Below are 54,517 nucleotides of genomic sequence, written 5' to 3'. Positions count from 1 at the left end.
TAATTTTTCTGTATTAGGAGCGTCTAGCCCATGAGTATGCAGGACCCGTTAGCGGACATGCTAACTCGAATCCGTAATGCCCAGATGGCTGAAAAGTCCGTCGTAAGCATGCCTTCTTCCACGTTGAAGGTGGCTGTAGCTAAAGTTCTTAAGGACGAAGGTTACATCGCGGGTTATCAGATCAGCAGCGAAACCAAACCACTGCTGTCTATCGAGCTGAAATATTTCGAAGGCCGTCCGGTTATCGAAGAAGTCAAGCGCGTTAGCCGTCCAGGCTTGCGTCAGTACAAGTCCGTCGAAGAACTGCCAAAAGTACGTGGCGGTCTCGGCGTGTCTATCGTCTCCACCAACAAAGGTGTGATGACTGATCGTGCTGCGCGCGCTGCCGGTGTCGGCGGCGAAGTTCTTTGCACTGTGTTCTAAGGGGGGATAAGCATGTCTCGCGTCGCTAAGAACCCCGTTAAGCTGCCAGCCGGTGTCGAAGTAAAATTCGCAGGCCAACAGCTTTCGGTGAAGGGTGCCAAGGGTACTCTTGAACTGAACGTCCATTCGTCCGTTGAGATCGTTGAAGAAGCCGGTGAGCTGCGTTTTGCTGCTCGCAATGGCGATCAGCAGACTCGCGCAATGGCCGGTACCACTCGTGCGTTGGTAAACAACATGGTCCAGGGCGTAAGCCAAGGCTTCGAGCGCAAGCTCCAGCTGATCGGTGTTGGTTATAAAGCGCAAGCAAAAGGTCAGGTGCTGAACTTGGCTCTTGGCTTCTCGCACCCAGTGGATTACGAACTGCCGGAAGGCATCACCGCTGAGACTCCTAGCCAGACCGATATCCTGATCAAGGGCATCGACAAGCAGCTGGTAGGTCAAGTGGCCGCCGAGATCCGCGACTTCCGTCCACCAGAGCCGTACAAAGGCAAAGGTGTGCGCTACGCGGACGAAGTCGTCCGTCGTAAAGAAGCCAAGAAGAAGTAGGGCATAGCAAATGACCGACAAAAAAGTTACTCGACTGCGTCGCGCTCGCAAAGCACGCCTGAAAATGCACGAACTCGAAGTCGTGCGTCTCTGCGTGTTCCGCTCTTCGCAGCACATCTACGCCCAGGTCATTTCGGCCGACGGCAACAAAGTCCTGGCAAGCGCCTCGACTTTGGATAAAGAACTGCGTGATGGCGCCACTGGCAACATCGACGCGGCCACTAAGGTTGGCCAGCTGGTCGCTACGCGTGCTAAGGCCGCTGGCGTCTCGCAGGTGGCTTTCGACCGCTCTGGCTTCAAGTACCATGGCCGCGTTAAAGCGCTGGCTGATGCTGCTCGTGAAGCTGGGCTGGAGTTCTAAGTTATGTCAAATAACGACCAAAAGCGCGACGAAGGCTACATCGAGAAGCTGGTTCAAGTTAACCGCGTAGCCAAAACCGTTAAAGGCGGCCGTATCTTCACTTTCACCGCGTTGACCGTGGTTGGTGATGGTAAAGGGCGTGTTGGCTTCGGCCGTGGCAAGTCGCGTGAAGTGCCTGCTGCGATCCAGAAGGCAATGGAAGCTGCTCGCCGCAACATGATCCAGGTTGATCTGAACGGCACCACTCTGCAGTACGCAATGAAGTCTGCCCATGGCGCTTCGAAGGTGTACATGCAGCCTGCTTCTGAAGGTACCGGTATCATCGCTGGCGGCGCTATGCGTGCTGTCCTCGAAGTTGCTGGCGTTCAGAACGTTCTGGCCAAGTGCTACGGCTCGACTAACCCAGTAAACGTGGTTCACGCCACTTTCAAGGGTCTGAAAGCTATGCAGTCTCCTGAATCCATTGCAGCCAAGCGTGGCCTGCGTGTTGAGGAGATCAAGTAATCATGGCTACCGTTAAAGTTACGCTGATCAAAAGCATGACCGGCCGCATCCCTAACCACAAACTGTGCGTTAAGGGTCTGGGTCTGCGTCGCATCGGTCACACTGTAGAAGTCCAGGATACTCCCGAGAATCGCGGGATGATCAACAAGGCTTACTACATGCTGCGTGTCGAGGGTTAATCGATGAAACTCAATGATCTGAGTCCAGCGCCGGGTTCCCGTCGCGAAAAGCATCGTCCGGGCCGTGGTATCGGTAGTGGTTTGGGTAAGACTGGTGGCCGTGGTCACAAAGGTCAGACTTCCCGCTCCGGTGGCACCATCGCTCCAGGCTTTGAAGGCGGTCAACAGCCGCTGCATCGTCGCCTGCCGAAGTTCGGTTTCGTTTCCCTGAAAGCCATGGACCGCGCAGAAGTGCGTCTGTCCGAGCTGGCTAAAGTGGAAGGCGACATCGTCACCGTGCAGTCCCTGAAAGATGCCAACGTGATCAACGTCAACGTACAGCGCGTGAAAATCATGCTGTCCGGTGAAGTGGCTCGCGCTGTCACTATCGGCAAGGGAATCGGCGCCACCAAAGGTGCGCGTGCGGCTATCGAAGCAGCTGGCGGCAAGTTCGAGGAATAAATGGCTAAGCAAGGTGCTCTCTCTGCGCTCGGCAAAGGCGGTATGTCTGAACTTTGGGCTCGTCTGCGTTTTCTGTTCCTGGCGATTATCGTCTACCGAATAGGCGCACACATCCCGGTTCCAGGTATCAACCCGGATCGACTCGCGGACCTGTTTCGACAGAATGAGGGGACCATTCTTAGCTTGTTCAACATGTTTTCCGGCGGCGCGCTGGAGCGGATGAGCATCTTTGCACTGGGGATCATGCCGTACATTTCGGCATCGATCATCATGCAGTTGATGACCGCCGTCAGCCCGCAGCTGGAGCAGTTGAAGAAGGAAGGTGAAGCTGGCCGTCGCAAGATCAGCCAGTACACCCGCTACGGCACCGTCGTCCTCGCTCTCGTTCAGGCCATTGGCATGTCCATTGGTCTGGCGGGGCAGGGCGTTGCGTTCACTGGTGACTTTGGCTTCCATTTCGTTGCGGTCTCCACGTTTGTGGCTGGCGCGATGTTCATGATGTGGCTGGGTGAGCAGATTACTGAGCGTGGTGTAGGCAACGGTATCTCGATGTTGATTTTTTCGGGTATCGTCGCCGGTCTTCCGAGAGCAATCGGGCAGTCTTTCGAGTCTGCGCGTCAGGGCGATATCAACATCTTCGCTTTGGTTGCCATCGGTTTGCTGGCAGTAGCGATTATCGGTTTCGTGGTGTTTATTGAGCGTGGTCAGCGTCGTATCGCTGTTCACTACGCCAAGCGTCAGCAGGGCCGCAAGGTTTTTGCTGCGCAGACAAGCCACTTGCCGCTGAAGGTGAACATGGCCGGTGTTATTCCGGCTATTTTCGCGAGCAGCATTTTGCTGTTCCCGGCTTCGTTGGGTGCCTGGTTCGGTCAGTCTGAAGGTATGGGCTGGTTGCAGGACATCTCGCAGTCGATCGCTCCTGGTCAGCCGTTGAATATTCTGCTGTTTAGTGCAGGGATTATTTTCTTCTGCTTCTTCTATACGGCGTTGATGTTCAATCCGAAAGACGTAGCGGAAAACCTGAAGAAGTCCGGTGCCTTTATTCCGGGCATCCGTCCAGGTGAGCAGTCCGCGCGCTATATTGATGGCGTTTTGACTCGCTTGACCATGTTCGGTGCTCTTTACATGACGGCCGTGTGCTTGTTGCCCCAGTTCCTGGTGGTAGCGGCAAACGTTCCGTTCTACCTTGGCGGGACCTCGTTGCTGATCGTGGTCGTGGTTGTGATGGACTTCATGTCCCAAGTACAATCGCACCTCGTTTCGCACCAGTACGAATCCCTGATGAAGAAAGCCAACCTGAAGGGTTACGGCAGCGGCATGTTGCGCTGAGTACCCATAAGGTTCGAGGAGTTGGTGATGAAAGTTCGTGCATCGGTGAAAAAGCTGTGCCGTAACTGCAAGATTATTCGCCGCGAAGGTGTTGTTCGAGTAATTTGCAGCGCGGAACCGCGTCACAAACAGCGCCAAGGCTGAGTGTGATTGTGCTTCAAGCCCGGTAGCTAGTGCGCTACCGGGTTGATTATTTGTTATTACAGCGATATTATCTCGCGCCCTATTTCTTGGCTTCCGGGGCGTAGGTAGCTGTCAATTGGAGTCCCACTGAATGGCCCGTATTGCAGGCGTTAACATTCCAGATAACAAGCATACTGTTATCTCGCTGACCTACATCTATGGTGTTGGTCGCACTACTGCACAGAAGATCTGTGCAGAGACTGGGGTAAACCCAGCCGCAAAGATCAAGGATCTGAGCGACGAGCAGATTGAACAGCTGCGTGGCGAAGTGGCGAAGTTCACCACTGAAGGTGACCTGCGTCGCGAAATCAACATGAAAATCAAGCGCTTGATGGACCTCGGTTGCTATCGCGGTCTGCGTCATCGTCGTGGTCTGCCAGTACGCGGTCAGCGTACCAAGACCAACGCGCGTACCCGTAAAGGTCCGCGTAAGCCGATCCGCAAGTAATCGCCCCAGCGAATCGACAGGAATTTAATCATGGCAAAACCTGCTGCTCGTCCTCGTAAAAAAGTTAAAAAGACAGTGGTTGATGGCATCGCCCACATCCATGCTTCTTTTAACAACACCATCGTGACCATCACCGACCGTCAAGGTAACGCTCTTTCCTGGGCTACCTCCGGTGGTTCGGGTTTCCGCGGTTCCCGCAAGTCCACCCCGTTCGCTGCTCAAGTAGCTGCTGAGCGTGCTGGTCAAGCTGCGCTGGAATACGGCCTGAAAAACCTCGACGTGAACGTCAAGGGTCCAGGTCCAGGTCGTGAATCCGCAGTCCGCGCTTTGAACGGCTGTGGCTACAAGATCGCCAGCATCACCGACGTGACGCCAATCCCGCACAACGGGTGCCGTCCGCCGAAGAAGCGCCGCGTGTAATCCAGGAGATTGTAAAGAATGGCTCGTTACATTGGTCCAAAATGCAAACTCGCTCGTCGCGAAGGCACCGATCTCTTCCTGAAGAGCGGCGTGCGCGCGATCGAATCGAAGTGCAACATTGAAGCAGCACCTGGTATCCACGGCCAACGCCGCGGTCGCCAGTCCGACTACGGCACCCAACTGCGTGAAAAGCAGAAGGTCCGTCGTATCTACGGCGTTCTCGAGCGTCAGTTCAGCGGCTACTACAAAGAAGCTGCTGGCAAGAAAGGTGCAACCGGTGAGAACCTGCTGCAACTGCTCGAATGCCGTCTGGACAACGTTGTATACCGTATGGGCTTTGGTTCGACTCGTGCCGAATCCCGTCAGCTGGTATCGCACAAGTCGATCAGCGTTAACGGTCAGACCGTGAACGTTCCGTCCTACCAGGTTCGTGCTGGTGACGTGGTTGCTGTTCGCGAGAAAGCAAAAAACCAACTTCGCATTGTCCAAGCTCTCGATCTGTGTGCCCAACGTGGCCGCGTAGAATGGGTAGAAGTAGACACTGAGAAGAAGTCGGGCGTTTTCAAGAACGTTCCTGCTCGCAGTGATCTGTCCGCCGACATCAACGAAAGCCTGATTGTCGAGCTCTACTCCAAGTAAGGGCTAGAAAATAGGTGCATCCATGCAGATTTCGGTAAATGAGTTCCTGACACCCCGCCACATTGATGTGCAGGTTGTCAGTCCAACCCGCGCCAAGATCACTCTCGAGCCTCTCGAGCGTGGTTTTGGCCACACCCTGGGCAACGCGCTGCGCCGCATCCTGTTGTCCTCAATGCCCGGCTGCGCAGTAGTCGAGGCCGAGATTGACGGTGTGCTCCACGAGTACAGCGCCATCGAAGGTGTACAGGAAGACGTAATTGAAATCCTGTTGAACCTTAAAGGTCTGGCCATCAAGCTGCACGGTCGTGACGAAGTTACGCTGACCTTGTCGAAGAAGGGTTCGGGGGTGGTTACCGCTGCCGATATTCAGCTGGATCATGATGTCGAGATCGTTAATCCCGATCACGTAATCGCTAACCTGGCGTCTAACGGCGCCCTGAACATGAAGCTCACCGTAGCTCGTGGTCGTGGTTATGAACCAGCAGACTCGCGTCAGAGCGATGAAGACGAAAGCCGCAGCATCGGTCGCTTGCAGCTTGACTCTTCGTTCAGCCCGGTTCGCCGTATCGCATATGTGGTGGAAAACGCCCGTGTCGAACAGCGTACCAACCTGGACAAGCTGGTTATTGATCTGGAAACCAACGGTACTCTGGATCCTGAAGAGGCTATCCGCCGCGCTGCAACCATCCTGCAACAGCAGTTGGCTGCGTTCGTCGACCTCAAAGGTGACAGTGAGCCAGTGGTTGTCGAGCAGGAAGACGAGATCGATCCGATCCTGCTTCGCCCGGTTGACGATCTGGAACTGACTGTACGTTCGGCTAACTGCCTTAAGGCGGAAAACATCTACTACATCGGCGACCTGATTCAGCGTACCGAAGTAGAGCTGTTGAAGACTCCGAACCTGGGCAAGAAATCCTTGACTGAAATCAAGGACGTTCTGGCCTCCCGCGGTCTGTCCCTCGGCATGCGCCTCGACAACTGGCCGCCTGCAAGTCTTAAGAAGGACGACAAGGCGACTGCCTGATCGTCGTAATCACCGAACGTAGTGTTTGGTAAGGAATGAACCATGCGTCATCGTAAAAGTGGGCGTCACCTGAGCCGCACCAGCTCGCACCGCAAGGCCATGTTCCAGAACATGGCGGTGTCGCTGTTCGAGCACGAGCTGATCAAAACTACTCTGCCAAAAGCCAAAGAACTGCGCCGCGTTGCCGAGCCGCTGATCACTCTGGCCAAGACAGACAGCGTTGCTAACCGTCGTCTGGCTTTCGACCGTACTCGTTCGAAAGCTATCGTTGGTAAGCTCTTCAACGACCTGGGCAAGCGTTACGCTACCCGTGAGGGTGGCTACCTGCGCATCCTCAAGTGCGGTTTCCGCGCTGGCGACAACGCGCCTATGGCGTACGTCGAACTGGTTGATCGTGCTGTCGGCGGTGAAGCTGTATCCGCTGAGTAAGACATCAGTCTGAAACAAGGAACCGGGCCCAGTGCCCGGTTTTTTGTGCCTGTAAGAAATGCTCCGTTCGTACAAGCATCTACCCTGTTTGGGTCTGCACTATGTGCGGGGATATGTCGTTAGTTTTTCTCTATTGCTGACCACGAGTTAATGAATTTGTGGCTGTCATATTGATGATCGATACTCCCCAACAAGCCGATTAGCCGGCAGTTCAAGACCGATAGAGGAAGAAGATCGCATGAGCCAGAACAAGACGCTTACGACCGCCAGTGGCGCACCTGTCGCCGATAACCAGAACTCTCGCTCCGCCGGCCCTCGTGGTCCGTTGTTGCTCGATGATTTTCATCTGATCGAAAAACTTGCTCACTTCAACCGGGAAAACATCCCTGAGCGTCGTGTGCACGCCAAGGGTTCGGGCGCATACGGCACTTTCACGGTCACTCGCGACATTACGCAGTACACCAGTGCCAAGCTGTTCTCTGCTGTCGGCAAACAGACGCCGACCTTCCTGCGCTTTTCGACGGTGGGTGGCGAGCGTGGCTCGGCCGACACCGAGCGCGATCCGCGTGGCTTCGCCCTCAAGTTCTACACCGAAGAAGGCAACTGGGACATCGTTGGCAACAACACGCCGGTGTTCTTCATTCGCGATCCGCTGAAATTTCCTGACTTTATCCACACCCAGAAACGCCTGCCGCAAAGCAACCTGAAAAGCGCGCAGATGATGTGGGACTTCTGGTCGCATTCGCCTGAAGCGCTGCACCAAGTCACCATTCTGTTTTCTGATCGCGGGATCCCGGACGGCTATCGCCACATGCACGGCTTCGGCAGCCACACCTACAGCCTTATCAACGCTCAAGGCGAGCGGCACTGGGTGAAGTGGCACTACAAGACCAAGCAAGGGATCAAAAACCTCGCGCCGGCAGACGCGGCACGTCTGGCGGGCACAGACCCTGATTACGCCCAGCGCGATCTGTTCGAAGCCATCGAGCGTGGTGACTTCCCGAAATGGAGCGTGTGCATCCAGATCATGACCGAGGCCCAGGCTGCTGCTCACTACGAGAACCCGTTCGACGTAACCAAAACCTGGTCGCAGAAGGAGTTTCCACTGATCGAAGTGGGTGAGCTGGAACTGAACCGTAATCCGCTCAACTACTTTGCTGAAGTCGAGCAAGCTGCGTTCGGTCCAAGCAACATGGTGCCTGGCGTAGGTCTGTCTCCGGATCGCATGCTGCAGGGTCGTGTATTCGCATACGCCGATGCCCACCGCTACCGCGTAGGCACCAACCACCAGCAACTGCCAGTGAACGCCCCGCGCAGCCCGGTGAATACTTACCAGCGCGACGGTTCGATGGCTTTTGGCAGCAATGGCGGCGCAGCGCCTAACTATGAGCCGAACAGCTACGTAGAGTCGCCGAAACAAGCGCCGCACTATGCCGAGCCTGCGCTGGCGTTGAACGGTGCGGCTGATCGCTACGATCACCGTGAAGATACTGACTATTACAGCCACGCCGGTGCGCTGTTCCGCTTGATGAGCGAGGAACAGAAAGCGTTGCTGGTCAGCAATATCGCCGGCGCGATGGCAGGTGTGTCGAGTGATGTCGTCGACCGTCAGTTGCAGCATTTCTACAAGGCCGATCCGGCGTACGGAGAAGCAATCGCAAAGCTGCTTAACGTACAGCTTAGCGAAGTCTAAACGAGAAGCAGAACCGCCCTCATTCGGGCGGTTTTTGCGTTATTTAGGCTGCTTTTCTCAGAATATCTTCGCTTTTATTGCGCGAAGTGGGTGACCTTCCAGTCAGGTTGGTTCAAACTACAGACTTTCAAGCAGGGAGATGTAGGGCGATGCAAGGCCACCCAGACGTTATCGATTACCTCAACACGTTGCTGACCGGCGAACTGGCCGCGCGTGACCAATATTTCGTTCACTCGCGGATGTATGAGGACTGGGGATTCACCAAGCTCTACGAACGAATCAACCACGAGATGGAAGAAGAGGCCGGTCACGCCGATGCACTGATGCGCCGGATCCTGATGCTCGAAGGCACCCCGCGCATGCGCCCGGATGACCTGGATGTTGGTACCACGGTAGAGACCATGCTCGAAGCGGATCTGCGCCTTGAGTACAAGGTGCGTGCCGCGCTGTGCAAAGGCATCGAACTGTGCGAACAACACAATGACTATGTCAGCCGCGAAATCTTGCGCGTTCAGCTCAACGACACTGAAGAAGATCACACCTACTGGCTTGAAAAGCAGCTGGGTCTGATCAAGCTGATCGGTATCCAGAACTATCTGCAGTCGCACGCCTCCTGATCGCAACGGATACGAAAAAGCCCCTGTTACTGACGAAGTGACAGGGGCTTTTTCATGTCCGGCGATCAGGCGCGATCGCGGATCAGCAGCGGCTTGAGGTAATGCCCGGTGTGAGACTGCTTCATCTCGGCCACTTCCTCCGGCGTACCGGTGGCGATGATCTGCCCACCTTTCGAACCACCCTCGGGACCGAGATCCACCAGCCAGTCGGCTGTCTTGATCACGTCGAGGTTGTGCTCGATCACCACCACAGTATTGCCGTGGTCGCGCAGGCGATGCAGTACGTCGAGCAATTGCTGGATGTCCGCGAAGTGCAGACCGGTGGTCGGCTCGTCGAGGATGTACAGGGTCTTGCCGGTGTCGCGCTTGGACAGCTCACGGGACAACTTGACCCGCTGCGCTTCACCACCAGACAACGTGGTCGCCGACTGCCCGAGCTTGATGTACGACAGGCCCACATCCATCAGTGTTTGCAGCTTGCGCGCCAGCGCCGGTACCGCGTCGAAGAACTCCCGAGCTTCCTCAATGGTCATCTCGAGGGTTTCGTGGATGCTCTTGCCCTTGTATTTGATCTCCAGGGTTTCGCGGTTGTAGCGCTTGCTCTTGCACACGTCACACGGAACGTAGATGTCCGGCAGGAAGTGCATTTCCACCTTGATCAGACCGTCGCCCTGGCAGGCTTCGCAACGACCGCCCTTGACGTTGAACGAGAAACGCCCCGGGCCGTAACCACGGGAGCGGGATTCGGGCACGCCGGCGAACAGTTCGCGGATCGGTGTGAACAGACCGGTATAGGTCGCCGGGTTGGAGCGCGGCGTACGGCCAATCGGGCTCTGGTCGATGTCGACGACCTTGTCCAGATGTTCCAAGCCCTTGATGCTGTCGTGGGCTGCCGCCTCCAGGGTGGTCGCGCCATTGAGTGCCGTGGCGCTCAGCGGGAACAGCGTGTTGTTGATCAGCGTCGATTTGCCGGAGCCGGAGACACCGGTCACGCAGGTCAGCAAGCCGATCGGGATTTCCAGGTCTACGTTGCGCAGGTTGTTGCCCCGCGCGCCCTTGAGCGACAGCACCTGCTTCTTGTTGCGCGGTGTGCGTTTGGCCGGCACTTCGATCTTGACGCGGCCCGACAGGTATTTACCGGTCAGCGAGTCCGGATGCGCCATGACCTCGTCCGGCGTGCCTTCGGCGACGATCTGCCCGCCATGAACGCCGGCGCCGGGGCCGATATCCACTACGTAGTCAGCGAGACGGATCGCGTCTTCATCATGTTCGACCACGATCACCGTATTGCCGATGTCGCGCAGATGCTTGAGGGTGCCGAGCAGGCGATCGTTGTCGCGCTGGTGCAGACCAATGGAGGGTTCATCGAGGATATAGAGAACACCTACAAGGCCTGCGCCGATCTGGCTGGCCAGACGAATGCGCTGTGCCTCGCCGCCGGACAGGGTATCGGCACTACGATCCAGCGACAGATAGTCGAGACCGACGTTGACCAGGAATTGCAGGCGCTCGCGGATCTCCTTGAGAATCTTGTCGGCGATTTCACCACGGCGACCGGTCATCTTCAGCGCGCCGAAATAGTCGCAAGCGTCGCCGATCGGCAGGTTGGTCACCGCCGGCAGGGTTTTCTCGCCGACCCACACGTGTCGCGCTTCGCGACGCAGGCGGGTGCCACGGCAATCCGGGCACGACTGGGTGCTGAGGAACTTCGCCAGTTCTTCGCGCACGCTCGCCGATTCGGTTTCGCGGTAGCGGCGCTCGAGGTTCGGCACGATGCCTTCGAACGGATGCGAGCGCTTGACGATGTCGCCCCGGTCGTTGAGGTATTTGAAATCGACGCTCTGCGAACCGCTGCCGTGCAGAATGTATTTCTGCTGGTCGGCCGGCAGCTCGTTGAACGGCTGCTCCAGGCTGAAACCGTAATGTGCGGCCAGTGAGCCGAGCATCTGGAAGTAATAGACGTTGCGCCTGTCCCAGCCGCGGATCGCGCCTTCGGCCAGGGTCAGTTCTCCGTTGACCAGGCGCTTGATGTCGAAGAATTGCTTCACGCCCAGACCGTCGCAGGTCGGGCAGGCACCGGCCGGGTTGTTGAAGGAAAACAGCTTGGGTTCCAGCTCACTGATGGCATGGCCGCAGATCGGGCAGGCGAAACGCGCGGAGAAGATCATTTCTTCGCCCGGCTCGTCGTCCATCGGCGCCACCAGGGCGATGCCGTCGGCCAGCTTCAGCGCGGTCTCGAAGGATTCCGCCAGACGCTGTTGCAGGTCGGCGCGTACCTTGAAGCGATCGACCACGACTTCAATCGTGTGCTTCTTCTGTTTATCCAGTTTCGGCAGTTCGTCCAGCTCGCAGAGCCGGCCGTTGACCCGGGCACGGACGAAGCCCTGGGCGCGCAGTTCCTCGAACACCGACAAGTGCTCGCCCTTGCGCTCGCGAATCACCGGCGCCAGCAGCATCAGCTTGCTGCCTTCCGGCTGAGCCAGCACCAGGTCGACCATCTGGCTGACAGTCTGTGCTTCCAGCGGAATGTCGTGATCCGGGCAGCGCGGCGTACCGACGCGGGCATAAAGCAGGCGCAGGTAGTCGTAGATTTCGGTGATGGTGCCGACCGTGGAACGCGGGTTGTGCGAAGTCGACTTCTGTTCGATGGAGATCGCCGGCGACAGGCCTTCGATGGTGTCGACGTCGGGTTTTTCCATCATCGACAGGAACTGCCGGGCATAGGCCGACAGGGATTCGACATAGCGGCGCTGACCTTCGGCGTACAGCGTGTCGAAGGCCAGGGACGACTTGCCGGATCCGGACAGGCCGGTGATGACGATCAGTTTGTCCCGTGGCAGGGTCAGGTCGATGTTCTTCAGGTTGTGGGTGCGGGCCCCACGAATCAGGATCTTGTCCAAAATGGCCTCGCTCGGCGGGCGTCGAAAACACAGGAGTATACGGCCAAATACTGGATGGATGCACACTATCAAGTGAAGGGTTTTTTGCCTTACATGAAGAGAGTTTCATCTGTACGCGTCAAAGCGTCGCGATATACCCCGTCTCTCGATGGGACTGGTAGAATCGCCGCCGGTTCACACGAGGTTTTTCCATGCACGATCCCCACAGCGAACGCATGAGTGGCAGCGAGACCCGCGCGGCGAGCGGTCTGGCCCTGGTGTTCGCCTTCCGTATGCTTGGCATGTTCATGGTGTTGCCGGTACTGGCCACCTACGGCATGGATCTGGCGGGAGCGACCCCGGCCCTGATCGGGCTGGCGATCGGCGCTTACGGCCTGACCCAGGCGATTTTCCAGATTCCGTTCGGGATCATTTCCGACCGCATCGGCCGGCGTCCGGTGATTTACCTCGGGCTGATCGTCTTTGCCCTCGGCAGCGTGCTGGCGGCTCAGGCCGATTCGATCTGGGGCGTGATTGCCGGGCGGATCCTGCAAGGCGCCGGTGCTATTTCCGCCGCGGTCATGGCGCTGCTTTCCGATCTCACTCGCGAGCAGCACCGCACCAAGGCCATGGCCATGATCGGCATGACCATCGGCCTGTCGTTCGCCGTAGCGATGGTGGTCGGCCCGCTGCTCACCCGTGCGTTCGGTCTGTCGGGTCTGTTCCTTGCTACCGGCGGCATGGCGCTGCTCGGGATCGTGATCGTGATGTTCATGGTGCCGAAATCCACCGGGCCGCTGAGTCATCGCGAATCCGGTGTTGCGCGCCAGGCGCTGATGCCGACGCTCAAGCATCCGGACCTGCTGCGGCTGGATCTGGGCATTTTTGTGTTACATGCGATGTTGATGTCGAGCTTCGTCGCTTTGCCCCTGGCGCTGGTCGAAAAGGCCGGTCTGCCCAAGGAACAGCACTGGTGGGTCTACCTCACAGCCTTGCTGATCTCTTTCTTCGCCATGATCCCGTTCATTATCTACGGCGAGAAGAAACGCAAAATGAAACGAGTTTTGCTCGGCGCCGTGATGACGCTGATGCTCACTGAGCTATTCTTCTGGCAATTCGGCGACAGCCTGCGGGCTCTGGTGATCGGGACGGTGGTGTTCTTCACTGCGTTCAATCTGCTGGAAGCTTCGCTGCCGTCGCTGATCAGCAAGGTTTCACCGGCGGGTGGCAAGGGCACGGCCATGGGCGTGTATTCCACCAGTCAGTTCCTCGGTTCGGCACTCGGCGGGATTCTCGGCGGCTGGATGTTCCAGCATGGCGGTCTGTCGGTTGTGTTCCTCGGATGTGCCGGGCTGGCTGCACTTTGGCTGGCCTTTGCTGTTACCATGCGCGAACCTCCCTACGTGACGAGCCTGCGCCTGCCGCTGTCGCCCGAAGCGATCCGCGAAGCGGGTCTGGTCGAGCGTCTCAAGGCCCTCGTAGGGGTAACTGATGCAGTGATAGTTGCTGATGAAGCGGCGATCTACATCAAACTGGACACCGAATTAATGGATCGCACCACTCTCGAACGCCTGGTGAACAACCCGGCGCAGACTGCGTGCGAAGCCTAGGAGAACGTTATGGCCCGTGGGGTTAACAAAGTCATTCTGGTCGGTACTTGCGGCCAGGATCCCGAAGTACGCTACCTGCCCAACGGTAACGCCGTGACCAACCTGAGTCTGGCGACCAGCGAGCAGTGGACCGACAAGCAGACCGGTCAGAAGGTCGAGAAGACCGAGTGGCACCGCGTATCGATGTTCGGCAAGGTTGCCGAGATCGCTGGCGAATACCTGCGCAAGGGTTCGCAGGTTTACATCGAAGGCAAGCTGCAGACCCGTGAGTGGGAAAAAGACGGTATCAAACGTTACACCACCGAAATCGTGGTCGACATGCAAGGTACCATGCAACTGCTCGGCGGCCGTCCACAACAGGGCGACCAACAAGGCGGTGGCAACAATTATCAGCAGCAGGCGCCACGCCAACAGGCTCCGCGTCCGCAGCAGTCGGCACCTCAGCAGCGTCCGGCCCCGGCTCCGCAGCAGGCTGCACCGCAACCGGCTCCGGATTTCGACAGCTTCGATGACGACATTCCGTTCTGATTCGCTGCTGAGTCCGCTCCAGACAAAAAAGGCCCGTCGCTGAATGCGACGGGCCTTTTTCATGCGCGCAGGTTTTTCAATCGAGAATCAGATGTGGCAGAAACCGGCTCGAATCCTTGGTGATCAGGCTGTTGTCTTCCCGCACACCAATCCCCGCCGCCTGATCGCCGATCACCCATGAGCCAATCAACGTGTAGCTGTCGTCGAACTTCGGCAATGGGGCAAATTCCTGCAGGATGAAGGGCGCATCGGTGTAGGGCCCATCCTCTTTGACGATCAGACCTTCGGCGGTCTGCAACTCGATGTTGGCGCCTTCCCGGGAGAAGTACGGTTTGCGCACCCAGCCCTTGGGCACCGCGCTGCCCGGATTCGGGTCGAGGTGCGCGGCCAGCAGATTCGGATGGCCCTTGTGCAACTCCCATAGCAGGGGCAGGGCGCCCTTGTTGGAGAGGATCGACTTCCACGCCGGTTCAAAAAACTGGGTGTCGCACCCGGCAATCGCCGCGCCGAACGGCTCGTGGAAGATGAATTCCCAGGCGTGCAGTTTGAACAGGTGCGGGATCCAGCGATCCTCAAGATCCACGAAACGACCGTCAGCGCTCAGGCCGATGTCTTCGATGTCGATATGCCGCGATTCGATGCCGACTTTCTCTGCGATCAGCCGCAGATAATCCGTGGTGCCTTTGTCTTCCACCGAGTCTTTCATCGAGGCGAAGTAAAACGGCCGCGTGAGTTTCAGTTGGGCAAAGGTTTCGTGCAGACGGGTGTCGATGCTGTTGAACTGGTCGGCATGGCGCGGCAGCAGCCCGCGCTCGATGCATTGCTCCAGCCAGCCCCACTGGAACGCCGACGCCTCATAAAGGCTGGTGGGCGTGTCGTAGTTGAGTTCGAGCAGCTTCGCCGGGCCGTTGCCGCTGTAGGAGAAGTCCATGCGCCCGTACAGATGCGGATGACCTTCCAGCCAGGACGTTCGGATCATGTCGTAGTACGGCGTCGGAATGCTCAGACGATCCAGCAGTTCTTCGCTGTGCACGACGCGGTCGACCAGGTCCATGCACATCTCGTGCAGCTCGGTGGTTGGATCCTCCAGATCGTTCTCGATCTGCGCGAGCGTGAACTGGTAGTAGGCGCTCTCGTCCCAGTACGGCTCGTCGTCGATGGTGTGAAACAGAAAGCCGAGGCTTTCGGCAGTCTGTTTCCAGTCGTGGCGCTCGGCGCAGTGGATCTTCTTCATGGTCAGCTGCTCGAACGGCCCCAGCCGCCCCAACCACTGCGTGCGCTGGACTGGCTGCCGAAGCCGCCACGGGAGGTGGACGCAGCGACGTTGACCGGTTTGCGGTAATCGCTGTCGTAGTCCCGCTGGCTGCGGCTCGGCGCCGATTCGATGCGGCGGTTCAGCGTCGAGGTGTCGTAGGTCTGGCGGGTATTGCGCTCACGGTAAACCGGCCGCGAGTCGATCGCGCGGTTGTTGCTCATGGCATTGCCGATCAGCCATCCGGTGAGCCAGCCGTTGCCTGCACCGCTGGACGAGTGCGAAGTGCTGGTCTGATTGCTCTGCACGGCGGCGGCGTCGCCGGCGGGCATCTGGGCATTGGCGATCGCATCGAGGTTCTGCGCCGGCTCACCGTCCTGCGGCACCTTGAAGCCGCCGAGTTTCGGCACGAAACGGCCGGCGGAATTTTTCTGACACCAGTCAGCGGCAAAGTCCGCGTCGCAGGCAGCCTTGTCGTCGTAGGCCGGGGAAATACGGCGGTGCTCGGCCAGGGCTGCGACATAGGCGTTCGAGCAGACATCCGGTGCCACTTCGGCGTCGACGCATTGTTCGACGCTCTGGAAGTTGCGTTGCTGTTCCTGGGCGGCCACTTCACCGGAAATCGCCAGGGCCACCGAAGCGGCCAGCGACAGTTGAACGTACTTGCTTCGTTTCATCTCAGGCTTCCTGCCGATCAGTAGGACGGGGTCATGCATGCGGCGTTGAGCATACCGACGCTGATCGCCACCGCCGCCACATAAATGCCCGAGGCGATTTCACCGTTGGCAATACGCTGGGACGTGCCCTTGAGCACCAGCCCGGTCGCCAGGAACGCCAGCAATTGCACCACCGCCGCGATCACCGCCCAGAGGACGAAGTCGAGGACGTTGATCGAGTGAGCGATCACGTTGCTCGCCGGAATCGCGAAGCCAATGATTGCGCCGGACAGAGCGATGGCGGCGGCAACGTTGCCGGAACGGATCAGCTCGAATTCCTTGTGCGGCGTGACGCGGGTGTAGACGAACTGAAACAGCATGAACAGCAGCACGGCGCCGATCAGGTAGGCGACGAAACCGACCAGTGCGGCTTTGTTCAGGGAAATGGACAACGCTTCCAGCATGGAAAACTTCCTTTTAAATAGTGCTCAAGTCGGTGGTGTACAGCGAGATGCCCAGCGAAGTGCTCAGGCTGACCGTGCCTTCTTCGTCCTGCTCGACGGAGAACAGCAAGAGCTCGCGGCGATCGGTCAGGCCGGTTTCCCGGGCGTAGAGCATCGAGTGATGGTTGATGGTGTAGGACTCGTCGGGGTTGATCACCTGTTCGGTGAGCGGCACCAGTTCGGTCTGGCCGCGTTCGGTGCCCCATTCACGGGTGTATTCGACACCTTCATGGCGATAGGTCGGCAGGCCGATCAGGCTGTTCGGGCCGGCCAGACGCTGCAGCTCGGCGTTACTGTTGACCGTCACATAGCTGACGTAATTGAACAGCGTCACCGACTCGATCTGGTCGTCACCGGTGACATGGACCTGTACCCAGAATTCTTCATCGTTCAGGTAGTAGCGATGCAGTTTGTTCGACTGACCGAGGTCGATCCAGCCGGCGCTCCAGATGGCCTGGGCGTCGGGAACCCGTACCGAGGTGCTGCCCTCCAGCAACAGGCCGAGGGTCGTGTCGAAGCGGATCGCCTTGCCCTGCGCCAGTCCGAGCGGGCCGCCGGCAGACCTGGACGCCGGTGCGGCCGACTGCCAGTTGCTGGTGCCGAGCAAATCTTTGAACCATCCCATGGGTACATTCCTTGAAGCGGGTGGAGGTATTCGTTGGCAAAACGCCGCTAGTGTACCGGCGTCGTGACAAACCGGCAGGCAAAAAAGAAGGGCACCCGGTGCCCTTCTTTTTTCTTGCCGCCGTTACTGGGCGGACTTTTGCTTCAGACGCTCGAGGATGGCGTTGGCGCTGCCTTCGTTCGGCGTGATGCCGGCTTCGCGCAGCTTGCGATCCAGGTCGTTGCCGGTCGAAGCATCGGCCAGTTCGTCGGCAGCACTCAGCTCGGCCGCGCGTTGCTGCTGCTTGGCTTGCAGACGGTTAAGGGTGCCGACAGCGGTTTCCAGTTTGCCGTTGGCGCCGCCGCTGGCGATCGAAGCGCTGACCTGAGCCTTCTGCACGCTTTCACGGGCCTTGGCCATGTCCACTTGCTGGCGCAGGCTCTTGATCCGCGCTTCGGCCTTGTTGATGTCCTTGCGCATGTTGTCGGCGTAGGTGCCGAACTCGTCGCTCTGTTTTTTCTCGACGCCCAGGTCGTTGGTCAGGGTCGAGATGGCTTCGGCCACTTCCAGTGCCAGATCTTCACGGCCGGCGTTCAGGGCGGAAACGGCCTTGGCTTCCAGGTCCTTGATCTTGGCTTCGTACTCGCTCACGCGGTCGGCAGACAGTTTGTGCTTGGCCATGATGGTGACCAGTTCGCGACGGGCGTTGGACAGCGCGCTGTCGGCGTCACGGATTTCCTGATCGAGGATGCGCAGGGCCTGTTGGTCGGCGATCGCTTCGCCGACTTCGTTGGCGCCGCCGCGCAGCGCGGTGAACAACTTGCTCCAGATGGACTGAGTCATTGGATATTCCCTGTTGATTACTTGAAGAAGTGTTCGAAGGCTTCGCTGGCGCGCTGCACGTTGTCGACCAGGGTTTTCACCTCGGTGACCACGTTGGTCAGGCTCGAATCGGCACTCAGTGCACCAAACATGTTGTAGACGGTCTGGCCGTTGGGCATGGTCTCGATGCCGATCGACGACAGCGGGAACATTTCCCGGCTGCGCAGCACGGCGTCGTTGAAAGCGCGCACGTCGGTGATCGAATCGATGTCCACCAGCACGGTGTCGACGATGATCTGCTGACCGGCGAGGGCGATGTGAATCGGCAGACCGCCGAATTCGTTCATTTCCAGCTTGAGGCTGGGTTCGGAGCTCTGGATCAGAGACAGCGTGATCTCTTGCGAAGCCACCTCGTCCAGCGCCTTGAAAGCGTTGTAGAGGCTATCGATGTTCCAGTTGTTGCCTGCGCTCATGTAATTCTCCGACATGAAAGAGCCAGCCAGAATCGGTTGGCGTAGCTGTTGCTCCATTTGCTTGAGCAAGCTCCGGTTTTCCGGAAGCACCCAAGTTTCGTGTTTCACATAACCGGCGGCAGCCAGGCCCGCGCGCATCTGCTTCATGTAGAAGCTCGACGGTTTTTTCGCGGACGGTGTCGAGCGCACTCCCTTTGGGCTCTCTGACTTGGTGGCGGGGGAGCGGCTTTTCATGGCGATGACTCCGTTATGAACATCTCACGCGTGAGCGACACTACAGCCAAATCAAAATGCCATCAATGGCTCACGCGTGAGATTTTTGTGACACACAAACAAAAGCGCCCGCAACGAGGCGGGCGCAGGTTTTTCCGGGTGTGTCCGCGCAGGGCTCAGCGGCTGGCGGCGAGGAACTCGTCGGTGGACACCACGCTGGCATAGGCAAACCCCAGCGCCGACATGAATGCCGCATGCACATGGGCGGCAGGCACGGTCAGGCCGTTGAATTCCAGGTCTCGGGTGGCGCAGGCGTCGTGGATTACCGTGACGGTGTAACCCAGATCTGCCGCCGCACGGGTGATGCCGTCGACGCACATGTGGCTCATGCTGCCGACCACCACCAGTTCCTTGATGCCTTGTTCTTCGAGGATCGATTGCAGTTCGGTTTCGCGGAACGAGTTGACGAAATGCTTGAGCACTACCGGCTCGTCGGCGCGGTTGAGCACTTTCGGATGCAGTTTCGCGCCTTCGGAGCCGGGTGTGAAAAACGGCGCCTCGGGCGAGGTGAATTCGTGGCGGATGTGCACCACCGAATCGCCGGCCTCGCGGAATGCCGCGATCAACCGGGCGGCGTTGTCGGCGGCGGCGTCGGCGCCGGCCAGCGGCCACTTGCCTTGGGGGAAGTAGTCGTTCTGGATATCGACTACGATGAGCGCTTGCTTGGCCATGGGTGTGTCCTCGACGTTATGGGTGGGTGTGGATTCAGTATTGGTGCTGGCCACGTTTTCGAGGATTGGCCGCACCGACAATACACAGGGGAAAACTGACAATGGCTGCTGAAAGGATCGTCGCGGAGCTCGGCGTGCTGATCTATCCCGGCGCGCAAATGGCGGCGGTACATGGCCTGACCGATCTGTTCGGGGTGGCCAACCGGATCGCTGCCGAGCATCAGACGGCACAGCTGCCACTGCTGCGGATCAGTCATTGGCAGGTCGACGGTGATCAGCCCCCCGTGCGCGTTTACGACAGCCTTCCCGGTGCCGAAAACGGTTTGCTGGCGGTACTGATCCCACCGTCCATCGCCGGTTTTTCCGCTGCACAGATGCCGGCCGGTCTGATCCCCTGGTTACGTGAGCAACATGCGCGGGGCGCGACACTCGGCGGGGTCTGTGTCGGCTCGTGGTTGCTGGCTGAAAGCGGCTTGCTCGACGGTCGCAGCGCGACCACGCACTGGACGTCGGCCAAGGCCTTCGCCGAGTGTTACCCCAACATCAGGCTCAAGGCCGACACGCCGATTGTCGACGATGGTGACCTGATTACCACGGCGGGGCTGATGGCCTGGTCCGAGCTTGGATTGCGGCTGGTGGACCGCTTGCTCGGGCCGAGCATCGCCAGCAGCACTGCGCGGTTTCTGGTGGTGGAACACAGCGACAGCGCAAGCGAGTGCGGAAGCAATTTTGCGCCGATTCTCAATCACGGCGACGGCGCGATTCTCAAGGTTCAGCACTGGCTGCAAGGCAATGGCGCGACCGATGTCTCACTGACGGCGATGGCCGAACGCGCAGGCCTGGAGGAGCGCACTTTCCTGCGGCGGTTTCGTGCGGCGACCGGTCTTAAACCCACCGAATACTGTCAGCACCTGCGGGTCGGCAAGGCTCGGGAAATGCTCGAGTTCACCAATGGCACCATCGACCATATTGCCTGGACGGTGGGTTATCAGGACCCGGGAGCTTTTCGCGCGACGTTCAAGAAAATCACCGGGCTGGCGCCGAGTGAATACCGCACGCGATTCGGCGTCAGCCCGCCGCCGACCGTCGCGAAGTAAACCCGCCTGTCGTGCAAAATGCCGGAGCCGACAGAGCAGTCGTGCAGATTGAAACAGGCGCGGTGCCAGCACGGGGTGTCCAAGTGGCTGATTAACGGAATGTTTCCACTGAACGCCCGTTGGCCTGATCTCTGCACCCTCTGACCTACATTCAAATCGCCGTTGGAAGGGGGACGCATGACCCCGACATCCCGCAGGAAAGTGGTCGTCGCCCATTCGATTCGGCCCGGCGCGCCACAACATGAAGTGCAGACCAACAAGGCCCTCGCGCGATGGCTGGCGCAGATCCTCGGCCTGAAGTTTGGCGGCAGTTACGACGCCGAAAAACATCGCGGCCGGGATATTTATCTGCTGCCGACCCAGACCCTCGTCGGCGCGGCGGCTCGCGAACTGGGCGTGAGCGGCCCGGACGATTTGTGGGGCGGTTTCGTCGAGCACGACTTCATCTGCACCAAAGCCATCAGCCACGGTTTGCGCAGCCATCAGGCTCATGCACCGCAAGGCTGGTCGCCGCTGTTTTCCGATCGGGTGCGCACCGTGGTGCTGGACGGGCTCAGCGTCTTTGCGCTGGAAGATGCGCGGCCCGCCGCCGAACATCTTTTGTACAGCGGGCCGATCCGTCTCAAGCCGATTCACGCCTGTGCAGGGCGCGGACAGGAAGTGATCAAGAGCCTGGATGCGTTCGACGAAATTCTCGCCCGACCTGACGCTGAAAAACTGTTCAGCGATGGCGTGGTACTGGAGCAGGACTTGAGTCAGGTAACCACCCACAGCGTTGGGCAGTCGTTCATCGGCGACAAAGTGTTGAGTTACTGCGGTGATCAATACTTGACCAGGGACGCCCACGGCGAAGAGGTGTACGGCGGCTCGAACCTGCTGGTGGTACAGGGTGGCTATGAGGACTTACTAAAGCTGGATCTGGCTGACGACGTGCGTCTGGCGATCCGGCAGGCGCAGGTGTTCGACCGGGCGGCGGACGAAGCCTATCCGCGCTTCTACGCTTCGCGGCGCAATTACGACATCGCCCAAGGCCTGGACAGTGAAGGCCGACCGCGCAGCGGCGTGCTCGAACAGTCCTGGCGCATGGGCGGTGCCAGCAGCGCGGAAGTGGCGGCGCTGCAAAGCTTCGTCAACGACCCCTCGATGCGCGCGATCCGCGTGTCGTCGGTGGAAACCTATACCGATCAGGCTCTGCCGGCGGATGCCATCGAGGTGTATCGCGGCCCGGCCGAGAACAGCGACTTTCTCCTCAAATACGTAACGGTCAAATCCTATGACGGCTAGAAGCGAAAGCATTCAAATCGACATTGATGATGAACAGATGAGCGGGACGTTCCTCAGTCCCAAATCGAAAGTCCCCGGCGTATTGTTCGTGCACGGCTGGGGTGGCAGTCAGGAGCGCGATCTGGAACGGGCCAAAGGCATCGCCGGCCTGGGCTGCGTGTGCCTGACGTTCGACTTGCGCGGGCACACCGGCGGCACCGGCATTCCGCTGAGCCGGGTCACCCGCGAAGACAACCTGCGTGACTTGATGGCGGCCTACGACCGGCTGCTCGCCCATCCGGCGCTGGACACCTCGGCGATCGCGGTGGTTGGCACCAGCTACGGCGGTTATCTCGCCTCGATCCTGACCTCGCTGCGGCCGGTGCGCTGGCTGGCGCTGCGGGTGCCCGCGCTGTACCGAGACGAACAATGGCACACGCCCAAGCGCGATCTGGACAAGGCCGACCTGCGCGATTATCGCGGTACGCTGGTGCGTGCCGACAGCAACCGCGCCTTGCACGCCTGCTCGCAATTCACCGGGGACGTGCTGCTGGTGCAATCGGAAACCGACGACTATGTGCCTCACGCGACGATCATGAGTTATCGCGCCGCGTGCCAGCAGACTCACTCGCTGACCCACCGCATCATCGACGGCGCCGACCACGCCCTGAGCGATCCGACCTCGCAGCAGGCCTACACCTCGATTCTCGTCGACTGGATCACCGAAATGGTGGTGGGCGAGCGGTTGAGCATTATTCAGTCCTCATGATTTGTGGTGTTTCTTCGGACGCCTTCGCGGGCAAGCGCGCTCCCACATTTTGAATGCATTGCGCCTGTGGGAGCGGGCTTGCTCGCGAAGGGGCCACCAGCCATAAAAAAATCAGGACGGCTTCTTCTCGATCCGCAACGCCTTGGCCTTGGCTTCCACCACCAGGTACATCAGCACGGTGATCAGCAGCGGCAGCAGGAAATAGATCGCCCGATAGGCCAGCAACCCGGCCACCAGACTGCCGCGCGAAGCCTCGTGTTGCAGCAGCGCCACGAACACTGCTTCGAGCACGCCGAGCCCGGCGGGAATGTGGGTGATGACCCCGGCAATCGCGCTGATCAGCAGCACCCCGAGCACCAACGGGTAATCGAGCTTGCTCGGCAGCAACGTGAAAATCACCGCTGCCATCAGCGACCAGTTCAGCGCCCCGAGCAGCAATTGCAGAACCGCCATGCGCAGCGACGGCAGATTGATTTCCACCCCGCGAATCGACCACTCGCGCCGCCGGGAAAACTGGCAGGCGATCAGATAACCAGCGCTCACCAACAGCAGCAACACACCAATGCCCTGCAACGCGCCGCTGCTGACTTTCCAGCCCGGCGGCATGCGTACCAGCCCGCTGGCAAACACCACGCCAGCGATGGTCATGTAGCCGAACCAGTTGGTCGCCAGGCTCAGGCCGAGGATCTTGGCGATGTTGCTTTTGCTCACCCCGAGCCGCGAATACAGCCGATAGCGCATGGCAATCCCGCCGACCCATGCGCTCAAGTTGAGGTTGAACGCATAGCTGATGACGCCCACCGGCAGGATCTGTTTCCAGGTCAAGTCCTGGCGAATGTAGGTGCGGCCGATCAGGTCGAAACTGGCGTACACCAGAAAGCTCAGCAAGGTCAGGCTGGAGGCGATGATCAGCGTGCGCACCTTGAAGTCGGCGAGGGTTTGCAGGACCTCGGCCCATTCGATACGGCTGGCGAACATCGTCAGCAGGACGATCAGCGCAAGAAAAAACAGCAGGGTCAGCGGACGTTTCCAGCGACTCCAGCGGGACTTGCCCGCCGGTGCCGGATGCACCGCCGCGTGGGCTTCGGAATGGCTCATGAAGGATCCCTCCCGGAGGCCTGGAAAAAGGGTTTGAGTCGTGGCTTGTGTGCCGGCAGCCAGCCGGCCATTGCCGGGAAATGCCGCAGGAAGTGAAACACCAGAAAGCCCACGGTCATGTGCCAGATTCGCCCCCGTGGCGACTTCGTGGCGTCCATCGCCTTGCAGTGGTTGTGGCTGAGGTCTTCAAGGCGTTCGAACAGCAGACGATTGAAGGCTCGGTCGCGAATCAGCACGTTGGCTTCCAGGTTCAGCGACAGGCTCAACGGGTCGAGATTGCTTGAGCCGACGGTGCTCCATTCTTCATCCACCAGCGCCACTTTGCCGTGCAGCGGCCGCTCGCAATATTCATGAATCTGCACACCGGCCTTGAGCAGGTAGTCGTAGGTCATGCGCGCGGCGAGTTTGGCCACCAGCATGTCCGGCTGTCCCTGCAGAATCAGCCGCACCTCGACCCCGCGCCGGGCTGCGTTGCGGATCTCGCGCAGCAGGCGATAGCCGGGAAAGAAGTAGGCGTTGGCGATCACCACCCGCCGTTGGGCGCGGCGCAGCACCTGCAAATAGACGTCTTCGATATCGGTGTTGTGCTGGTCGTTGTCGCGGAACACCAGACGCACCTGGCCGTCGTGATCATCGAACGCCATTTCCGCGCGACGTTGCCGACGCCGTTGCCACCAAAACCTTGCGCGTCCCGGTCGGCCGCTTTGCAGCAGGGCGAAATGATGGATGTCGGTCACCGCCGGGCCCTGAACTTCTACCGAATAATCCTGCTTCGCTTCGGGGCCGAAATCGGCCAGGTGATCGCCGGAAAAATTGATCCCGCCAATGAACGCGACCAACCCGTCGACCACCACGATCTTGCGATGCAACCGCCGGAACCAGTTGGTGCGAATCCCCAAATGCTTGGGGGCCGGATCGAAGATCTGCAGATGCACGCCAGCATCGCTCAACGCGGTCAGATAACCGGCGCTCAGTTCGCCACAACCGAAGCCGTCGAGGCTGACGGTGGTGCGCACGCCGCGCCGGGCGGCATCGATAAGAATTTCCTGCAACTCCTTGCCGACCTTGTCTTCGAAGACGATGAAGGTCTCCAGCAGGATTTCGCTTTTCGCCGCGCGCATCGCTTCGAACACCCGGGGGAAAAATTCCTCGCCGTTTTCCAGCAGCTCGACGCGGTTGTTGCCCTGCCAGCGATACTCGACATCGACGGTGCCCGGCTCGCGTACGGGCGGGGTGATGCTGACCGGCTCCACGGCGGATTTCTCCAACGGTGCACTGCTCATAGTTCAATCTCCACCGATAGTGGTGCGTGGTCGGAAAGGTGTGACCAGGGACGGTTCGCCAGCACTTTTGGCTGACTGGCCTTGAGGTTGCGCACATAGATCCTGTCCAGGCGCAGCAACGGCATGCGGGCGGGGAAACTGCGCGCCGGTTTGCCGTGATGCGCCGCAAACACTTCGCGCAGGCCACAGGGTTCAAGCAAGGCATCGGCGCGCTGGCGCCAGTCGTTGAAATCGCCGGCGACGATCACCGGCGCGTCATCAGGCAGCTCGGCCAGGCGCTCTCGCAGCAGACGCAACTGATCGTTGCGATGGCTTTCGCGCAGGCCCAGATGGACACAGATCGCATGCACTTCACGGTCGTCTTCCGGCAGGCGCAGCACACAGTGCAGCAACCCCCGGTTTTCATGGCCGCTGATCGAAACGTCGAGATTGTCATGGCGCACGATCTGGAATTTCGACAGCACGGCATTGCCGTGATCGCCGTCCGGATACACCGCGTTACGCCCGTAGGCGAACTGCGGCCAGAGACTGTCGGCGAGAAACTCGTACTGCGGCATCGTCGGCCAGTTTGCGTAGCGTTTGGGGTGATGCTCGTGGGTGCCGTGGACTTCCTGAAGAAACACCACATCGGCGGACACGCTGCGCACCGCTTCGCGCAATTCCGGCAGGATGAAACGCCGGTTCAGTGCGGTGAAACCCTTGTGGGTGTTGACCGTCAGCACGGTGAAACGGCGTACCGTGTTGATGACTGTGGTCTGTTCGTCGGTGAAGCCGACCGGCTCGGGAATGCTCATGCGAGTACTCCTTCGGCGGCCGGCTCACCTGGCATGGTTTCGAGGTTTTTATCCAGATCGAAACGCTGCAACAGGCTGCGGGCATTGAAAGGCGCGCGGACCTTGATGTCGTTGTCGAAGTAGCAGAAAACCTCACGGGATTTACGGGCCCGAGGTTTCAGACGCGGCGCGATCAAATGGGCGTCGTCCGGTTGCCGGCCATGGTGCCAGGCGTCGATCCGCTCGGCCCAGCGTTGCAGCGCGGCGTCGGTGTAACCGCTGGCGTAAAGCTCCTCGGCACCGTGCAGGCGCAGGTAGACGAAATCGCTGGTGAGGTCTTCGCGGTACGGCCATTTCCCGGCGGTGTCGGCGATCACCAGCGCGGTGTTGTAGCGTTTGAGCAAACGCACGAAGTCCGGGTCGATGAAACTGTCGTTGCGGATTTCCACGGCATGGCGCAGCGGTTTTTTGCTGTAAGCCTTCATGCTCGCGTGGCCGTGCAGGTGCGAATCGTGCTGGCGGGCGAGCTCGGCGGCCGCCTGGGTGTCGTGGGGCAACTGGTCGAGAAAGGCTTCGAAGCGTTCGGGGTCGAACGTGAAGTTGGGCGGGAATTGCCAGAGGATCGGGCCGAACTTTTCCTTCAGTTCCAGCACCCCGGAGGCGAAGAAATTGGCCAGGGGTTTTTCGATATCGCGCAGGCGGCGAATGTGGGTGATGAAGCGCGGCGCCTTGATGCTGAACACGAAGTCATCCGGTGTTTCGGCGTACCACTGGGCGTAGCGTTCGGGCCGTTGCAGGGCGTAGAACGATCCGTTTATTTCGATGCTGTTGACCGCCCGTGAGGCGAACTGCAATTCGCGTTTTTGCGCCAGCCCCTTCGGGTAAAAGTCCCCGCGCCACGGGGCGTAACGCCAGCCTGAAATACCGATATGAATCGTTGCCATGCCGCCCTCCCGTCGAAAGTCCCCATACGGCCTCTGTCTGTGGATGACTGTGGGCGGTTCGGGAAAGTTTCGACGGGATTACGGACGGTCGGGCTGTGCCGGATCAGTGCCCGGTGACGATCCGGGCCGAGCCTTCGGCAGGTTCGGCGTACACCGGGCCCAGGCGATCGAGGCGTCCGCTCAACGCCGTCAGAGCCAATGCCACCAGCACCACCAGGCCGCCGATCCACGCCGTATGGATCAGGCCGATGTGTTCGACGATCAAGCCGCCACCCCACGCACCGCCGGCAATTCCGAGGTTGAACGCGGCGATGTTCAGGCCCGATGCCACATCCACTGCGTGCGGTGTGTGATGTTCAGCCTGACGCACCACATACACCTGCAAGCCCGGCACGTTGCCGAAGGCGACTGCGCCCCAGACGAGCACGGTGGCCAGCGCCAGCCAGGGATTGCCGGCGGTGAAGGTGAGCGCGAACAGCACGGCGGCGAGCAGGGCAAAGATGATTTTCAGCGCGCTGATCGGCCCGCGTTTGTCCGCCAGTTTGCCGCCCCAGATGTTGCCGACCGCCACCGACACGCCATACACCAGCAACACCAGGCTGACGGTGCTGGCGCTGAAACCGGAGATGTCCTGAAGGATCGGCGCCAGGAACGTGAAGGCGATGAACGAGCCGCCGTAACCGATGGCGGTCATGGCGTACACCAGCAACAGGCGCGGTTGCTTGAGCACCTGCAATTGCTGCAACAGTGATGCGGGTTTGCTGTGGGCGATGTTGTTCGGCACATACAGCAGGCTGCCAATGAACGCGATGACGCCAAGTGCCGATACCGCGAGGAAGGTTTCACGCCAGCCGAAATGCTGACCGATGAACGTGCCCAGCGGCACGCCGGTGACCAGCGCCACGGTCAGGCCGGTGAACATGATCGCGATCGCACTGGCGGCTTTTTCCTTGGGGACCAGGCTGGTGGCGATGGTCGAACCGATGGAGAAGAACACGCCGTGGGCCAGACCGGTGACGATCCGCGCCAGCACCAGCGATTCATAACTCGGCGCCAGCCAGGCCAGCAGATTGCCGAGGGTGAACAGCACCATCAGCGACAGCAGCAACAGTTTGCGCGGGACCTTGCCGGTGAGGGCGGTCAGCACCGGCGCACCGATGGCTACGCCCAGAGCGTAGAGACTGACCAGCAGACCGGCGGACGGCAGACTGACGCCGAGATCGGCGCCGATGGTGGGAAGCAGGCCAACGATGACGAACTCGGTCGTCCCGATGGCGAAAGCGCTGAGAGTCAGCGCGAGCAGGGCAATGGGCATGACGGCACTCCGAAGGGGGATTGAATGGAGCGCAGTGTCGGGGTTTGGTGGGGGTGGAAAAATACAGGGAGGGGCATTTGATATTTGCGTGCGACGCAAATATCCCCCCTAAAAGGTGTTCGTTCCCACGCTCTACGTGGGAATGCCTCCGTGGACGCTCTGCGTCCGCTCTTTGAGATGCGGAGCGTCTCTCGCTGCATTCCCACGCGGAGCTTGGGAACGATCAGTGAAGGGAAGTGGGCGGGGGAACGATCAAAACCGAACTTGCCGGGCCAAAACCGATCAGTTCTTTACAGGTTCAACCAAGGGAGCTCTGCGTTTTGACCAGGTTCAGGATCGCGATTCTATTGGGGGCATTGCTGTTGTTCGGCGGCAATGCAGTGCAAGCCGCCAGCCTGCCGGGTGTTCCGGCGACCAGTGAAGAGCCGGCCAAACCGGAACCGATCGTGCAGGGCGGACTGCTCGGCGCCATCAGTTCCAGCATCGACGACGTGCAGGACAAACTCGATCTCAACGAGCATCTGGTCGACGCCTGGCGCCTGCGCGCCGACCGGGCGGCAGATGAAGTCGACAGGCTGGTCAATCAACCTTCGAACCGCTCCGGCTGGGGCGTGGCGGGGGATTTCCTGATGCTCTCCGGCGTTTGGCTGGGCACGTTTGCCGTATTGACGGTGCTCGGCAGCCTGCTGGCCAAGCGTCTGCAGGAAGGGCGTTGGTTGCGCACCCGGCAACGCAGTCAGGACCTGCTCGGTTACCTGTTGCCCTACACGTTGCCCGCGCTGATCTGCCTGCCGTTGACCCTGTACGTCAGCCATTTTCTGTCGGCCTCGATCGGCCGGGCGCTGGCGCTGTGTCTAGCCTACGCCACCAGCAGCGGGATATTTTCCACGTCGATGCTGTTGTGCGTGGTGATGATGTTCAACGTCGGCCACAAACGTCGCGCCGTGCAGATCATCCGCGACTACTGCCCGAAGCCGCTGTTCCTGATCGGCTTTCTCGCCGCATTGAGTGACGCGCTCACCAGCCCGCAGATCGCCCGGCAACTGGGCGGCAACATCACCAGCAGCATCGCCGTGTTCACCGGTCTGCTGGCGTCGATCATCTTCGGTCTGCTGGTGATTCGCCTGCGTCGGCCGGTGGCGCACCTGATCCGCAATCGCTCGCTGGCCCAACGCTTGAAACAGCCGTCGCTGCAGGAGTCGCTGCGGATTTTTTCCGGGCTCTGGTACTGGCCGATCGTGCTGATGGTGCTGGTCTCGGCGGTCAATCTGATCGGCATCGGCGAGGACAACCAGAAAGCCCTGCGCTGCGCGTTGTTCACCACCGTGCTGTTGATCGGGACGGTGTTTCTCAGCACCGTCCTCCAGCATCTGTTCAAGTCGCGCAAGGCCGAGGCGATCCAGCGTAGCAGCGCCTACAAGGAACGCTTTCTCAGCCTGTTGCACGCCTTGCTGCGGATCGTCATCGCGATTGTGTTCATCGACATTCTCGGGCGGATCTGGGGTGTGTCGCTGCTCGACTTCGCGCAGAGCAGCACGGTCGGTCGGGCGATCAGCAATGCTCTGAGCAGCATCGGCCTGATCTTCCTCGTGACGTGGCTGCTGTGGGTGGTGCTCGACACGGCGATTCAGGAAGCGCTGAAACCACCGGTCAGCAAGCGCTCGGCGCGCCAGCCCAGCACCCGGGTGAAAACCATCCTGCCGCTGCTGCGCAACGCGATCAAAATCATCCTGGTGGTGATCTGCGCGATCACCACCATGGCCAATCTCGGGATCAACGTCGCGCCACTGCTGGCCGGCGCCGGGGTGGTCGGCCTGGCTATCGGTTTCGGCTCGCAGCAACTGGTGCAGGACGTCATCACCGGGTTGTTCATCATCATCGAAGACACCCTGTCGATCGGCGATTGGGTGGTGCTCGATTCCGGGCACGCCGGCACGGTCGAAGGCCTGACCATTCGCACCCTGCGCCTGCGCGACGGCAAGGGCTTCGTGCATTCGGTGCCGTTCGGTCAGATCAAGGCGGTGACCAATCAATCGAGGCAGTTTGCGTTCGCGTTTTTCTCGGTGCAGTTCACCTATGACACCGATGTCGACAAGGCCATCGAACTGATCCGCGAGGCGGGGGATTCGATCCGCGAAGACCCGTTCCTCAAGTACAACCTGCAAGGGCCGCTGGATGTGTTCGGCGTGGACAAAATGGACCTGAACGGCGTGGTGCTGACTGCGCAATTCCGCACGGTGTCGGGCGGGCAATACGCGGTAAGCCGCGCCTTCAACCAGCGTCTGAAAAAGCTTGTGGATAACAGCCCGTGGGTGCATTTCGCGCAGACTTATCCACAGCAGGTTTTGTTGCCCAATCGCCAGGAGGAAGAGGCGGCTGCGGCGCATTCATCGGTGGTGTTGCCGGAGCAGGCGCGGACTCAGTGACGGGTCAGCTTGTTGCGGATTTCGCTCATGGCGGCGAAGTCCAGCTCCACCCAGAACTGCTGCTTGCCCGCGACCTCGGCAGCGACCGGCAACCCGTCGCGATACACCAGCCGATTGCTCGCCAGCGCCGGCACTTTCGCCCCCGGCAGCAAGGTGCCGGCGAGGTTCAGCGGATCGACGCCGCACACCGCGACCAGGCTGCCGTCATGTGGGCGACGGCGGACTTCGCGCAGCAGGGGAATCGCCTCGGGCAGGGCGAATTGCTCGCCCGCCAGACCGCTGACAAACCGCCCGCCACGAATCTCGCCCCGTGCTTCCAGTCGATGGAATGTACGCAGCAGTTCGCGCCAGCTCGGCAACCAGTCGGCCTCGCGCTCCAGCAGGCGCCAGAACACCACGCCATAGCGCCGCAACAAGGTCATGGCGACGTGCTCGAGGGTTTCGGGCGACGCTGTTTGACGGTTTTCCACAACCGGCCCGCGACGCAGTAGCGCCCAGCGTCCGGCATCGTCCATGCCACCGACAAACGCCCCACGCCCGCGTCGACTGCTGCGCTGCTGGCGCTTGCTCGCCGGGGTGATCAGTGCCCGCAACCCGGCAAAACTGTCGGCATTCACCAGACCGGCGCCGACCAGTTCCTGCAAGGCGATTTCCAGTTCGGTGCGCAGCAGGTGCGCTTCATGAATCAGCTCATCGAAGAACAGCGCGCCGTGCTGGCTCAGCGCGTCGAAAACCTTTCGGGTCTTGGGCGACAGTTCGCTGAGCGGCGTCTGTTCGGCCAGTGCACTCCACAAGCCGACCTGACTGCGCGGCAGCAACACGATTGGTGTGCTGCGCAATGCCGTGCCGCTGATGTTTTGCCGGGCGCTGAGGCGCGTCCATACCAGTTTGCCGCTGCGGCACAGATCGTCCAGCCAGCTCGGTGAATAGTCCTTGAGCCGCGCCGGAAGGAGGTCGCTATCCCACGCCGATGCGGCAGCCGGATAGCCTTCGAACTGACCGACAATCGCCGGCAACACGGTGCTGCCCTGACCCCGAGTGGACGCGGATAAATGCTGCCAGTCGAACAGAAACCGCGTGAAATCCTGCAACGCCACCGGCTCGATTTCCCGGCGCAGACGCTTGACCGTGTAGCGGTGAATGCGTGCCAGCAGGTGTCGTTCGCACCACTCCTCAACGGTCGATCCCGGCGTGAAATGGCCCCGCAGCACATAACCCTCGTGCTCCAGTTGAGCGAGGGCTTGATGAACAGAGGCCGGCATCAAGGCCAGCGGCTTGGCAATCGCCGCCAGTGGTAAAGGACCGAATGCGCCGAGCCGCGCGCGGATCACTTCGACCAGTGCGTCATCGGCCGTCCATGCTTTGTCGAAACCGGGTAATGCGGGGAGTGCCGATTGCGCCTGTGGATAAAGCGCTTGCAGACACGTCAGGCGTTCTCTCGCCAGCCACAGTGAATGCTTGGGATTGATCTGCAACTGGCAGGCTCGCCCGGTATCGGCCAGAGCATTCAGCCAACCGCGCCACGGCGGATTGGCCTCGACTTCGCGGTCGCTGATGCAGGCCAGGCTCATCAATGTTTCGTGCATTTCATCGGCGCTGTCTGGCGTCGGCCACGCCTCTTCGCGCACGGCTTCGATCGCATCGGCGTCCAGTGCGCCGAGGTCATCGGTGGATTGCGGATCGCTCCAGCGGCGGTTGAGCACGGCCTGGGTGCGACGTTCTTCCAGCGGCGCATCGTCGAGAAAGGTGTAGGGCCGGGCGCTGAGGATTTCCGCCGCCAGCGGCGAGGGCGCCGGCAGGTCGCGGGCGATCAGACGCACTTCGCCGCGCTCCATGCGCCGCAGGAGTTCGAGCCAGCCTTCACTGTCCATCGCTTCATGCAGGCAATCGTCGAGGGTCTGTTCCACCAGCGGATGCGCGGGGATTTCCCGTTCGCCGGCGAGGTTTTCCAGGCAGGCGATCTGATCGGGAAACACGCTGGCGATCAGGTCTTCGCTTTTCATCCGCTGCAATTGCGGCGCGACTTTGCGCCCGCCCGTGTAGCGCGGCAGGGCCAGCGCCACCCCGGCATTCCAGCGCCAGCGCACACCGAACAGCGGCGCATCCAGTACCGCCTGAATCAGGATGTGCTCGGCGCTGTTGCTGTGCAGGTAACGCCAGACCTCGTCGAGTTCGAAACTGTGGCTGGTGGATAGCGACAGCACGATCGCGTCTTCGCTGGCGGCGGCCTGCAATTCGAAGTTGAAGGTGCGGCAGAAGCGCTTGCGCAAGGCCAGGCCCCAGGCGCGATTGATACGGCTGCCGAACGGCGAATGGATGATCAGTTGGGTGCCGCCGGACTCGTCGAAAAACCGTTCCATCAGCAGCGTGTCTCGCGACGGTAAGGCGCCGAGGGCGAGGCGGGCACGGGCCAGGTAATCGACCAGCTGTTCGGCGCTGGCCAGGTTCAGGCCGAGGGTGTCGATCAGCCAGTCGAGGGCCGGTTGCAGATTGCCGGGGCTGGCGCTGAGCAATTGATCGAGCTGCGCGTGCAGGCGCGCCACGGCCGCCGACAATTCATCGCTGCGCCCCGGTGCTTCGCCGAGCCAGAACGGAATGGTCGGCGGCTGACCCTGGGCGTCCTCGACCCGTACCTTGCCGGTTTCCACCCGCAGGATGCGATAGGAGGCGTTGCCGAGCTGGAACACGTCGCCGGCGATGCTCTCCACGGCGAAGTCTTCGTTGACGCTGCCGATGTTCAGGCTCTGGGGTTCGAGCAATACGCTGTAGTCGGCGTTGTCGGGGATGGTGCCGCCGCTGGTGACGGCGGTCAGCCGGGCGCCGCGTCGTCCGCGCAGGGTTCGGCTGACGGCGTCGTGGTGCAGGTAGGCGCTGCGCATGCCCTGACGGCCGTTGTAGCCCTCGGCGAGCATCGCCAGCAGCGCCTGATAATGTTTTTCGTCGAGGCGGGCGTAGGGCTCGGCCCGGCGCAACAGCGCAAGCAAATCGTCCTCGGCCCATTCCTGGCAACTGACCTCGGCGATGATCTGCTGCGCCAGCACATCCAGCGGCGCTTCGGGGATGTGCAGCGTATCGAGTTCACCCCGGCGCACGCAGTCGAGCAGGGCGGCGCACTCGATCAAATCGTCACGGGTGGTGGCAAACAGGCGGCCCTTGGGCGTGCCGCCGACCTGGTGTCCGGAGCGGCCAACTCGCTGCAGAAAACCGGCAATCGAACGTGGCGAGGCGATCTGGCAGACAAGGTCGACTTCGCCGATGTCGATCCCCAGTTCCAGCGACGCGGTGGCGATCAGCACTTGCAGCTCGCCGCGCTTGAGCCGCTGTTCCGCATCGAGGCGAAACTCCTTGGCCAGACTGCCGTGGTGCGCGGCCACCGCCCGTTTGCCGAGGCGTTCGCTGAGGTGCCGGCTCAGGCGTTCGGCCAGGCGCCGGGTGTTGACGAAAATCAGCGTGGTGCGGTGTTCGCGGGCCAGCGTGGCGAGGCGGTCGTAGACCCGTTCCCAGACATCATTGGCCATCACTGCCGACAACGGCACCGGCGGCACTTCGATGCCCAGGTCCCGTGGGCGGGCGTGGCCGATGTCGATGATTTCGCAGGGGCGCTCATGACCGACCAGAAACCGCGCCACCGCATCGATCGGTTTTTGCGTGGCTGACAGGCCGATGCGGGTCAGCGGTTCGGCGCACAGGGCCTGCAAGCGTTCGAGGCTCAAGGCCAGGTGGCTGCCTCGTTTACCGGCAGCGATGGCATGGATTTCATCGACGATCACCGTGCGCGTGGTGCCGAGCATCTTTCGCCCCGAATCCGAACCCAGCAGCACGTAGAGCGATTCCGGGGTGGTCACCAGAATGTGCGGCGCGCTCTTGCGCATGGCGGCGCGCTCTTTCTGCGGGGTGTCGCCGGTGCGCACGGCGGTGGTGATTTCCAGCGGCGGCAGATCCATTTGGCGCAACTGCTCGGTTATCCCGGCCAGCGGGTTCTGCAGGTTGATGCGGATGTCGTTGGACAGCGCCTTGAGCGGCGAAACGTAGACCACCAGGGTTTCGTCCGGCAGACCGTCCGGGGTTTCCAGACCACGGTGGACCAGATCGTCGAGCACGGCGAGGAACGCGGTGAGGGTCTTGCCGGAGCCGGTGGGCGCGGCGATCAGCGTCGAGCGGCGCTGGCGGATCAACGGCCATGCGCGGGCCTGGGCGGCCGTCACCGTCGGGAAGGTGCTGCTGAACCAGGCGCTGACGGCGGGGTGAAAGCCTGCCAGCGCCGCGTCCGTGGGAAGGGGCAAATTCATGGTTTCAGTTATGCGGGTGGGCGGGCGAAGTTGCAAGTACCGCTCGGGATCTACACTTTACGGGTGACGGTTGCGCACTAAACCCGCAAAATGCAACGATTCCGGCAATTATCGACGACGCTGCCACAGGCATCGTCGCCAAAGCCATCGTTCCAATCAGACTGGGCCTGCTGACTCTATGCGAATGCGCCTTATGTTACTGGGCGGCGGAAATGCCCTTGGGCAGGCGCTGATTCGCCTCGGTGCAGAGGAAGACATCGGTTTCCTCGCCCCCCGCCCGCCCGAAGACGGCTGGGATGCCGCGAGCCTGACCCAATTGCTCGACGACACCCGTCCCGATGCATTGATCAACCTTGCCTACTATTTCGACTGGTTCCAGGCCGAGACCGTCAGCGAAACCCGTCTGGCCGGGCAGGAACGCGCCATCGAGCGACTGGCCGAACTGTGCCAGCACCACAACATTGTGCTGGTGCAGCCTTCCAGCTATCGGGTGTTCGACGGTTCCCGCGCCACCGCCTACAGCGAAAAGGACGAGCCGGTGCCGTTGGGCCTGCGCGGTCAGGCGTTGTGGCGAATCGAGCAAAGCGTACGGGCCACTTGCCCGCAACACGTGCTGCTGCGCTTCGGCTGGCTGCTCGACGACAGCCCGGAAGGCATCCTCGGGCGCTTCCTGGCCCGGGCCGAACAGCCGGAAGAATTGCTGCTGGCCGATGACCGTCGTGGCAATCCGACCCCGGTCGACGATGCGGCCCGAGTGATCATCTCGGTGCTCAAACAACTCGATTGCGCCGCGCCGCTGTGGGGCACTTACCACTACGCCGGCCACGAGGCGACCACACCGCTGGCGCTGGGCCAGGCGATTCTCACCGAAGCGCGCAGCCTGCACCCGCTGGCCATCGAATCCCCGACCGCCCAGGCCCACGCCGCGCGTCCGGACGCTGCCGAAGAGCCGCAACACGCGGTGCTCGCCTGCAAGAAAATTCTGCACACCTTCGGGATCAAGCCGCGCGCCTGGCGTGCCGCGCTCCCGGGCTTACTGGATAGGTTTTATCGTCATGGCTGAAGGCCCTGTTTTAATCACCGGCGGTGCCGGTTTCATCGGCTCGCACCTGACTGACGCGCTGCTTGCCAAGGGCCATTCGGTGCGGATCCTCGATGATCTGTCGACCGGCAAGCGCAGCAATCTGCCGCTGGACAATCCCAGGGTCGAGCTGATCGTCGGCGACGTCGCCGATGCGGCGCTGGTCGCCAGGGCGATGGAAGGTTGCAGCGCAGTCGCGCACCTGGCTGCCGTGGCATCGGTGCAGGCGTCGGTGGATGATCCGGTGAAGACTCATCAGAGCAATTTCATCGGCACGCTGAACGTCTGCGAAGCCATGCGCGAGGCCGGCGTCAAACGTGTGCTGTATGCCTCCAGCGCAGCGGTCTACGGCAACAATGGCGAAGGCGAGTCGATTGACGAAGACACGCCCAAGGCGCCGTTGACGCCTTACGCGTCGGACAAACTGGCCGGCGAGCAGTACTTCGATTTCTACCGCCGTCAGCACGGTCTGGAACCGGCAATCTTCCGCTTCTTCAACATCTTCGGTCCGCGCCAGGATCCGTCCTCGCCGTACTCCGGGGTGATCAGCATCTTCAGCGAGCGCGCGCAGAAAGGCCTGCCGATCACCGTATTCGGCGATGGCGAGCAGACCCGGGATTTCATGTACGTCGAAGACCTGGTCGATGTGCTGGTGCAGGCAATCGAAAAGCCGCAAGTGGATGTCGGTGCGGTGAACGTCGGCTGGAATCAGGCGACCAATCTCAAGCAGATGCTGGCCGCGCTCGAAGCGGTGGTCGGCGAGTTGCCGCCCGTCAGCTACGGCCCGGCGCGCTCCGGTGACATCCGCCATTCGCGGGCGAACAACCGCCGGTTGCTTGAGCGATTCAACTGCCCGACACCAACGCCGATGAACGTCGGCCTGGCCCGTCTGCTCGGCCGCTGAGCTTCTTGCAGACATGAAAAAGGCGCCTTTTGACAGGCGCCTTTTTCACGGCCGGAATTCGGGTTTCAAACCTGTTTCCTGTAGCGAGGGAGCTTGCTCCCCGGTCGATGGCGTAACATCGCCGTCAGTTCTGAGCTGCCCGCCACCAAGCCTCATTCACCACCACGTGAACGTTCTTCAGAACTTGTAGCCTAGACCAACCATGTAGATGAAGGGATCAACGTCCACATTCACCCGTGCACGGGTGCCCGGAGCCACGGCGTTGTTCTCGACGGTGGCGCGGGTGTCGATGTCGATGTAGCGCACCTGGGCGTTGAGCATGATGTTGTCAGTCAGCATGTAGTCGGCGCCGACCTGCCAGGCCAAGCCCCAGGAGTTTTTCGCCTTGAAGTTGCTGAAGCCGTTGGACTGGGCTTCGCTGCCGACGTGCTCGTCGTAGATCCAGGTGTAGTTGATGCCGCCGCCGATGTACGGCTGGAAGGCCGACTTCGCATCCAGCGGGTAGTAGACGACGCTCAGGGTTGGCGGCAGGTGTTTCAGGGTCCCGAGCTTGCCATTGGCGGCCGGCAGGGCAGTGCCCTTGATCTTCACGTCATGCTCGAAGGGCGATGCGGCCAACAGCTCGATACCGATGTTGTTGGTCAGCATGTAGGCGAAGTTCAGACCCAGTTGGGTGTCGCTGCTCATGGTCGCCTTGCCGCCCAGGTTGGCGCCGCTCAGTGGACCCTGATCGACCTTGACGCTGGAGCTGTCGGCCTTCGGGTTGACGGTGATCGCACCGGCGCGAACGATGATGTCGCCGGCTTCGTGGGCGTGGGCGAGCGGGGCTGCGAGCGCGAGGGCAAACAGCGAGGCGCTGAGCAAGGACTTGTTCATGGAAGCTCCCAAAGGACGTTAAAAATGTTTGATGTCCTATGGTACGAATCCGTCTGATACGGTCTTTTGACTCAGCTCAATGAAACAGTGATGGGCGTTTTTTTTGTGGAACCTTTGCCGACCCCTTCGCGAGCAAGCTCGCTCCCACATTAGAGCTCGGTCAACTGTGGGAGCGAGCTTGCTCGCGAAGACAATGGGCCAAACAGTACAGAATGACCGGATTTACTCCGGCAGCTCATAGACGTAAATCTTGTCCGCATCCATCTGATAGCCGGCATCCGCCAGCTCGCTGGTGGACGGTTTGACCTGCAACGGCCCTTCGACCCAGTACGGCTGATACAGCTCATCGAGCTTCACGCCGAGTTCGCTTTTCACGTGCACGATCTGGTTCGACGGCGGTGGCGGCACGTGGATGCAGGCGCCGAAATACGGCACCAGCAGGAAGTCCGTGGTGCGACCTTCTTCGCTGACTTCCAGCGGCACGATGTAGCCCGGCAGGCGAATGTTCTGGCCGTCGAGGCTTTGCACTACCGGGGCGTTGGGCATGTCCTGTTTCGCCGCTGGCGCGGACTCGGCCGACAGCGCATCGCCCATCTTCGACAGGTCATGCAGCGGCGTCATGTTCGGCACTTCGGGCGCCGCGTCCGGCGGGATCATCTCCGACCAGGTCAGGTCTTTCGGTGCCGCCGCCCAGACGGGCAGGGCAACCAGCATCAGCAGCGCAAGGGCGGCGCGGGGCATGGTGAACATCCTCATAAACGGATCGACAGGCCATCGGCCAAGGATTGGCGATACGCGCGCCAGGCCGGCACGCTGCCCATCAGCAGCGCGGCAGCCAGAATGCCACCGAGCAGCGTCCATTCATACTCGCTTGGCCAGGCCAGCGGCAGATACAAGCCGTAATTGGCCTGCACATAACCCTGAGCGGCGGCGATGCCGAGGTACAGCAACGCCAGCCCGGCGATCACCCCGGTCAGCGCCAGAGCGAACGCTTCCAGCACCAAAAGGCTCGCGATATGCCACGGTCGCGCGCCCACCGAGCGCAGAATCGCCATTTCGCGGCGACGTTCGTTGAGGCTGGTGAGAATCGCCGTGAGCATGCCGATCAACCCGGTCAGCACCACGAACAGCGAGACCACGAACAACGCTTTTTCGGCGGTGCTCATCAGGCTCCACAATTCCTGCAAGGCCACGCCCGGCAGGATCGCCAGCATCGGCTCGCCACGGAATTCGTTGATTTCCCGTTGCAGCGCGAAGGTGGAGATCTTGCTGTTGAGGCCGAGCATGAACGCGGTGATTGCTTGCGGCGTCAGGTCCATGTTGCGTGCCTGATCGGCGCTGATCCGACCGTTACCACGGGCCGGCACGCCGTTGTGCCAGTCGATGTGGATAGCCTCCATGCCACCGAGGCTGATGTGCAACGTGCGATCCACCGGGGTGCCGGTGCGCTTGAGAATCCCGACCACGGTGAACGGCTTGTCGTCGTGCTTGACCAGGCTGATCGCCGCCACGCCGTGGGCCAGCACCAGCTTGTCGCCGAGCTTGTAATGCAGGGCCTCGGCCACTTCGGCACCGAGCACCACTTCGAACGGATCGGTGGCGAAGGCGCGGCCGTCGGCCAGTTCCAGGTGTTGCTGGCGACCGTACTGGTAATGCTCGAAATAGGCTTGGGTGGTGCCCATCACCCGGTAACCGCGATGGGAATCGCCGAGGGACATCGGGATCGCCCACTTCACCTTCGGGTTGCTGGCGAAGTGTTCGAAGCTGTCCCAGCGGATGTTGTTGGTGGCGTTGCCGATGCGAAATACCGAGTACAGAAGCAAGTTCACCGACCCCGAGCGGGCGCCGACGATCAGGTCGGTGCCGCTGATGGTGCTGGCGAAACTGGCCTTGGCTTCGGTGCGCACCCGCTCGACGGCCAGCAGCAGGCAGACGGAAAGCGCGATGGCGAAAGCAGTGAGCAGAGCGGTGAAACGCCGGTTGGCGAGGCTGGCCATGGCCAGACGGAACAGATACATCTCAGACCTCGGCAGACGTGGCGGCGCGATTGAGTTCGGCCAGGGACAGATGACGGTCGAACAGCGGCGCCAGGCTCTGGTCGTGGCTGACGAACAACAGACTTGATCCCGCTTCGCGGCACTCGGCGAACAGCAGGCGAATGAAGTTTTCCCGGGCGTCGTAATCCAGCGCCGAGGTCGGTTCGTCGGCGATCACCAGTTCCGGCTGACCGATCAACGCTCGGGCCGCGGCGACCCGCTGTTGCTGACCGATCGACAGCGAATCGGCGCGGCGGCTCAGGATGCTTTCGTCCTTCAGGCCCAAGTGGGCGAGCAGGGTGGCGGCAGCCTGATCGACGCTGCCGTGGCGCTGCTTCGCACGCTCGGCACGCAGCCTTGAGAAGTGGCACGGCAGCTCGACGTTCTCGCGCACCGAGAGAAACGGCAGCAGGTTGAACTGCTGGAAAATGTAGCCGGTGTGATCGACGCGAAAACGATCGCGGGCGCCGGCACCCAGTTCGGTCAGCTCTTGGCCGAGCAGCCGAATGCTGCCGCGACCGGGTTTCTGCACCCCGCCGAGCAGGCCGAGCAGGGTGGTCTTGCCGCTGCCGCTGGGGCCCTTGAGGAACAGGGTTTCGCCGGCTTCCAGGCGAAATGCCGGGATATCCAGCAGCGGCGGGTGACCGGGCCAGTTGAAGCCCAGGTCAGACAGTTCGATGAGTGCTTGGGTCATGGCGCCGTTTCGTATCAGAACTTCAGGGCGGCGGCCTTGGCCGTCACTTCCGTGCCTTGCTGGCCGCTCGGGCCGATCAGTTGTACCTGAATTTTCTGGGTGGCCGGGAAGGTATTGAAAAGGTTTGCCAGATCGAGGGTTTTCAACGCACCCGGCGCTGCACAGCTGAACTGGTAGTGGGCGTGGATTTCACTGTGGTCATGATGATGCTCGTGACCATCCTTGCCGGCTTCTTCTTCGTCGTCGTGGTCGTCGGCATCCGGCTTGTCGCCGAACAGCGGGCTTTCCAGTTCCTGGCTGGTGACTTTGCAACCGGCGGCGGCCGGCAGACTGAACAGCGCCAGCGGTTTTTCCAGCTGCGCACGAGCGGCGGCGACTTTGGCCTTGTCGGCATCGCTGGTGGCGACGTGTTCAAAACCCACGAGGTTCATCGCCGGGCTTTCCAGCTCCAGCTCCAGGGTCTGGCCGTCGAGGGCGGCGTTCAGACGACCGACGCCATGTTCGTGGGCACCGAGGCTGCCGTGCTCATGGTCGTGATCATGCTCATCGGCGGCATGGGCGATGGCCAGCGGCAACAGGGCAAACGGCAAAGCGAGCAGCAGACGACGCATGGCGGTCTCCGGGAAGTAAAGTGAAGAGTTTGTTATGTAATCTTATAACGAAAGTGCGCAGAGTTTGCCCGCCCGCTTGGCGTTATACAAGTCCCATGGGAGCATGCAGGTCAGAAATGTGCGGGAGCGAAGTTATGGTGCGGATACGCGGAACCGTCGGTGCGTTGCCGGTGGATTTGACCCTGGAACTGGATGAAAGCGACTGGGCGCGGCTCGGTGCGCAGTTGGGTATGCCGGTGCAGGCCGCCCAGCCGCAAGCTGCTGCAGCGTCTGCGGCGAAACCGGTGAATCAGGATGACGCGTTGTGGCAGGTCGCCAGGGATTTGCTGCGCAAGGCCGGGCAACTCAGCGGGCCGGAGGTGCTGGATCAGCTCGAAGGACTGACCGGCAGCGCAGCGGCGGGCAAGCGCTTGCTGGTGCGCCTGCGTCATTCGGCCGATGTGAAAGTGCTGAGCGGCGGTGATACGCCGCTCTACAGCTGGATCGAATAAGCGCTTAGTACAGCGCGGCAAACACCTTGCGCCGGTAAGCGGTCACCAGTGGGTGATCGTTGCCCAGCAGCTCGAAGACTTGCAGCAAGGTCTTGTGCGGCAGACCTTCGCTGTAGCTGCGGTTGCGGATGAACAGCTTGAGCAGTGCGTCCAGCGCCGCTTCGTATTGCTGACGGGCCAGTTGCTGGATCGCCAGTTGATACACCGCTTCATCGTCCTGCGGGTTCTGCGCCAGACGGCTTTTCAGGTCGGCGGCATCCGGCAGGTCACGGGCCAGGCCGAGGAACTTGATCTGCGCCTTGGCACCGGCCAGTGCAGCCTTGTGTTCGTCGCTCTTGACCGCGTCGAGCACGGTTTGCGCCTCACCCAGTTCACCGCGTTCAGTCAGGCAGCGAGCGTAGAGAATCAGTGCCTTGGCGTTGGTGTTGTCTTCGCCCAGCAGCGTCACCAGTGTCGCTTCCGCGTCGGCGTAACGGCCTTCGTCAAACAGTGCCTGAGCCTGTTCGAACGGATCGGCGGCGGACGGTGCCGGCATCTGCACATGCGGTTCAAGCAGGGCGCGCACCGCGGATTCCGGTTGCGCACCGGCAAAGCCGTCCACCGGTTGGCCGTCCTTGAACAGCACCACGGTCGGCAGGCTGCGGATGCCGAAACGGGCGACGATGTCCTGCTCGATATCGCAATTGACCTTGGCCAGCAGCAACTCGCCCTGATAGCTCTCGGCGATGCCTTGCAACATCGGCATCAGCGCCTTGCATGGCGCACACCATTCGGCCCAGAAGTCCACCAGCACCGGTTTTTGAAAGGAGGCCTCGATCACCGACTGGTCGAAGTCGGCCGTCGTGGCGTCGAAGATGTACGGCGTTTGCTGACTCATGGGGTCTCTCGTGAAAGCGTGAATGGGGCAACTATACGGTCAGGCACGGGCCGCATGGTAGAGGCTGACATGGCGAAACTCTTCGGGCTCGGCCAGATCCGGCAGGGTCATGGCTTCGAGCATTTCGATGCGCCGGTACAGCGGATGCCGGAAATCCCGAACCCGCGAATCCGCCACCAGCGCTTCGCGGCCACGGCTCAGGAAGGCGTCGAGCAGCGGCAGGTTTTCCCTGTCATACAGAACGTCGGCCACCAGGATCAGATCGAAGCGATCCGCTTCGGCGAAGAAATCCGTGGAATAACTCATCTGCACATCATTGAGTTCGGCATTCGCCCGACAGGCGGCAATCGCCAGCGGATCCAGGTCGCAGGCCACGACTTCCAGTGCGCCGGCCTTCACCGCCGCGATCCCGGCGATCCCGGAACCAGCGCCGAAATCCAGCACCCGCTTGCCGCGAACCCACGAGGGAAACGCCGCCAGATACCGCGCCACTGCCAGACCACTGGCCCAGCAGAAACTCCAGTAGGGCGGTTCATGCAGGATGCGTTGGGTTTCTTCCTGACTGAATTCGCGCGCCATGTTGTCGCCGTCAATCAGCCACAGCCGCAAATCGGTGTCCGGCAACGCACAGGCCTTCAGTCGCGCGTCACCGAGCAATTGGCCCAGCGACCGTTGCAGGTCTTGCGGTGCATTCATGGTGCTTTGACAAATTGCAGTTGGCCCAGGGCCTGGGTGGTCGGCTGAGTGATGGTCTGCGACGGCAGGTGCAGGATCAACTGGCCGGACTGGCTGGCGCGGCCGCGCAATTCAACCCGCGCGCCGACCGGGAAAGCGTCGGGGTTGAAGCGCAGGTGGAACGGCAGAATCTGGTTGTTGCCGATCAGACTGGAACTGGCGAGCAATTGTTGCGGGCGATCCTTGGCGTCGATCACCAGCAGCGCCAGTTCGACTTCGGCGCCGGCCGGCACGCCTTGCAGGGTGCCGCTCAGTTCCCGTTGATACGCGGGCAGCGGGCCGAGGTCGGCGGCTTCCCGGGCTTTTTTCTGCGCCTGTTGCGGCGCCGGGCCCGGTGTTGGCGGCTGAGGCTTGGGCGCATCGCTGCCACAGGCCACCAGCAGGCTGAAAACACTGAGCAAAACGAGCGGTCGTAAGGACATTGGCGGCTCCAGCAAAATGAAATCCATGGATCAAACGATCATGGCAGTCTGTATACCGCAAAGCCTATGGCTTGTCTTGCCACCGGGATGCGCTACCATGGCCCTCCCTTTTTTTGTTGCCAGCCACCATGCACTGTCCCTTCTGCGGTGCCAACGACACCAAGGTCATCGACTCGCGTCTGGTCGCCGAGGGCGAACAGGTGCGCCGCCGGCGTGAATGCCTGGCCTGCGGCGAACGTTTCACGACGTTCGAGACGGCCGAACTGGTGTTGCCGCGCCTGATCAAAACCGACGGCAGCCGCCAACCGTTCGACGAAGAAAAACTCCGCGCCGGCATGCAACGCGCCCTGGAGAAACGTCCGGTGAGCGTCGAGCGCCTCGAATCCTCGCTGGTCCATATCAAACACAAGCTGCGCGCCACCGGCGAGCGCGAGGTCAAATCCCTCGTGGTCGGCGAACTGGTGATGGCCGAGCTGAAAAAGCTCGATGAAGTCGCCTACATCCGTTTCGCATCCGTGTACCGCCGCTTCCAGGACCTCAACGAATTCCGCGAAGAGATCGACCGCCTTGCCCGTGAACCGGTGAAAGAATGACCACCGCCGCCGAGCAGGCCATCCTCGACGCCCGCTTCATGGCCCGGGCCCTGGAACTGGCGCGCAAGGGGCATTACACGACTCATCCCAATCCACGGGTCGGCTGCGTGATCGTGCGCGACGGGCAGATTGTCGGCGAAGGCTGGCATGAACGCGCCGGCGAACCGCACGCCGAAGTCCACGCCCTGCGCGCCGCCGGTGAGCAGGCCCGGGGCGCGACCGCTTACGTCACCCTCGAACCTTGCAGCCACCACGGCCGCACGCCGCCGTGCGCCGATGCGCTGGTGAACGCCGGTGTTGGCCGGGTGGTCGCGGCAATGCGTGATCCGAATCCACAAGTCGCCGGACGCGGTCTGCAGCGTCTGGCCGATGCCGGTATCGCCACCGAAAGCGGCGTACTGGAAATTGAAGCGCGCAAGCTCAATCAAGGTTTTCTGAAACGCATGGAACACGGCTTGCCGTTTGTGCGGGTCAAGTTGGCCATGAGCCTCGACGGCCGCACGGCAATGGAAAGCGGCGAGAGCCAATGGATCACCGGCCCGGCCGCGCGTTCTGCAGTGCAGCGTTTGCGCGCCCAGGCCAGCGTGGTACTGACCGGTGCCGACACGGTGCTGGCCGATGGCGCACGCCTGACGGTGCGCGGCGACGAGCTGGGGCTGGATGACGAACAAACCGCGCTGGCCCTGAGCCGTCCGCCGCTGCGGGTGCTGATCGACGGGCGTCTGCGAGTGCCGCTGGATGCGCCGTTCTTCAAGGCCGGCCCGGCGCTGGTCGCCACCTGCGTGGCCATCGAAGAACAGTACGCCAACGGCCCGGAATGCCTGAACGTGCCGGGCGATGATGGTCAGGTCGATCTGCATCAGTTGCTGATCGAGCTGGCCAACCGAGGTGTCAACGAAGTCCTGGTCGAGGCCGGCCCGCGACTGGCCGGCGCATTTGCCCAGCTCGGTCTGGTCGATGAGTTCGTGATCTTCATCGCCGGCAAGTTCCTCGGCTCCACGGCGCGTCCGCTTCTGGACTGGCCGCTCGCTTATATGAAGGATGCGCCGGAGCTGAAAATCACTGAAATTCGCGCGGTTGGCGATGACTGGCGAGTCACTGCAATCCCTGTCTGATCAGCGAGCGTATAATTCCCGGCCATCGCGTTAGCGCTGGCTTCGTTCTCAAGGAGAACCCCATGTTTACCGGCATCATCGAATCCATCGGCAGTATCCGCGCACTGACCCCAAAGGGCGGTGATGTGCGGGTGCATGTCGAAACCGGCAAGCTCGACCTGAGCGACGTCAAACTCGGCGACAGCATCGCGGTCAACGGCGTGTGCCTGACCGCCGTGGAACTGCCGGGCAACGGCTTCGCTGCCGACGTCAGTCGCGAAACCCTCGACTGCACCGCCATGAATGACCTGAAAAGCGGCAGCCCGGTCAACCTGGAGAAAGCCCTGACCCCGACCACCCGTCTCGGCGGCCATCTGGTCAGCGGTCACGTCGACGGTGTCGGCGAAGTGGTCTCGCGCAGCGACAATGCCCGCGCCGTGGAATTTCGCATCCGCGCGCCGAAAGAGCTGGCCAGGTACATCGCCCACAAAGGCTCGATCACCGTCGACGGCACCAGCCTGACCGTGAACGCGGTCGATGGCGCCGAATTCCTGCTGACGATCATTCCGCACACCCTGAGCGAAACCATCATGGCGTCCTACAAGCCAGGTCGCCGGGTGAACCTGGAAGTCGACTTGCTGGCGCGTTATCTCGAGCGTCTGCTGTTGGGCGACAAGGCTGCAGAGCCAACGTCTGGCGGCATCACTGAAAGCTTTCTGGCCGCCAACGGCTACCTCAAATCCTGACTGAAGGGGGTGCCTTGTGGCGCTCAATAGCATCGAAGAACTGGTTGAAGACATCCGCCAAGGCAAGATGGTCATCCTCATGGATGACGAAGACCGCGAGAACGAAGGCGACCTGATCATGGCCGCCGAGTGCTGCAAGGCCGAGCACATCAACTTCATGGCCAAGTACGCCCGTGGCCTGATCTGCATGCCGATGAGCCGCGAGCGCTGCGAAACCCTGAAGCTGCCGCTGATGGCGCCACGCAACGGTTCCGGTTTCGGCACCAAGTTCACCGTCTCGATCGAAGCGGCCGAAGGCGTGACCACCGGTATCTCCGCCGCTGACCGCGCGCGCACCGTGCAAGCGGCGGCTGCGAAAGACGCCAAGGCTGAAGATATCGTCAGCCCGGGCCACATCTTCCCGCTGATGGCCCAGGCCGGTGGCACCCTGGCCCGAGCCGGTCACACTGAAGCGGCCTGCGACCTGGCACGCATGGCCGGTTTCGAGCCAAGCGGCGTGATCTGCGAAGTGATGAATGACGACGGCACCATGTCCCGTCGCGCCGAGCTGGAAGCCTTTGCTGCTGAGCACGACATCAAGATCGGTACCATCGCCGACCTGATTCACTACCGGATGATCCACGAACGTACCGTTCAGCGGATTGCCGAGCAGCCGCTGGACAGCGAACTGGGCCAATTCAACCTGGTGACCTATCGTGATTCCGTGGAAGGCGACGTGCACATGGCACTGACCCTGGGCACTGTTTGCGCCGAAGAACCGACCCTGGTTCGCGTGCACAACATGGACCCGCTGCGCGACCTGTTGATGGTCAAGCAACCGGGCCGCTGGAGCCTGCGCGCCGCCATGGCTGCGGTTGCCGAGGCCGGCAGCGGTGTGGTGTTGTTGCTGGGTCACCCGCTGGATGGCGACGTGTTGCTGGCGCACATCCGTGAAACCGGCGATCAGGCGACGGTGAAAAAACCGACCACCTACAGCATCGTCGGTGCCGGTTCGCAGATCCTGCGTGACCTCGGCGTGCGCAAAATGCGCCTGATGTCTGCGCCGATGAAGTTCAATGCGATATCCGGTTTCGATCTGGAAGTTGTAGAATACGTGCCCTCCGAATAATGACCGGTTGTTTCCGGCCCTGTATTCGCGGCAAATAAATCACTGAGGGACGCGAAACAGACGCGTCCCGGCTCTTTAAGAGATCTGACGAATGACCCTGAAGACCATCGAAGGTACCTTCATCGCCCCTAAAGGCCGCTACGCTTTGGTAGTGGGCCGCTTCAACAGCTTCGTGGTTGAAAGCCTGGTCAGCGGTGCAGTTGATGCCCTGGTTCGCCACGGCGTGAGCGAAAGCGACATCACCATCATCCGCGCACCTGGCGCCTTCGAAATCCCGCTGGTTGCGCAGAAAGTCGCCCAGAAAGGCGAGTTCGCAGCAATCATTGCCCTGGGCGCGGTCATTCGTGGCGGCACTCCGCACTTCGAATACGTGGCTGGCGAGTGCACCAAGGGCCTGGCCCAGGTGTCCATGGAATTCGGCGTACCGGTCGCTTTCGGCGTCCTGACCGTTGATTCCATCGAGCAAGCCATCGAACGTTCCGGCACCAAGGCCGGCAACAAAGGTGCTGAAGCTGCCCTGTCCGCTCTGGAAATGGTCAGCCTGCTGGCGCAGTTGGAGGCCAAGTGATTAGCGACGAAAGCGATCGTTTCAACCCGCGCGATCCGAAACCTGCGGATGCCGGCAAACCATCGAAAAGCGCCAAGCGCCGCGAAGCCCGTCAGCTCGCGACCCAGGCCCTGTATCAGTGGCACATGGCTCGGCAGTCGTTGAACGAGATCGAAGCGCAGTTCCGGGTCGATAACGATTTCACCGATGTCGACGGTGCCTACTTCCGCGAAATCCTGCACGGGGTTCCGCAGTTCAAGACCGAAATCGACAACGCGCTCACGCCTTGCCTGGACCTGGCGATCGAAGAGCTGGACCCGGTTGAACTGGCGGTTCTGCGCCTGTCCACCTGGGAACTGCTCAAGCGCGTTGACGTGCCGTACCGCGTTGTGATCAACGAAGGTATCGAACTGGCCAAGGTGTTCGGTTCGACCGACGGCCACAAGTTCGTCAACGGCGTGCTCGACAAGCTGGCTCCGCGCCTGCGTGAAGCTGAAGTGAAGGCGTTCAAGCGCTGATCGGCGCTTGAATACTTCTTCTCAGCCATGGGCGAGTTTGAGCTGATCCGCAATTTCTTCGCCGCCGCGCCTTGTGCGCAGGGCGGCGAAGGCGTTGCACTGGGGATCGGCGATGACTGCGCCTTGCTGGCAATTCCCTCCGGGGAACAGCTGGCGGTTTCCACCGATACGCTGGTGGCCGGCGTGCATTTCGCCGATCCCTGCGATCCGTTTCTGCTCGGTCAGCGCTCGCTGGCCGTGGCGGTCAGCGACCTTGCTGCCATGGGCGCCACGCCCGTTGCCTTTACCCTTGCCCTGACCTTGCCGACGGTGACCGCCGATTGGCTGCAAGCCTATGCCCGTGGTTTGAACCGCATGGCGCAGGGCTGCGGCGTGGCGCTGGTCGGCGGCGACACGACGCGCGGGCCGTTGAGCCTGACCGTCACGGTGTTCGGCCGCGTCCCGGCCGGCAAAGCGCTGACCCGCAGCGGCGCGCAGCCGGGCGATCTGCTGTGTGTCGGCGGCGAACTGGGCAATGCCGCCGGGGCCTTGCCGCTGGTGCTGGGGCAGCGAGACGCCGAACCCCATATTGCCCAACCGCTGCTCGATCATTACTGGTCGCCGCAACCGCAACTCGCCCTCGGCCAGGCCCTGCGTGGCAAGGCCACCTCGGCGCTGGACATCTCCGATGGCCTGCTCGCCGATTGCGGTCACATCGCACTGGCTTCGCAGGTGCGCCTCGAAGTCGAGTGTGAGCGTGTTCCATTGTCGGATGCGCTGGTGGCATTTCTCGGTCAGCGCGGCGCCGAACGCGCGGCGTTGAGCGGTGGCGACGATTATGTGCTGGCCTTCACCTTGCCGCCCGTCGAGTTGCCGGCGCTGCTGGCTGATGGCTGGCCGATCCATGTGATCGGCCGCGTGACGCAGGGCCAGGGCGTGGTGCTGCTGGACCGCGACGGGCACGACATCACCCCGCAAATCCGGGGCTATCAACATTTTCAGGAGTCACCGTGACAGATCACCCGAAACAGGTTCCGGCCGAATTCGTTCCGCCGTCGGTCTGGCGCAATCCCTGGCATTTCCTCGCGTTCGGCTTCGGCTCGGGCACCTTGCCCAAGGCGCCGGGCACCTGGGGCTCGTTAGTTGCGCTACCCTTTATCCCGTTGTGGCAGATGCTGCCCGACTGGGGTTACTGGCTGATGCTCGGAATCACCATGCTGTTCGGCTTCTGGCTGTGCGGCAAAGTGGCTGACGATCTGCGGGTGCACGACCACGAAGGCATCGTCTGGGACGAAATGGTCGGGATGTGGATCACCCTGTGGCTGGTGCCGGAAGGCTGGTACTGGTTGCTCGCCGGGTTCCTGGTGTTCCGCTTCTTCGACATTCTCAAGCCGTGGCCGATCCGCTGGATCGACCGGCACGTTCACGGCGGCGTCGGCATCATGCTCGACGATGTGCTGGCCGGCGTGTTCGCCTGGCTGGCGATGCAGGGCCTGGTGTGGCTTTTCGCCTGATTTCCAGGCGTGGATGAGGGACGCAGGGATGACTCGACGCTGGTTGGCGATAGTGGTTTTGACCTTGCTTGGCGCCGTGGCCCAGGCACAGGACGCACCGCCGTCGGTCATTCATCTGGCCAGTGAAGATTGGGAGGACTACACCGCCGCCGATGGCCATGGGCTGGGCTGGGATGTGTTGCGCAAAGTCTTCGAGCCGGCCGGCGTAACCCTGGACATCCGCACCGTGCCCTACACCCGTTCGGTCGGGCTGGTGCAATTGAAGGAAGTCGACGCACTGGTCGGTTCTTACCGCGGTGAAGCCGAGCAGGTCTTGTACCCGAAATGGAATTTCGATTCCGACCACATCTACGCGCTCGGCCTGGCCAGCAATCCGTCGCCAACCCAGGCGACGCTGGGCAAATACCGACTGGCCTGGGTACGCGGCTATCGCTACGAAACCTACCTGCCGAACGTCAAACGCTTCAACCAGATCGAGCGCCGCACCGGGATCCTGTCGATGCTCAAGCAGGGGCGGGCGGATTACTACATCGATGCGCTGACGGAAATCGAAGCGGTAGTCAGAAACGCCGCCGATCCTTCGCAATACCGTTATTCACATCTGGCGGAACTGCCGCTGTACCTCGGTTTCGCCGACACCCCGCAAGCCCGGGCGTTGATGTCGATCTACGACCAGCGCATCGAGCAACTGGTTAAAAGCGGCGAGCTGAAGCCGATCTTCGAGCGCTGGAAACAGCCGTATCCGTTCGAGTAAGGGCGATAACGAAGGGCCTGTAATCAAACTTTTTGATCGTTATGGCCGATAATTCAGCCTAAGCGCCTGTAGGAACGTGCTGTTACAATGCCGCCCAGCGAATCTCGGACTTTTCAGATCAGGAGCACACCGGTGCCTGTCGTTTTTGTCGCCGCTTCCAAGCTGCCCACTCCTTTTGCGCAATTCACCATGCACGGTTTTCTCGATGAAGCCACCGGCCGCGAGCACGTTGTGCTGAGCCTGGGTGAGATTGCCGACGGTGCCCCGGTACTCGGCCGTCTGCACTCCGAATGCCTGACCGGTGATGCCTTGTTCAGCCAGCGTTGCGACTGCGGTTCGCAACTCGAAGGCGCCCTCAAGGCCATCGCTCGCGAAGGTCGTGGCGTGTTGCTGTATCTGCGTCAGGAAGGGCGCGGCATCGGTCTTTTGAACAAGATCCGTGCCTACGAATTGCAGGACGGCGGCGCCGATACCGTTGAAGCCAACGAGCGCCTGGGCTTTGCCGCCGACCAGCGTGATTACGCCATGTGCCTGCCGATGCTCGAGCATCTGGGCGTCAAGTCCCTGCGCCTGATGACCAACAACCCGCGCAAGGTCAAAGCCTTGACCGACATGGGCATCGTCGTCGCCGAGCGCGTTCCGCTGCACACCGGTCATAACCCGCACAACAAACTCTATCTGGCGACCAAGGCCAGCAAGCTCGACCACATGATGGGCAACGAGCATCAGGGCGAGGTAGACCGGGCGTGACCCGCGGACAAGTGCGGCGCCGTCTGGCGATCGCCTGGTGGAAATACCTGGCGCTGGCGCTGGTGCCGCTGTTCGTGATCAACGGAGTGTTTGGCCAGGGCGAGGCGATTCTGCCGGTCCTGGCGATGCCTTTCTTTATCGCTGGCGTGGCCTCGATGTTTGTCAGCCTGAAGTTTTTCGGGCGCTACAAACATGCGCTGATCGCCACGCAAAAAGCCCTCGATACCCCTGAAGAACCCGCTGCCTGGATTGCCTTGGCAGCCTGCCTTCGCCGTGCATTTGTGGTCGCGGCGCTGCCGGCCTGGATCGGCGCGCTGGCGGTGTTCGTCGGCCTTGAAGCGGTGCCGCTGATGTTGCTGGCGCTGTCGACGGCGGTGCTGTTCTACCTCTACCGTATCCCGCGTCAACTCGCTTGATGCGGCGTCTCTGGCTGGCGGTTCTGCTGCTGGCCGTCAGCGGTGAAACGCTGGCCGCCCTGCGGGTGGTCAGCCTTGCGCCCTCCCTGTCGGAAATCGTGGTTGAACTGGATTCGGCCGACCTGCTGGTCGGGGTGCTGGATGCCGGTGAGCGGCCATCCGCGATCAAGGACGTGCCTTCGGTGGGCCGTTACGGCCAGCTCGACATGGAACGGCTGCTCAGCCTCAAGCCTGACTTGTTACTGTTGTGGCCCGGCAGTGTCGGCCCGGCCCAGCGCGATCAGCTCAAGCGCCTGAATATCCCGACTTTCGTTGCCGAACCCCGCAGTCTCGAACAGCTGGCCGCGCAGATTGAAGCCATCGCGACGCAGCTCGGTCGTCCTGTGCGTGGGGTCGAACGGGCCCGCGAGTTGCGGCAAAAACTCGATAAACTGCGCCAGCGCTACCGGCGGGAAGTGCCTCTGCGGGTGTTCTATCAAGTCTGGGACAAGCCGCTGTACACCATCGGCGGCGGGCAGATCATCAGCGATGCGCTTGAAGTGTGCGGTGCGCGCAACGTGTTCGGCGACTTGAGCCTGCCCGCGCCGCAGGTAAGCATCGAGGCGGTTTTACAGCGTGATCCCGAGGTGATTCTGGCCGGCGATCAGCCACAACTGAATGCGTGGAATGCCTGGCCGCAGGTGGCGGCGGTGAAGCACAGGCAGCTGCTGTTGGTCACCGACAAAGGTCTGGAGCGTCCGAGCGGGCAGATGATCGAAGCGACCGCCAAGCTTTGCCAACTGATCGCGCCAGACCGCTGAGACCGCAGCGCCTGCATTCGCGAGCAAGCTCGCTCCCACAAGTATCGGGCTGAACCTGTGGGGGCGAGCTTGCTCCGGGCGGCGATCCGACGATGAGGCCCGTCAAGGCAGCGAAAATCCCGGATCAGAGCTGCGGCGTCCAGGTCACGCCGAACATGAACGCCCGACCTTCCTCGCGATAGCCATACTGACTGCCGTCATGGCTGTACAGCGCCCGGCTGTAACCCTTGTCCAGCAGGTTATCGACCTTGAAATCCAGCTTGATCTCACGGTTCAGCGCCCAGCTGCTGCGCAGCCCGAGCAGCGCGTATCCGCCAAGCGGTTGTTGATTGTTGAGGTCGTCATAACTGCTGCTGACAGCCTGCCAACTGGCCCCGAGGCCGAGGCGGTCGAATTGCCGATCCAGATCCCAGCTCAAGGTGCGGCGGGCACGCCGCGCCAATGTGTGGCCGGTGTCGCGGTCGCGGGGATCGATGATCGCCACGCCCAGATTGCTCTGCCAGCCGAACAGCTGCTGTTTCAGCGCTGCTTCGAAGCCGTTGATCCGCGCCGAGGCGACGTTTTCCGGGCGTGAGTTGCTGCCGAAGATGATCGCGTCTTCCAGATCGGTCCGATACAGCGACGCTTCGAGGCGAGTGCTGTCGCTCAACTGGCTGCGCCATTGCAGTTCGTAGCTTTTCGAGGTTTCCGGTTTCAGGTCGGGATTGCTGAAGTCCGGGTAGTACAGGTCGTTGAAGGTCGGCGCACGGAAGCCTTCGCTGTAGCTGAGCAACAGGTCGTTGTCCGGGTTGACCGGCAACGTCAGCGTGCCGCTCCAGCTGTTCTGGCCGCCGAACTGCTGGTTGTCGTCACGGCGCAGGCCCAGTTCGGTGGAAAAACTGTCGGCCTGGAAGCGATGCTGGATGAACGCGGCGCGGTTCCAGCGACTGTCTTCGGCGAACTCGGTGCTGCTGTTGATCCGGTCTTCGTACCAGTCGCCGCCGAGGATCAGGCTGTTGCGTGAATCCAGCGTCAGGTCGTTCTGCCAGGTCACCGAGTCGCGGTAGGTGTTGAACACCGAGCGCTCGTCGCTGAGCTTGTCGAAAGACTTCTCGCGGTTTTCGCTGTGGCCAAGCTCCAGGCGCGACTTCCAGCGCTCATTGATCCGCGCGTCGATGTAGCTGCTGAAACTGCTGACGGCGAAATCGCTGTAGGGCTGCTGCTGGAGGGAGTCGAAGGTCACCGGGTCGAAGCGCCCGAACGGGTTGTCGAATTCGCTTTTGCCACGGTTATCCAGCAGGTTGGCGCCGACTTCGATGTCATCGGTCAGCGCATGGCTGAGGCTCAGGCTGAAGGATTTATTGCGGTAGGCATCGTGATCGCTGTCGCTGGGATACGAATCGTGGGTGCGGTCGAGGCCGGCGGTTTCATCGAGGCTGGCGCCGAGGTTGAAGCGGGTTTTCTCATCACCGCCGGAGAGGCCGACGCTGCGCTCCCAGGTCTGATTGCTGCCGAAGCCGACATGCATCCGCGGCTGCAGGCCCTGTTCGCCGCCGCGCCGGGTGAAGATCTGGATCACCCCGCCGATCGCGTCGCTGCCGTAAATGACCGAGCGCGATCCGCGCAGTACCTCGACACGCTCGATCTGTTCGATGTTGAGGTGTTGCAGGTTGCTGTCGCCGGAGGTGGCGTTGCCGATGCGCTGGCCGTCGACCAGCACCAGGCTCTGCGCCGATTGCGTGCCACGAATGTAGATTCCCGGCAGGCTGCCGCGTCCGCCGGTTTGCGCGACTTGTACGCCCGGTACCCGTTGCAGCAGATCGGTGACGCTGCTCGGTTGCAGGCGCTCGATGTCTTCGCGGGTGAACACGGTGTTGGCGGCGCTGCTGTCGTTGCGCGCCTCGACCTGGCGGTTGGCGCTGATCAGCACGTCCGGCAGCTTCAGGGCCTGATCGCGTTCGAAGGTGTCGGCCAGGGCGTTGGCGGTTGGCAGCAGCAGGAGGGGCAGGGCGAGGCGCGAGAGGTTCATCGGAGTCCGTTGGTACATAAAGCGAATTGAATTTTGAAAGCTGCACAAACCACTGTGGGAGATTCTATGGTTTAGGGGAAACCCTCAACTTGCTTTCGGCTGGTATTCGCTCTGCCCCTTTAGTAGTGCGAATACGACCCGAGCAAGTTTACGGGCCAGAATCACCAGTGCCTGAGTGGTGCTGAACCCTTTAGCTCGT

59 protein-coding genes and 1 pseudogene are annotated in these 54,517 nt (G+C 61.3%); 36 read left to right on the top strand and 24 right to left on the bottom strand.

The window, feature by feature from the left end; all coding sequences use genetic code 11:
• Positions 1-30: 30 nt before the first annotated feature.
• From rpsH to bfr, 15 genes are all read left to right on the top strand, one after another.
• Positions 31-423, top strand: a complete 393-nt coding sequence (rpsH, locus tag CAF73_RS27815; RefSeq protein WP_011336171.1) for a 30S ribosomal protein S8 — start codon at positions 31-33, stop codon at positions 421-423.
• Positions 424-435: 12 nt separating this feature from the next.
• Positions 436-969 (top strand): 50S ribosomal protein L6, encoded by a 534-nt coding sequence (rplF, locus tag CAF73_RS27810; protein WP_085697678.1) that lies wholly within the window; start codon positions 436-438, stop codon positions 967-969.
• Positions 970-979: 10 nt separating this feature from the next.
• The gene (rplR, locus tag CAF73_RS27805) at positions 980-1,330 is read left to right on the top strand and encodes a 50S ribosomal protein L18 (RefSeq protein ID WP_003186037.1); all 351 of its coding nucleotides are present in this window, start codon (positions 980-982) and stop codon (positions 1,328-1,330) included.
• A gap of 3 nt (positions 1,331-1,333) precedes the next feature.
• On the top strand, positions 1,334-1,834 hold the full coding sequence (gene rpsE, locus CAF73_RS27800; protein WP_007955637.1) for a 30S ribosomal protein S5: 501 nt from the start codon (positions 1,334-1,336) through the stop codon (positions 1,832-1,834).
• A gap of 2 nt (positions 1,835-1,836) precedes the next feature.
• Positions 1,837-2,013, top strand: a complete 177-nt coding sequence (gene rpmD / locus CAF73_RS27795; RefSeq protein ID WP_003176408.1) for a 50S ribosomal protein L30 — start codon at positions 1,837-1,839, stop codon at positions 2,011-2,013.
• Positions 2,014-2,016: 3 nt separating this feature from the next.
• Positions 2,017-2,454 carry a 50S ribosomal protein L15 gene (rplO, locus tag CAF73_RS27790; RefSeq protein WP_011336169.1) on the top strand — a complete coding sequence of 146 codons (438 nt, stop codon included), beginning with the start codon at positions 2,017-2,019 and terminating at the stop codon, positions 2,452-2,454.
• Positions 2,455-3,783 (top strand): preprotein translocase subunit SecY, encoded by a 1,329-nt coding sequence (secY, locus tag CAF73_RS27785; protein WP_003228718.1) that lies wholly within the window; start codon positions 2,455-2,457, stop codon positions 3,781-3,783.
• A 27-nt stretch (positions 3,784-3,810) separates the two neighbouring features.
• Entirely contained in the window at positions 3,811-3,927 is a 117-nt protein-coding gene (gene rpmJ, locus CAF73_RS27780) for a 50S ribosomal protein L36 (protein WP_002555468.1), read from the top strand.
• Positions 3,928-4,057: 130 nt separating this feature from the next.
• Positions 4,058-4,414, top strand: a complete 357-nt coding sequence (gene rpsM / locus CAF73_RS27775; protein WP_009045849.1) for a 30S ribosomal protein S13 — start codon at positions 4,058-4,060, stop codon at positions 4,412-4,414.
• Positions 4,415-4,444: 30 nt separating this feature from the next.
• Positions 4,445-4,834, top strand: a complete 390-nt coding sequence (rpsK, locus tag CAF73_RS27770; RefSeq protein ID WP_002555466.1) for a 30S ribosomal protein S11 — start codon at positions 4,445-4,447, stop codon at positions 4,832-4,834.
• 18 nt (positions 4,835-4,852) lie between these two features.
• Positions 4,853-5,473: a 30S ribosomal protein S4 gene (gene rpsD / locus CAF73_RS27765; protein WP_003176404.1), complete on the top strand. Its 621-nt coding sequence runs from the start codon at positions 4,853-4,855 to the stop codon at positions 5,471-5,473.
• A gap of 22 nt (positions 5,474-5,495) precedes the next feature.
• Positions 5,496-6,497: a DNA-directed RNA polymerase subunit alpha gene (rpoA, locus tag CAF73_RS27760; protein WP_003186012.1), complete on the top strand. Its 1,002-nt coding sequence runs from the start codon at positions 5,496-5,498 to the stop codon at positions 6,495-6,497.
• Between the two features lie 42 nt (positions 6,498-6,539).
• Complete coding sequence (rplQ, locus tag CAF73_RS27755) at positions 6,540-6,926, top strand: 50S ribosomal protein L17 (RefSeq protein ID WP_007955635.1); 387 nt, start codon at positions 6,540-6,542, stop codon at positions 6,924-6,926.
• 238 nt (positions 6,927-7,164) lie between these two features.
• Entirely contained in the window at positions 7,165-8,619 is a 1,455-nt protein-coding gene (locus CAF73_RS27750) for a catalase (protein ID WP_085697677.1), read from the top strand.
• Between the two features lie 149 nt (positions 8,620-8,768).
• A complete protein-coding gene (gene bfr / locus CAF73_RS27745) occupies positions 8,769-9,236 on the top strand; it encodes a bacterioferritin (RefSeq protein ID WP_085697676.1) in 468 nt (155 codons plus the stop codon).
• A 65-nt stretch (positions 9,237-9,301) separates the two neighbouring features.
• On the opposite strand, the gene uvrA is transcribed toward bfr, so the two are convergent.
• Positions 9,302-12,136 carry an excinuclease ABC subunit UvrA gene (gene uvrA / locus CAF73_RS27740; RefSeq protein ID WP_085705126.1) on the bottom strand — a complete coding sequence of 945 codons (2,835 nt, stop codon included), beginning with the start codon at positions 12,134-12,136 and terminating at the stop codon, positions 9,302-9,304.
• Between the two features lie 191 nt (positions 12,137-12,327).
• Between uvrA and CAF73_RS27735 the strand changes: the two genes are divergently transcribed.
• Together CAF73_RS27735 and CAF73_RS27730 are read left to right on the top strand one after the other, a co-directional pair.
• Positions 12,328-13,725, top strand: coding sequence for an MFS transporter (locus CAF73_RS27735; protein WP_085697674.1), 1,398 nt, complete (start codon positions 12,328-12,330; stop codon positions 13,723-13,725).
• A gap of 9 nt (positions 13,726-13,734) precedes the next feature.
• Complete coding sequence (locus CAF73_RS27730) at positions 13,735-14,253, top strand: single-stranded DNA-binding protein (RefSeq protein ID WP_007966163.1); 519 nt, start codon at positions 13,735-13,737, stop codon at positions 14,251-14,253.
• 76 nt (positions 14,254-14,329) lie between these two features.
• Here the strand turns inward: CAF73_RS27730 and CAF73_RS27725 are convergent, their stop codons facing one another.
• The 7 genes from CAF73_RS27725 to CAF73_RS27695 all read right to left on the bottom strand — a co-directional run bounded on the left by CAF73_RS27725 (position 14,330) and on the right by CAF73_RS27695 (position 19,507).
• Positions 14,330-15,487 carry a glutathionylspermidine synthase family protein gene (locus CAF73_RS27725; protein WP_085705124.1) on the bottom strand — a complete coding sequence of 386 codons (1,158 nt, stop codon included), beginning with the start codon at positions 15,485-15,487 and terminating at the stop codon, positions 14,330-14,332.
• Between the two features lie 2 nt (positions 15,488-15,489).
• The gene (locus tag CAF73_RS27720) at positions 15,490-16,182 is read right to left on the bottom strand and encodes a DUF1190 domain-containing protein (protein WP_039771974.1); all 693 of its coding nucleotides are present in this window, start codon (positions 16,180-16,182) and stop codon (positions 15,490-15,492) included.
• 17 nt (positions 16,183-16,199) lie between these two features.
• Positions 16,200-16,625, bottom strand: a complete 426-nt coding sequence (locus CAF73_RS27715; protein WP_085697671.1) for a DUF350 domain-containing protein — start codon at positions 16,623-16,625, stop codon at positions 16,200-16,202.
• A gap of 13 nt (positions 16,626-16,638) precedes the next feature.
• On the bottom strand, positions 16,639-17,289 hold the full coding sequence (locus CAF73_RS27710) for a DUF2491 family protein (protein ID WP_085697670.1): 651 nt from the start codon (positions 17,287-17,289) through the stop codon (positions 16,639-16,641).
• Between the two features lie 123 nt (positions 17,290-17,412).
• Positions 17,413-18,111: a PspA/IM30 family protein gene (locus CAF73_RS27705; protein WP_007955625.1), complete on the bottom strand. Its 699-nt coding sequence runs from the start codon at positions 18,109-18,111 to the stop codon at positions 17,413-17,415.
• Between the two features lie 17 nt (positions 18,112-18,128).
• Complete coding sequence (locus tag CAF73_RS27700; RefSeq protein ID WP_007955624.1) at positions 18,129-18,797, bottom strand: YjfI family protein; 669 nt, start codon at positions 18,795-18,797, stop codon at positions 18,129-18,131.
• 155 nt (positions 18,798-18,952) lie between these two features.
• Complete coding sequence (locus CAF73_RS27695; RefSeq protein WP_085705122.1) at positions 18,953-19,507, bottom strand: cysteine hydrolase family protein; 555 nt, start codon at positions 19,505-19,507, stop codon at positions 18,953-18,955.
• A gap of 101 nt (positions 19,508-19,608) precedes the next feature.
• Here CAF73_RS27695 and CAF73_RS27690 point away from each other — a divergent pair, with 101 nt between their 5' ends.
• The 3 genes from CAF73_RS27690 (at position 19,609) to CAF73_RS27680 (ending at position 22,636) form a co-directional block, all read left to right on the top strand.
• On the top strand, positions 19,609-20,604 hold the full coding sequence (locus CAF73_RS27690) for a GlxA family transcriptional regulator (protein ID WP_085697668.1): 996 nt from the start codon (positions 19,609-19,611) through the stop codon (positions 20,602-20,604).
• A 177-nt stretch (positions 20,605-20,781) separates the two neighbouring features.
• Positions 20,782-21,888: a DUF3182 family protein gene (locus tag CAF73_RS27685; RefSeq protein ID WP_085705120.1), complete on the top strand. Its 1,107-nt coding sequence runs from the start codon at positions 20,782-20,784 to the stop codon at positions 21,886-21,888.
• Positions 21,878-22,636, top strand: a complete 759-nt coding sequence (locus CAF73_RS27680) for a S9 family peptidase (protein WP_085705118.1) — start codon at positions 21,878-21,880, stop codon at positions 22,634-22,636. The genes CAF73_RS27685 and CAF73_RS27680 overlap by 11 nt, the downstream gene beginning before the upstream one ends.
• Positions 22,637-22,747: 111 nt before the next feature.
• Here the strand turns inward: CAF73_RS27680 and CAF73_RS27675 are convergent, their stop codons facing one another.
• The 5 genes from CAF73_RS27675 to CAF73_RS27655 all read right to left on the bottom strand — a co-directional run bounded on the left by CAF73_RS27675 (position 22,748) and on the right by CAF73_RS27655 (position 28,049).
• Positions 22,748-23,734, bottom strand: a complete 987-nt coding sequence (locus tag CAF73_RS27675) for a lysylphosphatidylglycerol synthase domain-containing protein (protein ID WP_085697666.1) — start codon at positions 23,732-23,734, stop codon at positions 22,748-22,750.
• Entirely contained in the window at positions 23,731-25,017 is a 1,287-nt protein-coding gene (gene clsB / locus CAF73_RS27670; RefSeq protein ID WP_085697665.1) for a cardiolipin synthase ClsB, read from the bottom strand. The genes CAF73_RS27675 and clsB overlap by 4 nt, the downstream gene beginning before the upstream one ends.
• Positions 25,014-25,811 (bottom strand): endonuclease/exonuclease/phosphatase family protein, encoded by a 798-nt coding sequence (locus tag CAF73_RS27665; RefSeq protein WP_085697664.1) that lies wholly within the window; start codon positions 25,809-25,811, stop codon positions 25,014-25,016. The genes clsB and CAF73_RS27665 overlap by 4 nt, the downstream gene beginning before the upstream one ends.
• Complete coding sequence (locus CAF73_RS27660; RefSeq protein ID WP_085705116.1) at positions 25,808-26,734, bottom strand: DUF72 domain-containing protein; 927 nt, start codon at positions 26,732-26,734, stop codon at positions 25,808-25,810. Before CAF73_RS27660 ends, CAF73_RS27665 begins: the two co-directional genes overlap by 4 nt.
• Before the next feature lie 103 nt (positions 26,735-26,837).
• The gene (locus CAF73_RS27655) at positions 26,838-28,049 is read right to left on the bottom strand and encodes an MFS transporter (protein WP_085697662.1); all 1,212 of its coding nucleotides are present in this window, start codon (positions 28,047-28,049) and stop codon (positions 26,838-26,840) included.
• A 320-nt stretch (positions 28,050-28,369) separates the two neighbouring features.
• On the opposite strand from CAF73_RS27655, the gene CAF73_RS27650 reads away from it, so the two are divergent.
• A complete protein-coding gene (locus CAF73_RS27650) occupies positions 28,370-30,475 on the top strand; it encodes a mechanosensitive ion channel family protein (RefSeq protein WP_085705113.1) in 2,106 nt (701 codons plus the stop codon).
• Here CAF73_RS27650 and CAF73_RS27645 read toward each other — a convergent pair.
• Positions 30,469-34,764 (bottom strand): DEAD/DEAH box helicase, encoded by a 4,296-nt coding sequence (locus tag CAF73_RS27645; protein ID WP_085705111.1) that lies wholly within the window; start codon positions 34,762-34,764, stop codon positions 30,469-30,471. The two genes, CAF73_RS27650 and CAF73_RS27645, sit on opposite strands and share 7 nt — an antisense overlap.
• Positions 34,765-34,942: 178 nt before the next feature.
• Between CAF73_RS27645 and CAF73_RS27640 the strand changes: the two genes are divergently transcribed.
• Both CAF73_RS27640 and CAF73_RS27635 read left to right on the top strand, forming a co-directional pair.
• The gene (locus CAF73_RS27640) at positions 34,943-35,827 is read left to right on the top strand and encodes a sugar nucleotide-binding protein (RefSeq protein WP_085697659.1); all 885 of its coding nucleotides are present in this window, start codon (positions 34,943-34,945) and stop codon (positions 35,825-35,827) included.
• Positions 35,820-36,749 carry an NAD-dependent epimerase/dehydratase family protein gene (locus CAF73_RS27635; protein ID WP_085697658.1) on the top strand — a complete coding sequence of 310 codons (930 nt, stop codon included), beginning with the start codon at positions 35,820-35,822 and terminating at the stop codon, positions 36,747-36,749. Before CAF73_RS27640 ends, CAF73_RS27635 begins: the two co-directional genes overlap by 8 nt.
• A gap of 177 nt (positions 36,750-36,926) precedes the next feature.
• Here CAF73_RS27635 and CAF73_RS27630 read toward each other — a convergent pair whose 3' ends face one another.
• The 5 genes from CAF73_RS27630 to CAF73_RS27610 all read right to left on the bottom strand — a co-directional run bounded on the left by CAF73_RS27630 (position 36,927) and on the right by CAF73_RS27610 (position 40,966).
• Entirely contained in the window at positions 36,927-37,625 is a 699-nt protein-coding gene (locus CAF73_RS27630; RefSeq protein WP_085697657.1) for an OmpW family protein, read from the bottom strand.
• Between the two features lie 222 nt (positions 37,626-37,847).
• The gene (locus CAF73_RS27625) at positions 37,848-38,366 is read right to left on the bottom strand and encodes a DUF3299 domain-containing protein (RefSeq protein ID WP_085705132.1); all 519 of its coding nucleotides are present in this window, start codon (positions 38,364-38,366) and stop codon (positions 37,848-37,850) included.
• 11 nt (positions 38,367-38,377) lie between these two features.
• Positions 38,378-39,643 carry an ABC transporter permease gene (locus CAF73_RS27620; RefSeq protein WP_085697656.1) on the bottom strand — a complete coding sequence of 422 codons (1,266 nt, stop codon included), beginning with the start codon at positions 39,641-39,643 and terminating at the stop codon, positions 38,378-38,380.
• Position 39,644: 1 nt separating this feature from the next.
• Positions 39,645-40,355 (bottom strand): ABC transporter ATP-binding protein, encoded by a 711-nt coding sequence (locus CAF73_RS27615; protein WP_085705109.1) that lies wholly within the window; start codon positions 40,353-40,355, stop codon positions 39,645-39,647.
• A 14-nt stretch (positions 40,356-40,369) separates the two neighbouring features.
• Positions 40,370-40,966, bottom strand: coding sequence for a DUF2796 domain-containing protein (locus CAF73_RS27610; RefSeq protein WP_085705107.1), 597 nt, complete (start codon positions 40,964-40,966; stop codon positions 40,370-40,372).
• Between the two features lie 134 nt (positions 40,967-41,100).
• Here CAF73_RS27610 and CAF73_RS27605 point away from each other — a divergent pair, with 134 nt between their 5' ends.
• Entirely contained in the window at positions 41,101-41,457 is a 357-nt protein-coding gene (locus tag CAF73_RS27605) for a hypothetical protein (protein WP_085705104.1), read from the top strand.
• 4 nt (positions 41,458-41,461) lie between these two features.
• Here the strand turns inward: CAF73_RS27605 and trxA are convergent, their stop codons facing one another.
• From trxA to CAF73_RS27590, 3 genes are read right to left on the bottom strand one after another with little or no spacing between them, the layout of a single operon-like run.
• On the bottom strand, positions 41,462-42,334 hold the full coding sequence (gene trxA, locus CAF73_RS27600) for a thioredoxin (RefSeq protein ID WP_085697653.1): 873 nt from the start codon (positions 42,332-42,334) through the stop codon (positions 41,462-41,464).
• Between the two features lie 39 nt (positions 42,335-42,373).
• Complete coding sequence (locus CAF73_RS27595; protein ID WP_085705102.1) at positions 42,374-43,030, bottom strand: methyltransferase; 657 nt, start codon at positions 43,028-43,030, stop codon at positions 42,374-42,376.
• Positions 43,027-43,491: a YbaY family lipoprotein gene (locus CAF73_RS27590; protein ID WP_007955577.1), complete on the bottom strand. Its 465-nt coding sequence runs from the start codon at positions 43,489-43,491 to the stop codon at positions 43,027-43,029. Before CAF73_RS27590 ends, CAF73_RS27595 begins: the two co-directional genes overlap by 4 nt.
• A 128-nt stretch (positions 43,492-43,619) precedes the next feature.
• Between CAF73_RS27590 and nrdR the strand changes: the two genes are divergently transcribed.
• The 12 genes from nrdR (at position 43,620) to CAF73_RS27530 (ending at position 52,310) form a co-directional block, all read left to right on the top strand.
• A complete protein-coding gene (gene nrdR / locus CAF73_RS27585) occupies positions 43,620-44,084 on the top strand; it encodes a transcriptional regulator NrdR (RefSeq protein ID WP_007906838.1) in 465 nt (154 codons plus the stop codon).
• On the top strand, positions 44,081-45,199 hold the full coding sequence (gene ribD / locus CAF73_RS27580) for a bifunctional diaminohydroxyphosphoribosylaminopyrimidine deaminase/5-amino-6-(5-phosphoribosylamino)uracil reductase RibD (protein ID WP_085705100.1): 1,119 nt from the start codon (positions 44,081-44,083) through the stop codon (positions 45,197-45,199). The genes nrdR and ribD overlap by 4 nt, the downstream gene beginning before the upstream one ends.
• 62 nt (positions 45,200-45,261) lie before the next feature.
• Complete coding sequence (locus tag CAF73_RS27575) at positions 45,262-45,924, top strand: riboflavin synthase (protein WP_085697650.1); 663 nt, start codon at positions 45,262-45,264, stop codon at positions 45,922-45,924.
• 16 nt (positions 45,925-45,940) lie between these two features.
• On the top strand, positions 45,941-47,032 hold the full coding sequence (gene ribBA / locus CAF73_RS27570; RefSeq protein WP_085697649.1) for a bifunctional 3,4-dihydroxy-2-butanone-4-phosphate synthase/GTP cyclohydrolase II: 1,092 nt from the start codon (positions 45,941-45,943) through the stop codon (positions 47,030-47,032).
• Between the two features lie 91 nt (positions 47,033-47,123).
• Positions 47,124-47,600 (top strand): 6,7-dimethyl-8-ribityllumazine synthase, encoded by a 477-nt coding sequence (ribE, locus tag CAF73_RS27565; RefSeq protein ID WP_003228649.1) that lies wholly within the window; start codon positions 47,124-47,126, stop codon positions 47,598-47,600.
• Positions 47,597-48,097 carry a transcription antitermination factor NusB gene (gene nusB, locus CAF73_RS27560; RefSeq protein WP_007955566.1) on the top strand — a complete coding sequence of 167 codons (501 nt, stop codon included), beginning with the start codon at positions 47,597-47,599 and terminating at the stop codon, positions 48,095-48,097. Before ribE ends, nusB begins: the two co-directional genes overlap by 4 nt.
• Positions 48,098-48,124: 27 nt before the next feature.
• On the top strand, positions 48,125-49,090 hold the full coding sequence (thiL, locus tag CAF73_RS27555; protein WP_085705098.1) for a thiamine-phosphate kinase: 966 nt from the start codon (positions 48,125-48,127) through the stop codon (positions 49,088-49,090).
• The gene (locus CAF73_RS27550) at positions 49,087-49,590 is read left to right on the top strand and encodes a phosphatidylglycerophosphatase A (protein ID WP_085697647.1); all 504 of its coding nucleotides are present in this window, start codon (positions 49,087-49,089) and stop codon (positions 49,588-49,590) included. The genes thiL and CAF73_RS27550 overlap by 4 nt, the downstream gene beginning before the upstream one ends.
• A gap of 28 nt (positions 49,591-49,618) precedes the next feature.
• Positions 49,619-50,344 (top strand): ABC transporter substrate-binding protein, encoded by a 726-nt coding sequence (locus CAF73_RS27545; protein WP_085705096.1) that lies wholly within the window; start codon positions 49,619-49,621, stop codon positions 50,342-50,344.
• A gap of 132 nt (positions 50,345-50,476) precedes the next feature.
• Positions 50,477-51,094 (top strand): GTP cyclohydrolase II, encoded by a 618-nt coding sequence (gene ribA, locus CAF73_RS27540; protein ID WP_007955551.1) that lies wholly within the window; start codon positions 50,477-50,479, stop codon positions 51,092-51,094.
• Entirely contained in the window at positions 51,091-51,510 is a 420-nt protein-coding gene (locus CAF73_RS27535) for an MFS transporter (protein ID WP_085697645.1), read from the top strand. The genes ribA and CAF73_RS27535 overlap by 4 nt, the downstream gene beginning before the upstream one ends.
• On the top strand, positions 51,510-52,310 hold the full coding sequence (locus tag CAF73_RS27530) for a cobalamin-binding protein (RefSeq protein WP_085705094.1): 801 nt from the start codon (positions 51,510-51,512) through the stop codon (positions 52,308-52,310). Before CAF73_RS27535 ends, CAF73_RS27530 begins: the two co-directional genes overlap by 1 nt.
• A 124-nt stretch (positions 52,311-52,434) precedes the next feature.
• Here the strand turns inward: CAF73_RS27530 and CAF73_RS27525 are convergent, their stop codons facing one another.
• Both CAF73_RS27525 and CAF73_RS30630 read right to left on the bottom strand, forming a co-directional pair.
• Positions 52,435-54,318 (bottom strand): TonB-dependent receptor domain-containing protein, encoded by a 1,884-nt coding sequence (locus CAF73_RS27525; protein ID WP_085705092.1) that lies wholly within the window; start codon positions 54,316-54,318, stop codon positions 52,435-52,437.
• A gap of 84 nt (positions 54,319-54,402) precedes the next feature.
• Positions 54,403-54,517, bottom strand: a pseudogene (locus CAF73_RS30630) (IS110 family transposase); the annotation flags it as partial.

Origin of the sequence: Pseudomonas sp. B15(2017) (assembly GCF_002113215.1) — a bacterium.
Lineage (GTDB): Bacteria > Pseudomonadota > Gammaproteobacteria > Pseudomonadales > Pseudomonadaceae > Aquipseudomonas.
The sequence above is the reverse complement of the archived record's forward strand: the minus strand, read 5'-3'. Positions and strand labels throughout refer to the sequence as shown.

Coding starts and splice junctions, on each gene's coding strand:
- CAF73_RS27645 (WP_085705111.1), bottom strand. CDS start 34,764: ATGAATTTGCCCCTTCCCACGGACGCGGCGCTGGCAGGCTTTCACCCC.
- CAF73_RS27620 (WP_085697656.1), bottom strand. CDS start 39,643: ATGTATCTGTTCCGTCTGGCCATGGCCAGCCTCGCCAACCGGCGTTTC.
- CAF73_RS27655 (WP_085697662.1), bottom strand. CDS start 28,049: ATGCCCATTGCCCTGCTCGCGCTGACTCTCAGCGCTTTCGCCATCGGG.
- clsB (WP_085697665.1), bottom strand. CDS start 25,017: ATGAGCAGTGCACCGTTGGAGAAATCCGCCGTGGAGCCGGTCAGCATC.
- CAF73_RS27735 (WP_085697674.1), top strand. CDS start 12,328: ATGCACGATCCCCACAGCGAACGCATGAGTGGCAGCGAGACCCGCGCG.
- CAF73_RS27720 (WP_039771974.1), bottom strand. CDS start 16,182: ATGAAACGAAGCAAGTACGTTCAACTGTCGCTGGCCGCTTCGGTGGCC.
- rplQ (WP_007955635.1), top strand. CDS start 6,540: ATGCGTCATCGTAAAAGTGGGCGTCACCTGAGCCGCACCAGCTCGCAC.
- CAF73_RS27730 (WP_007966163.1), top strand. CDS start 13,735: ATGGCCCGTGGGGTTAACAAAGTCATTCTGGTCGGTACTTGCGGCCAG.
- CAF73_RS27750 (WP_085697677.1), top strand. CDS start 7,165: ATGAGCCAGAACAAGACGCTTACGACCGCCAGTGGCGCACCTGTCGCC.
- CAF73_RS27710 (WP_085697670.1), bottom strand. CDS start 17,289: ATGGGATGGTTCAAAGATTTGCTCGGCACCAGCAACTGGCAGTCGGCC.
- CAF73_RS27705 (WP_007955625.1), bottom strand. CDS start 18,111: ATGACTCAGTCCATCTGGAGCAAGTTGTTCACCGCGCTGCGCGGCGGC.
- rpsE (WP_007955637.1), top strand. CDS start 1,334: ATGTCAAATAACGACCAAAAGCGCGACGAAGGCTACATCGAGAAGCTG.
- CAF73_RS27725 (WP_085705124.1), bottom strand. CDS start 15,487: ATGAAGAAGATCCACTGCGCCGAGCGCCACGACTGGAAACAGACTGCC.
- CAF73_RS27665 (WP_085697664.1), bottom strand. CDS start 25,811: ATGAGCATTCCCGAGCCGGTCGGCTTCACCGACGAACAGACCACAGTC.
- rpmJ (WP_002555468.1), top strand. CDS start 3,811: ATGAAAGTTCGTGCATCGGTGAAAAAGCTGTGCCGTAACTGCAAGATT.
- CAF73_RS27675 (WP_085697666.1), bottom strand. CDS start 23,734: ATGAGCCATTCCGAAGCCCACGCGGCGGTGCATCCGGCACCGGCGGGC.
- CAF73_RS27610 (WP_085705107.1), bottom strand. CDS start 40,966: ATGCGTCGTCTGCTGCTCGCTTTGCCGTTTGCCCTGTTGCCGCTGGCC.
- rpsH (WP_011336171.1), top strand. CDS start 31: ATGAGTATGCAGGACCCGTTAGCGGACATGCTAACTCGAATCCGTAAT.
- trxA (WP_085697653.1), bottom strand. CDS start 42,334: ATGAGTCAGCAAACGCCGTACATCTTCGACGCCACGACGGCCGACTTC.
- rpsM (WP_009045849.1), top strand. CDS start 4,058: ATGGCCCGTATTGCAGGCGTTAACATTCCAGATAACAAGCATACTGTT.
- nrdR (WP_007906838.1), top strand. CDS start 43,620: ATGCACTGTCCCTTCTGCGGTGCCAACGACACCAAGGTCATCGACTCG.
- CAF73_RS27530 (WP_085705094.1), top strand. CDS start 51,510: ATGCGGCGTCTCTGGCTGGCGGTTCTGCTGCTGGCCGTCAGCGGTGAA.
- CAF73_RS27635 (WP_085697658.1), top strand. CDS start 35,820: ATGGCTGAAGGCCCTGTTTTAATCACCGGCGGTGCCGGTTTCATCGGC.
- bfr (WP_085697676.1), top strand. CDS start 8,769: ATGCAAGGCCACCCAGACGTTATCGATTACCTCAACACGTTGCTGACC.
- CAF73_RS27680 (WP_085705118.1), top strand. CDS start 21,878: ATGACGGCTAGAAGCGAAAGCATTCAAATCGACATTGATGATGAACAG.
- CAF73_RS27660 (WP_085705116.1), bottom strand. CDS start 26,734: ATGGCAACGATTCATATCGGTATTTCAGGCTGGCGTTACGCCCCGTGG.
- CAF73_RS27545 (WP_085705096.1), top strand. CDS start 49,619: ATGACTCGACGCTGGTTGGCGATAGTGGTTTTGACCTTGCTTGGCGCC.
- CAF73_RS27615 (WP_085705109.1), bottom strand. CDS start 40,355: ATGACCCAAGCACTCATCGAACTGTCTGACCTGGGCTTCAACTGGCCC.
- rpoA (WP_003186012.1), top strand. CDS start 5,496: ATGCAGATTTCGGTAAATGAGTTCCTGACACCCCGCCACATTGATGTG.
- thiL (WP_085705098.1), top strand. CDS start 48,125: ATGGGCGAGTTTGAGCTGATCCGCAATTTCTTCGCCGCCGCGCCTTGT.
- CAF73_RS27595 (WP_085705102.1), bottom strand. CDS start 43,030: ATGAATGCACCGCAAGACCTGCAACGGTCGCTGGGCCAATTGCTCGGT.
- CAF73_RS27690 (WP_085697668.1), top strand. CDS start 19,609: ATGGCTGCTGAAAGGATCGTCGCGGAGCTCGGCGTGCTGATCTATCCC.
- CAF73_RS27715 (WP_085697671.1), bottom strand. CDS start 16,625: ATGCTGGAAGCGTTGTCCATTTCCCTGAACAAAGCCGCACTGGTCGGT.
- CAF73_RS27625 (WP_085705132.1), bottom strand. CDS start 38,366: ATGCCCCGCGCCGCCCTTGCGCTGCTGATGCTGGTTGCCCTGCCCGTC.
- secY (WP_003228718.1), top strand. CDS start 2,455: ATGGCTAAGCAAGGTGCTCTCTCTGCGCTCGGCAAAGGCGGTATGTCT.
- CAF73_RS27695 (WP_085705122.1), bottom strand. CDS start 19,507: ATGGCCAAGCAAGCGCTCATCGTAGTCGATATCCAGAACGACTACTTC.
- CAF73_RS27575 (WP_085697650.1), top strand. CDS start 45,262: ATGTTTACCGGCATCATCGAATCCATCGGCAGTATCCGCGCACTGACC.
- CAF73_RS27700 (WP_007955624.1), bottom strand. CDS start 18,797: ATGAAAAGCCGCTCCCCCGCCACCAAGTCAGAGAGCCCAAAGGGAGTG.
- CAF73_RS27685 (WP_085705120.1), top strand. CDS start 20,782: ATGACCCCGACATCCCGCAGGAAAGTGGTCGTCGCCCATTCGATTCGG.
- ribE (WP_003228649.1), top strand. CDS start 47,124: ATGACCCTGAAGACCATCGAAGGTACCTTCATCGCCCCTAAAGGCCGC.
- rplR (WP_003186037.1), top strand. CDS start 980: ATGACCGACAAAAAAGTTACTCGACTGCGTCGCGCTCGCAAAGCACGC.
- rplF (WP_085697678.1), top strand. CDS start 436: ATGTCTCGCGTCGCTAAGAACCCCGTTAAGCTGCCAGCCGGTGTCGAA.
- CAF73_RS27630 (WP_085697657.1), bottom strand. CDS start 37,625: ATGAACAAGTCCTTGCTCAGCGCCTCGCTGTTTGCCCTCGCGCTCGCA.
- CAF73_RS27640 (WP_085697659.1), top strand. CDS start 34,943: ATGCGAATGCGCCTTATGTTACTGGGCGGCGGAAATGCCCTTGGGCAG.
- rpsD (WP_003176404.1), top strand. CDS start 4,853: ATGGCTCGTTACATTGGTCCAAAATGCAAACTCGCTCGTCGCGAAGGC.
- CAF73_RS27605 (WP_085705104.1), top strand. CDS start 41,101: ATGGTGCGGATACGCGGAACCGTCGGTGCGTTGCCGGTGGATTTGACC.
- CAF73_RS27590 (WP_007955577.1), bottom strand. CDS start 43,491: ATGTCCTTACGACCGCTCGTTTTGCTCAGTGTTTTCAGCCTGCTGGTG.
- rpmD (WP_003176408.1), top strand. CDS start 1,837: ATGGCTACCGTTAAAGTTACGCTGATCAAAAGCATGACCGGCCGCATC.
- CAF73_RS27525 (WP_085705092.1), bottom strand. CDS start 54,318: ATGAACCTCTCGCGCCTCGCCCTGCCCCTCCTGCTGCTGCCAACCGCC.
- ribD (WP_085705100.1), top strand. CDS start 44,081: ATGACCACCGCCGCCGAGCAGGCCATCCTCGACGCCCGCTTCATGGCC.
- rpsK (WP_002555466.1), top strand. CDS start 4,445: ATGGCAAAACCTGCTGCTCGTCCTCGTAAAAAAGTTAAAAAGACAGTG.
- rplO (WP_011336169.1), top strand. CDS start 2,017: ATGAAACTCAATGATCTGAGTCCAGCGCCGGGTTCCCGTCGCGAAAAG.